Genomic DNA, 57,671 nt, shown 5'->3' with positions numbered 1-57,671 from the left:
CCAATCAGAAGAAAAAAGCTTCAAGAATTTAATCGAAGATATAACCAATATTCCAACAATTGAAAATAAAAACCAAGAAAATAGGGAGTCACCTCCGCAAAAAAAAGAGAGAAAGGTTCACAGGTATTAAAACATTATGAAAAGAATATTTATTATTTTATTAATTGCTTCTTTATTTGCTACATGCAGATCAGGAGAAGAAGAGCTAGCCATTTTTGATGGTGGCATTGTCAAAAGAAAAGAGTTTAGGGAATTTTATCCCAATCACGAATTGGCTATAGACAATAATACTACTGCAATAAAATATCAAACCTCGGTTTTAGAAACTATCGCAGTTCAATCTATTGTAGAAATCGAAACAAATAAAAAAGGTCATCAAAACACAGATATTTATAAATCTATTCTTGCTCTAAAAGAGAAGCAACTCTTAGTTAACCTCTATCGAAAAAACTTTATAGAGAAAGGACTCAAATCCAAAGAAATGGAATTAGTATCAGGTCAAATGCTCTACATAAAAAAAGATGCAAATGGAAATCCAAATTCTGTTAAGGCAGATCGTGTTCTAAGTGATTTACAAAAATTAAAGTCAGATAAAGAAATCAATGCCTATGTTTCCAAAGAAACAGAAGAAGAAGGACGTAGACCTATCAGCGGACTATTAGAGCCTCAGTGTATGAATTGCTCTGAAGAAAATATTCTCCGTGAAATTTTGATCGAATCCTATAAGAGTAATCTGCTACAAACCTTTGCCAAAAAAGAATTCAATGGAGATTTATTTGTCTACCGCATCATTGAAGTAAAGAAAATGAAAGCAGCAGATTTGGAATCCTATCTATCTAAGAAGTTTAAAGAGTTTCAAACACTGGCTAAAGATTTTAAAGCAACAGCAGCAGATGATCAAAAACAACTAGCTGATTATTACATAGGAGATGAAGTTAAACTAGAAAAAGAAGCAAAGATGATTGGAGATAGATACAAAGAACAGTTACAGGCTTTAATCTGGAATGAAGAATATGAAAAAATCTCCAAAGAAAGTGGTATTCAATTCTCAAAAGAAATGTCAACACTCTCGGAAGGCGAACTCGTAGACACTACTCCCATTTATACAAAAGGAGATAAGACCTATACGATCGCAGATATAAAAAGTGAATATGCAAAAGTCAATATGAAGCCTAATAGCTATTCGCCGCCAACGAAAGAACTTCTTTATTTTTTTAATTCAGCCATTTTACCAATTACTCTTCTATCTGATAATGCTGAAGTAAAAAACTTGAAGTCATCTGAAAAGTTTGAAAGTAGCCTATCGCTTTGGAAAAAGAATATTTCATGGTCGTTCTTCGTAAGAGATTTACAGGACTTACAAGCACCAATTTCGGAGCAAGAATTGAAAGATACCTATGAGGCTGGAAAGCTTTATGCTTATTCTAGCCCATCAAAGTCGAATCCAAATAAAAGAGATCCAATGCCTTTCGATCAGGTAAAAGAAAAAATTAGAGAAGAACTTCGCACTGCCAAAATCAAAGGGGAAATGCAGAAACAAATTGAGAAGCTAAAGTCAGATTATCATTTAAAAATTCATACCGACAAGTTAAAAGCCGGCTCAGTCTAACTCCCCTCTTTGCAATTTGCAAACAAGAGAATATTAGAATAAACTAATATTCTCTTGTTTTTCTAGTAAATTTTTTATTTTTCATATCTTTTTATCAAATCTTGCATTTTGCGATTAGTAAATAATTTTTTTTTATCAAAAACTTATTATTTTGTAAATATTTTCTTGAATTAAAAAACAAGTCTAGTATAAATGCCGAAGAGGTTAACATTCATGAAAAATCATATTTACATGCTTAGAAAAAAAAGAGGAATCAAACAGTATGATATGGCGAGAGCACTTGGCGTGTCCCCTAGTTACTTATCAAAAATTGAAACTGATAGCCAGGAACCGACAGAGAGGTTTAAGGTAAATGTTGCAAAATTTCTTAAAACTTCCCTTGAAAAGCTTTTTAATGATCACCCTGTTGAAGAAATTTTTCCTGAATTTAGCACTGGACTTACAAATAAGCTCTGGGCAAAAAGAAGAGAAATGGGAATCAAACAGTATGACATGGCAAAAAAACTAAAAGTTTCTACTCCTTTTCTTTCCAAAGTAGAACTTGGTTTACTTGAACCTACGGAAGAATTCAAGCAATTAGCATCAAAAGTTTTCAAAATGGAACAATCAGAGCTTTTTCTAGCTACTGTTCAATACTAATTTAGTCCCAACCAACTCTCCCGATTATCAAATTAAGTCGGGAGAATTCAATTTGAATCAAAACTTAACTCAATAGCTCCCATTTTATAGTCTGCTATCAATTTTGTGCCTTGCTGGTAATTTCCTTTCAAAATAAATTCGCTTAAAGAGTTACCAAGCTCGCGCTGAATGAGTCTCTTGAGTGGTCGTGCCCCATACTCTGAATCAAATCCTGTTTGACAAAGATGCTTTTTTAGCTCGGAGCTATACTTTACTTCTAAACCACTATTCTTTAATCGCTCAGACAATTCCTTCAATTGAATCTCAACGATTTTTTCTAGCACAGATTCATCGATTCGATTATAAATAACAATCTCATCTAAGCGATTCAAAAACTCTGGCTTAAATTGTTTCTTCAATTCTCTGTCAATAAGTCTTTCCTTTTCTTCTATCGTAATATCTTCCTGTAATATCGAAGTGCCAATATTGGAAGTCATTATAACAACTGTGTTCTTAAAATCTACGAGTCTTCCCTTTCCATCGGTCAACCGACCTTCATCAAACAACTGTAAGAAGATATTGAAAACATCTTTATGTGCTTTTTCAATTTCATCTAACAATATTATGCTGTAAGGTCTTCTGCGAATAACTTCCGTTAGCTGCCCACCTTCATCATAACCAACGTAGCCAGGTGGCGCTCCGATTAATTTGGAAACCGAATGCGATTCCATGTATTCACTCATATCTATTCGAACAATTGCCGCTGGATCATCGAATAAAAAAGCAGCTAAAGCTTTAGCAGTTTCCGTTTTACCAACTCCCGTAGGACCTAATAATAAGAAAGAACCAGTTGGTCGAGTTCCATCACTGAGCCCGGCTCTCGATCTTCGAATCGATTCGCATAACAGTGATATAGCGTGATTTTGTCCTACCACTCTCTCCTTTAATGCATCTTCCATATGAAGTAATTTTTCTTTCTCGCCTTGTAGCATTTTACTTACAGGAATTCCTGTCCATCGAGATACGATATTTGCAATGTCTTCCTCTGAAACTTCTTCCCGAAGAAGTCTATCCTGCCCATACACTGACGATAACTCTTGATTTGCCGTAAAAAGCTCTTTATCAATTTCGATTAATTTACCGTAACGAATCTCTGCAACTAAATTCAAATTACCATTACGTTCCGCTTCCTTTTCCAAATTTTTATATTTCTCAAATTCTTCTTTAAGAGATTTAATCTTTTGAATTTTTTCACGCTCACTTTTCCATTTTGTTTGAATAAGGGAAAATTCTTCTTCATTTTTAGAAAGTTCAGATTCTAATTCTTCTAACCTAGAAACAGATGCTTTATCCTTTTCTTTCTTTAATGCCTCTCTTTCTATTTTCAAGGATTGAATTTTTTTCTGCATTCGATCCATATTTTCAGGCATACTATCCATTTCGATTCTCATCTTACTGGAAGCCTCATCAATTAAATCAACAGCTTTATCCGGTAAAAAACGATCAGTTATATAACGGTTTGATAAATTCGCCGCAGCAATAATGGCAGAATCCTTAATTCGAATTCCGTGATGCAATTCGTAATTACTCTTCAAGCCGCGCAAAATCATGATTGTCTCCTCAATTGTGGGCTCTTTAGCAAAAACTGGTTGAAACCTCCTCTCTAATGCAGCGTCTTTCTCTATATATTTTTGATACTCTTTGAGCGTGGTAGCGCCTATACACCGTAATTCGCCACGAGCGAGTGCAGGCTTAAGCATATTAGATGCATCGAGAGAACCTTCTGTCGCACCTGCACCTACGATAGTGTGGATTTCATCAATAAATAAAATAATATTTCCGTCTGAATTCTTTACTTCATCTAAGAGTGCTTTTAAGCGATCTTCAAATTCTCCTCGATACTTTGCACCCGCAATCATCGCTCCTAAATCAAGGGCAAATATGGATTTGCTCTTGATTCCATCTGGAACATCTCCGGCAATAATTTTTCCGGCAAGTCCTTCTACAATGGCAGTCTTGCCTACACCGGGATCGCCAATGATGAGCGGATTATTCTTGGTTCGACGAGAAAGAACTTGTATAATTCTTCTTATCTCTTCATCTCTCCCAATTACAGGATCTAGTTTTCCTTTTCTTGCTTGCTCATTCAAATCCCGTGCATATTTTTTCAATGTATCAATTTTTGTTTCAGGTGAATCGTCCATAACAGTTTTACCTTTTCTTAAATTCCGAATGCTCGTAGTTAAATTATTATAATTAAGTCCTTCTCTATTGAATTCGCTTTTTAAATTTGTTTTACTATCAGATAGGAATGCGGCTAATACATGCTCGGTGGACAGGTATTCGTCTTTCAACTCAGTTCGAATCGTATCCGCTTGTTTTACCACCGCCATAAGCCCTCTCGAAGGCTCTATATGCATCCCACCCTGCACCTTTGGCAATTTAGTAATAGCCTGTTTTGCTAAATTCTTAAACTTTATTCTATCAAGATTAAGATGAGAAAGTAAAATTTCTCCCATACCAGAATCATCGGTTAATATCGAATATATAATATGCTCTTCTGTCTGCTCGGAATTATTTTGCTCTTCAGCAAATTGAATCGAATGAGTAAATGCTTCCGCCAATTTTCGAGTAATTTTATCTAATTTCATATCTTTATTATTTGACTTTATAAATTCGTTTCAATCATATTTTCACAATCCAAAAAAATTTCTATTTGGTGATTTTTATCACAATTCATTTTACGATTTATTTTACTTCTGCAAGGTTGCGTGATTGTAAGAGTAGCTTCGTATATTCATTCTGTGGATTGTCCAATATTTTTGATGTAAAATTTTTCTCTACAATTTCACCATTTTGAATTACGTATACAAAATCACAAAGCTTCGATATAAAATCTATATCATGCGATATTAAAAATATTGTAATTTTCTTTTGCGAGTTTAATTCCCGTATAAGCCGCAAGGCTTCTTTTTGAATTAAGGGATCAAGTCCACTAACCGGCTCATCCATGAGAAGGACTTCCGGATTACAAAGAATAGCCCTAATTAAGGATATTCGCTGTAATTCTCCGCCTGAAAAACGTTTTATACTTTGAGATAAATATTTTTCCGAAAGAGAAAATTCCTTCATCAAGGGTTTAATTCTTTCGAGTTTTTCTTGCTTTGAAATAGAAGTTAAAATATGCAAAGGCTCTTCTAAACATTGAAGTAAATTCCATCGTGGATTGAAGTAACTCCCCGGATCTTGGAAAACAGGTTGCACATACATACGGTTTTCTGCACTAGCAATTTCTCCTTTGATAAAAATCTCGCCCTCAATTTTTGCATCTTCAGGCATTTGTATATTGAGTATTGTGCGAATAAGAGTAGTTTTTCCGGAACCTGAGCCTCCAATCATTCCAGTAATCTTACTTCTTTCTATTGAAACAGAAATGTCTTTTAATATTCTATTTTCTAGAATTGAAACAGTAAGATTCTTAATTTCTAAAACGTTTTCCATGGATTAACAACCGGTATTTTGTAAAAAGAAGTTTCTTTCACGCAAAGACGCGAAGGCGCAAAGAAAAGAATCAATCTTGATCAATTGGTTCAACTCGAAACGAATATCTTGAAACTACAGGGTCCCAATAACGTAATTGATCGAGATCTACCTCAAACCAATTTCTTTTTTCCCGATCAAGCCATTTCGTAAATTGTAAAAGTTCTATTTCCATATTATATTTATTAACTTCTAAATTTAGATCGGTAATTTCTGTTTTGGGTAAAATATCCGTTAGCCCGCGCTCTACCATTTTTCTCTTAATCGAAATTTCGTCAGCAGGACTTCCCAGAATATACCATTTGTCATTTTTCTTCTTTACATCCATCTGTTCAAAGAGTTCACCAAGAGTGCGTAAGGTCTTTGTCCTAAGCGTGCGAAACAGTATACGCGAAGTAGCCGGAAGCCCTGTAATCACTGCAAGTAAAAGCATTACGGCTTGAAAATTTCTTATGGTTCCTACTGCATCTTTCTCTCCAGTCTTAGGATGAACTTTTTCATAGTAAATTCTCCATTGTAAATCAGAAAGTCCTACTTTAATTAGCAAGTAAACATTTACAAAGCGCTTCAATGCACGTGGAGAGAACCCTAAAATCGGTGCGAGCGTTAAAGAGAAATCACTTTCTTCTCTCTTAATCGTTAATTGCTCCGCATCAGCAGCAGATTCTTCTAACTTAAATGGAAATTCTTCCGATGAATCAGATTCCGTTAAATTAGAACTAGCATCTTTGGATTCAGTTTGTATTTCATTTTGTAAAGCAGGATTTAAACTATCCTTTCTTTCTAATCCCGAAATATTTTTAGAAATGTCAGAGTTTGCATTTATATTCACTGCCTCAGAGTTAGCCATTATCCTTTCAGAGACAACAATTTTATTAGAATTAACATCATTCAAAGGATTGGATTCCTTTGCAGGTTCCGATTCAAGGTTACTTTCCATTAGCTGCGTAAGTAGGTTTCTTCTTCCCTCGATATTCATAAAATATAACCAAAATGGAATTTGAAATATTTTCTCCAAATAATCATGCGGGGTTGCCCGAAAGCTATCCGGAATTCCATCACCGTCTATATCTGCTGAATCATCTTGTCCGAATAAATCTTTATATCCGATACGAAGAGATTGGGATACCCATCTTGCATCTACAGCAACAACGACAACGAAAGCAGGAAAGGATAGAAGCAAATGAACCGCTTGCAACACTTCGACAACTTTATCAGGGGGACATCTATCTAAATCATCGATATACAATACAATTCGATTAATCATATAACCGTCGTTATCTTTCACTTCTCCAGCTAACATACTTTTATTGTATTTTTCAATTAGATTCGATAACTGCTCGAAGTCTGTCCGAATCTTTGCCTGTAGTCCCAAATGCTTAGTGTATTCATCCGTGCCCATTCGACCTTTAATAAATGTAGATAAATAATCTCCATCTGATGTTTTATCTAGATCAGATTCTAACTTTTGAATTTCCGAACGGGCGTTTTCCTTTTTTTCTTCAAATGTTTTTTTCTTTGCTTCTAAATCAGCGAGTTTCTTCTCTTTTTCTTTCTCTTTTTTTTCAAGCTCTGCATTCAAATCAGGAATTGTATCTTTTATTTTTTTAAAAAATTGTGGAGACCAATTTAAATATTTCGTAGCCCATGACTTTAATCCAACATAGATTGGATACACAGGAGCAAGCATAGCAGTTATACTTCCAATCACACTCAATAGCAAATCAGTAGAAAATTTAGTAATTTTATCTATCCAATCCGATCCAAAAAATATATTTAGCAGATAACTAAGAGTAGCCCAGAAAACTCCGAGTAAGAATAGAATTAGAACAACGATTCCAAAATAAAGATAGCCTTTATATCTACTCTTTACTTGTTCTAGTAAAGGAAGAGATTTGAATTTATCACTCTCCGCGTAAATTCGTTGCATTTGAGAAGCAATCGGCTCATCGGGATTATACTCTATGCCAGCTTTTTTACACCATTCTTTTATTTCATCAGGGCTAATCTTTTCTTTGATAGCAGAGTCGAAAGATTTATCGAATAAATTGTAAATTACTGATTTGTAATTTACAGATTCTTTTTCTATTTCAGCAGTAATGTCATTTACTTTAGCTGAAAATTTTTCTTCATCCTTTTCTAAATCCAATAAACCATTCTTCTCACTCTCAATTCTTTTAATAAGAAAATTTCTTCGCTCTTTCACTTCATCAACTGGCTCACCCTTAATTCTTAAATTAGAGAAAATATGATTCACAAGACTCGCCCAGAGATTTGCGTCCACAAAATGCCAGGTATTAAATTCGATTTGAACAATATTTCCATAAAAAGCCAGATTACTCTGCTCAACACCTGCTTTGGCTTCTGATCGCATACTCTTTGTTAGTCTCTCAATTTCTTTAGAGAGCTTGCTCATAAAAAAACTCTTTCCTGCTCCCCAATTTCCAAAAAGACCAATAGATAAAGGTGGGTGGACAGATTTGGCAGAAATTAAACGAGCAAAAGCATCAACTGCATTTGTAATTCCCAATCTATCATCACTCACATTTGCATTGTGATCGGCGCGGTATTGATTGAGTGCCTTCCAGCGGTTTTCCTTATTTGCCGTTTGTGATGGAGTGCTAACGAAAGTTAGAAATTTTTCTAATACATTTGCAAATTCTATCGCGTTATTATAACGACTACTTGGTCCTTTTTTACATGCTTTTTCTAATATAGCTTGAATTTCACCTGCGGCTAAGTATAATTTCTCTTTGCCGCTAATAATTGAATTTAATCCCTTTGCAAGAAGTTTGTAGGTAATTGTAGGTAGAACTTCATTGGTTTGTTTGAATATAAGTGTTTGTGTATCACCGGTAAATGGTAACTCACCCGTCAACAATTGATAGAGCATAATTCCAACAGAATAAATATCACTTCTTCTATCTACTCTCTTAAGCTTACATCTCTCAGGACTCATATATTCTAAAGTTCCAACGAGATTTTCGCTTTTTATTTTGTTACCATCTTCAATTTGTTTGGCTAATCCAAATTCGCCGATAACAGGCTCTCCATTTTTCTGTGTAAAGATTGCGTCCGGCTTAAGATTTCGATGGATCACATTTTGCTCATGAATCTCGTGTAGTCCTTTCAGAATTTTTATAGTGAGTCCTATTGCCTCTTCGATTGGCATTCCTTTCGTGCCATAAGTATTCAAAAGCCAAGACAAAGTGCCATTATCCGCATACTTCGAAATAAAATAGGGTCGTTCACCAAGCATCCCTACTTCTTTTACTTTTAAAATATTGGGATGATCTAGCTGTGCATTTAAATTTATACCAGTGATAAATAGATCTCTCAAATCTTCTGGTTGATCTTTTTTTAAAAGTCTAATTACAAATTTTTCACCTGTTGGAATATATTCACATAAAAAGGGATCTGATTGTGTTCCTCCATCAATTCTTCTTTCTACTTTATAATCCTTTGCCGCAAGGCTTTCCTGGAGTAATTCTAAATCACTCAGTTCTTTGAATTGCTTTAAATTGTATCCGCAATTAGAACAAAAGATTGCAATGCTTGGATTTTCAGTTTTACAGCTTGGGCAGATTAAATTCATTACATTTCAACTCTGAATGTTTTATCGCCGATTTTAATTTCAGTCCCTGAAACCAATTCTAGCGTTTTATTGATATTAGCCTTTACAAATACATTCTCGGACATTACATTTAAGAAAACCTTTTCCCCGTCCATTTTGAATTCGCAAATATTTTCACTAAAGTCAGCACCTTTAACGGAAATATCTCCGCTTTTCCCGACTATCGTTTTATCAGTTAAGAAAAATTCTTGTAAAACAGATTGATTTTCTAAAACTACGATCTTTACTTTTTTGGCATCATTGGCAGCATCTGCAAGAGGGCTCCCACACTGCATACAGAATTTGGACTTAAGTGGATTAGTATACTTACACATTGGATTTGGACATAGGATAACGGATGAAATTATTGTTTCGCTCATAAAATATCTTTATGAATAGCATTCTTAAATTACAAGAATTTTTTTAGAACTTATATCCGAATGTGAGCCAGATATTTCTTTTTTCAAGCGGATGCATAGTTGGATATTTGCTTTCCACATTCCATAGCCCTGAATACTTTTCTCCAGATTTGTGGGTATTGTTCTTCGAATATCTACAAAATTCAATCCAATATGTTCAGACAAAATCCTGAGCGCATAATAAATTGTAACCACTGGTATTTTATTGCTCGCAACATTTTAATTAGCCTTATTCGTTGCTACTTCTACAGCTTGCAGTCTTCATAGCTTAAAATCTGAATTTGCTTTCTTAAATGGCAGCTGGTGCATCAGACATTCATTGGCAAATCCAAGCAAATACAATTATCCTATTTAGGAAAACAGATTTTTTATCTTCTTTGCAATCTCATTTTCTGGTTCAAGCTCAAGAACTCGATAACAATATTTTTTTGCATTCTCGAAATTTTCTAACAATCTATAAACATCACTTAAGTTCAGCAAATTCCTTACTAGATTTGGATTTATTCTTTCGAGTAAAGTAGATATCGCAAGAGCGTCATTGTATTCCGCCATTTTCTTGTAAGAGATTGCAAGATAATAAAGCAACTCTTCTTCTCTTTCAAATTGGGAGGTATAGGAATTTAAAACTTCGATTGCTTTCTTATACTCTTTTGTCTTATAGCATAAAATACCGAGAAGGCGACTTAGCTTTTGATGAGTTCTATCCAAAACAAAAGCCGAATAGAGAGTTGAGATCGCTTCAGGAAAACGGTTCTTATGCGCTAATGACTTACCTTCAAGATATGCATTCTCTGTATCTAACGCAATATTAGTATGAATATCAGTTGTTGTCTTAGTCGATCCGTCCTTATTTACTTGCACCATTATTTCAGAACTAGTCTGAAGACCTACCTCTTTCGGGAAATCTTCTTCTGGCACATAATCTTCCTTATACCCAATTCTTAGTAACGATAAATCGTCAATGATGTGACCGAGTCCTTCGATGGAATGAATTATTTCATTCAAATTTGTATTTGCTTTTTCTACAAACCCAAGAAATAGAGTTTCGTCTTCGTTAATAGTTCGAACAGAATCGTTAGGCGACAAATCAATATCATCCCGTCCATCAGATCCGAGAATAATTACATCGCCTTGCTCTAATTGAAAAGAATTCACTCTGAATTCTACATCAGAATCAAATCCAATCTTTCGAAGCTGCATTCCTTCTTCAATAAAAGAAGCCTTTCCGTCTCGACATAAAACTGAATACGGATGCTCTGCGTTTATATAAAAAGCTTTTCCTGTCTCATCTTCGATCATAAATATCACAGCTGATATTACCATACTACCATTAAAAGATTTAAACACCGAATGAATCTCAGTGTATACATGAAAGAGCCATTCTTCTGGCGTTTGATTTAAAATTTTATTCTGAGAAGCAGATCTTGCCATGATCGAATTCATGACAACACCCATAACAAGAGACCCACCGGCACCCTGCATGGACTTACCCATTGCATCCCCATTCATCGCCATCGTATAACGTTTGAATTTGTCCTTTGTGCCTAATCGTAAGTTGCCGGTAATACAAATATCTCCACCTAGATCAGCGTGTTTTCTCTTAAACTCAAATTGTTTTTTTTGTTTGATGATAAATTCTGTTTTAACCAGTTTGGATTTATTAGCATTATAAAATAAGGGTTTAGCAAGAAGAGATGTTAAAAAATAATCACCGTCCTGCTGAACTTTCAGAGCTTCGATCAATTCCATTTTTTCTCTCACTTCTTTCGTTCTCTCCTCGACTTTGTTTTCCAAATTCTCCGCATAATCTTGCAATTCCTCTCGCGCCTGACGTATGGAACGAACCATAGAATTGAAGGAAACAGATAGGAATCCGATTTCATCGTAGGACTTTACAGGCACTTGCACAGTGAGATCACCATCATTTACATTCTTAACTCCAGTAAGTAATTTATTCAGAGGACGAACCAAACTCGTTTTAAAAAGCATTGGGAAAAATGTTAATACTAAGAATACCACAGCAACCATTGCATAGACTATTTTTCTAGAAGATTGATGAATTGTTTGTCTATATTGTAAAAGACTGAAGCCGACCTCATATCGATTTCCTTCTTCAATGAAATCAAAATGAGTATAATATTGAAATCCCGCGTTTCGATACAGGCGCTTCATTTCCGGCAATTCAGTCTTTGAAATTTCATTTAAGGCTAATACTTCTTTATCCTCTTCTGATAAATTTTTTTCCTTAATCCTTGATTTCTTTTCTTTGAGAAGAATTTTCTTTTCAATGCTTTCACCCTTGGCAATTTCTTCAAGAGTCAAAAGAGGATTACGCGTAAAAACAATTGTGACCTCATCACTAAATAAAGATGCAGTCGCTGGCTTTATTAACACATATTCCACTTCTGATGGAATTTCATCCCAACTTCCGCGTGCAATTGCCAGTTTTGTTTGGCTAGTTTGCAGTAACCGCTTCTCGTTATAATTTACTTCGCTTTCAGATAGAGTGATATCGCCAACATAACCTAAAACCACTAGAATGGCTCCGAGAGAAATTCCAACCAACTTTACCATAAAAGAAGTTGGCTCAGGTGAATTATTAATATAAGCAATGGCAATATAATAAATCACGATCATAGTTGAAAAAGAAAATAATAACGCATACAAATCATACGATATCTTATCTGATTTCACTAATACATTTAAAAGAGCAATTAGAATATGAATGAAGATTGGTATCGCAAAATCACGAGTAGACTCTGCATCCTTTCCCTTTGGATTTACGATTTTAATAATTCCAACAAGAAAACGAGAAATAAAATGCATTGGATAAGAAGTAATGCTATTTGGTTTACCAAGCCATTTAGAAAAAAAGCCTTTGTATTCCGAGTAACGTATTGTTTTTCTAAGCAAATTTAAAACTGGGATAACAAAAAGTAAAACAATGACCAACCCTACTTCTTTTCCAAAATCAAAAGTATAAATCTGCGCTTTGAAGCTATACATTTTTTCCATCGGTAACGTTTTCAGGACAAAGTGAATATATGCAATAGTGGCGAGTAGAAAGGAAATAGATATTACGACTATCGCTTCCTTTGGTCTATCATTTTTCGGATAATAATAAGAAAACCCTACAAGACATGCGTTACCAAACATAACAAGACAGGAAAAGTATCGATGGTATGCACCAAACTCAGCAAAAATGGAATAGGAAGCCGTGTATGCCCCGAATAAAAACATTTCTCCAATGAAGAAACCAATTAACCAATACGTTGATCTGACTTTTTCCTTTTTGAATATAAGGAAAAAAACAATAATCATGCAAATCAAAGTATCAAAGAAAACACCCGGAGAATAATACGAGAATAGTAACCAATTCATTGCGTTAATATGAATCAATGCCAATGTAAATCAACAAAGTTTTTTTCACTTAACTGGAATTCTCCCCAATAAAAACATTGCAAACCATTGAGCAGCGCCGAAGGTGGGTTACACCTAACGGTGGGTTTGCCAAACTCAATGTTGCTACTGCGTTGCGCAACATAAGGCGGGCTATTGATTCTATTACTTTATTAGATTTATCTAATATTCTTAAGTAAATAAAAAGTCCCGTTGTTTTACTCTTTTGCGTATGGTGCGTTACTTATTAAAATTCAAGATTGTTTCATATAAAATTTGAATTCCCATTTTTAAATGACTTACGCGAATGCTTTCATTTTTCCCGTGAATTCCATCTAGCTCATAGTCAGTTAAAAGAGCAGGAATTAGTCCATAACATTTAAATCCATGCATTCTAAAATAAGAAGAGTCAGTCGTTCCCGGAGATAAAAACGGAGTAACCACCGCTTCGGGCACAACTTTCACTGCTGTTCCAGCTAGAGTTTGAAAAAATTTGCTATCCATCGGGGATACCGTTGCAGCTTCCGCATGCTTAACTTTTATTTCAATTTTATATTTGTCTGCGATAGATTTTATTTTAGCAAGATATTCATCTGGCACAACACCGGGTAACAGACGTATGTCCACAGTCGCCTTTGTATGATTTGTTATTACATTGATTCCAATAGGATCTGAATCAATCCCTGTAACGCTAATCGTATTCGAAGTCATCGCTCTTAAATGTTTATTAGATTGAATAACACCTTTTAATACCAATTGAATCAGCGGATTACGAGAACGTTTTAGAACGAATGAATTTGGGAAACTGCTAGCAACACCCATTTGATAAAAAAAGGCAGAGGTAATATCAGTGATGATTGTATCTTTGGAAAATGTTTGGAGTTCCAAAAGAAATTCCAACATATTCTTAGCCGCGTAAGAAACAGGCGGAGTGCTTCCATGACCCGATTCGCCCTTAGCCTCTAATTCTAACCAGAGAATTCCTTTCTCTGCATATTGTAGATTAAAAATTTTACTACCTTTAACGGCTACTCCATCGGTGCCGCTACCACCCTCATTATGGATAAATTCATAACCTTTAAATAAATCTTTGTAGTTATTCACCATATACTGCGCACCATGCATAGAGCGACTCTCTTCATCTGCAAGAGCAATAAACATAAGCTTATGTTTAAGTTTAATTCCTGATTTTTTAATGAGTAGCATTGCATGAAGCTGCATCATACCGAGCCCCTTCATATCGACTGCGCCACGCCCGTAGATTCTATCTTCAATTCTAATTCCTTCAAAGGGCGGATACTTCCATTCTGCCGCTTCCGCCTCTACAACATCCATATGATTCATAAAAATAACACCACCTCCCTCTTCTGTCCCTGGAAGTTCGGCAATTAAATTAACTCTATCAGGCTTTCCTGGATAAGAAATTAATTTTACTGTGACTCCATTTTTTTCCAAAATGCCTTTCAGAAAATTGGCAGATTCAATTTCATTTCCACGAATCGTTTTGATTCTAATGTATTTTTGTAAATCATTCGCCGCTTCTTCGGAGATAGCAGTGAAATCAGGAAGATTTGGATTTTCAGACTGAGAAATATTTTTTAACCCTGATTCAGTGAATGCAATTGTGTAAAATAAGAGAACAAGAACGAGAGCAAAGATAGAAAGGAATAATTTTTTCATAATTGAATTCAAACAAAGAGGAAATATTTATGCAACACTTATTTTTGAAAAAAGAACTTTACTTTTTTCTTAACTTTCGATTTCATTTCTTCCAGTTCCCATTCTCAAGATTAAAATGTTAAAGAAAATCTCCCTCAAAATTAAAATACTCTCAGGCTTTATCGCTCTCAATATTCTAATCAATGCTATGCTCGGCATATCTTTATATAGGATAGCGGAAAGCATTTACTTCGAGTCTTTTATTGCGCATAAGCTTTCTCTTGCCCGCTCTATTTCGTATACCTTTAACAAAGTAGATTTAAAAAATCTATCCGAGCCGAATGCACTCAAATTAGACAAGTTTTGGGAAATTTACAATCAGATACTCAAAATAGAAAAAAAAGAGAAGCATATTGTGTGGATCTTTGCTCTATACTATGATCGTGAGCAGAATACAATGCGATATGCGATAGATGGAACCATTTTTGGTCTCGATACGGTTTGGATAGAAAATAAAAATTTCGGCTTTCAATTTTATAAAAATGAAAAACAAGAATACGTTATTCGCTGGAACGCTAGCGAAGAAAACCTACCATATACACTAAAAAGAAAAAATTCTAGTTTTATACTTGGATTTGAGAAGAATACATTTACAATCAACGGCAAGCCAATTTTTAAAGTTTTAGAAACAGATTCACTTTCCATTCAAATTCAGGATACGGTTTTGAATAAGGATAATAGAGATTATACCCTGCAAACTAATATGAATGGAAATGAGGAAGACTTAGTCTTTAGTTACGCAGAAAAAAATAGTCTATCTTCAGTTCCCGGACTACTTTTTAGAGAAGATAAGGATTTAACAAATCGATTTATCCAGACAATAAATTCATGCGAAGATTATATTCCAAATGACCTGGAGGAAACCTCTTATGGATTATTCTTGTATACCGGTGCTAGTATAAAGGGAAGCGAATGGATCCTGCAGCGGATTATTGTTAGTTGCCAGTGATTTAAAAGACATATACGCGTTTAGATCAATTCTAATGTATTCCGCTTTAGGTGTAGCCACATTTACTTTTCTAATATCCGTCATCATTGCCTACGTTTTATCTAACTATATTAGCCATCCTTTAAATAAGCTTTCCATCGCCGTACAGGAAGTATCCGCTGGAAACCTTACAACTATTTTAGAAATCAGTTCGGGCGATGAATTCGAATTTTTAGCTCGTGAATTCAATGTAATGACAGCCAGCTTGCGCGACGCGAATGCGGAAAAGGTAAGATTGATTTCAATGGAAAAAGAATTAAGCCTTGCAAAGAAAATACAAGACTCTGCCCTTCCAAAATCAATTCCAAAATTTCCAGGTCTAGATATTAGTGTTCTTTATAAACCGATGGATTTAGTCGGTGGGGATTATTACGACTTCTTTGCCATCGACTCACATCGCATTGGTGTTCTCATAGCAGATGTTGCAGGGCATGGAGTTTCCGCTGCAATCATTGCTTCCATGCTGAGTATCGCATTTAAAAATCATGTAGCACATGCAGAATCTCCCGAGGCAATGCTCAGTCGAATTAATCATACGATGCATGGTAAATGCGGCAATATGTTCTTAACCGCTGCCTATATGGTAATTGATACAAAAACCAAAATCATCCAATTCGCAAATGCTGGTCACCCTTTCGGATACATCTATAGAGCAAATTCAAATGAATTTTTCCCCTGTGACTCGAAAGGACGACTACTCGGTGTTTTCCCTGAACTACATGCGGCTAAGATTGATATTCCGTTTCAGACGGGTGATCGTATCATGCTATTTACAGATGGAATCATTGAATCGAGAAAGGAAAATGGCGAACTGTATGAAGAAGAGAGACTAAAACAAGTATTAGCCTCTCATTCCAATTTGAATCCTAAAGCTTTAAATCATAAAATTTTATCCGAATTGGAAGCATGGCAGGGTTCATCCATCTTTTCCGATGATTTAACACTCATTATGATTGATTGCAAAAATTAAAAACAATTCGGTGGTTATTTAGTATTAACTCCTACTTTCTTTGCTTCAACATATTTCCAAACTAATACAGAGAACACAATGAGTAAGCCCAAAGATTCTCTTGCTTCTTCGACTTCTCTATTTTTTACCATGCCTAGACTAAATATGGGACCAGCTCCATATCCATTTAGAGCAACTAAAATAGAAGCGGCGAGAGTCATCGACCAAACAAAGGAAACTACTATGCCCGCCAATAGAAATGCTTTGTAGTATTTGCCTTTAGCCGCAAGAAAGCACATGAGCGAAGCATAGGAATAAATGAACATCCATATGAGTGGATCTGGATCGTTATATTGAACTGCCGCAAAGAGTAAAAATAAAATGGTTAGTATATAGTTTGGAATACGCATTAGATTTAGTTTGCCCCTCTTCCTTTTTGGCTTGCATAATATACAACTTTCCTAGCACGCATAACGTCCCCGAGTGGTCGGTGTGCCAAAAATGCATTCCATGGATCAAAAATAGTTTTCTCCATTTTATCAGCTAATGCCTTCGACTCTTCTGAGTCTAAATTCTGAGAAGGAATTGTTAATTTTGCAACGGTTACGTAAGGAGACTCTGACTCAAGCCAATCTATGGAAGCATCTTCAATAGGAGTAATTTTCTCATCTACAAAGAATTGCAATTGTAAATTAAATTCCACTGATTCTTTCGCCAAAGCTTTTTTAATATCAAGCGACAAATCGGAATTATTCGGTGGTAAATTTGGCTTAGCCGCTACTGGAATTAATCGAACACGAGCAGCATAATCACCACAAGCAATCGGAGCAGCTGAATAGAAAGTCTCTGTCATAAATCCAGAAAATGGCTTACCGAAAGTTTTTACTGTTTTCATAATCTTCTGAACTCCACCAATGATTCCGTAAGTTCCCAGCATATGTGTCAACAAAGCAAATGGACTTTCTGAAGCGGCTAACACAAGAGCTATGAAGGGAGCAGATTTAGGAAAAGAAAAAGCAGATTGATTGATAAGCGTAAAATCTTGATTTTGCGTATTTCCATTTCCAAGAGCACTAGGAGCATTCTGTCCAAGAACTTTAATTGCAAAGCCGCGAATATCAGGAAGAGAATCTGACTTCACATCCACACCACCATTTGAAATACGAATCCAGGCATCATGAACACCTGACTTTGCAAACAATCCTTGGCTTGCATATTCAGGTAAATTTTCAAGAACCTGCAATTTTGCCTGCAAACCACAAATCATTTTTCTATGTAAGGCTCTTCCGTTTCCAAAGATAGCAGATTTTTTCTTTTGAATTTCAACTATTTTCTCTGCATATTCATTGAATCTTTTTTCCTCATCTACGGCAACGTCCTCTTTCCAATCTTTACTTGGTGCTTTCATGAAATTATTCCATCCTGTTTTTTATTTAGTTATTCAATTCAACTTAAACAGTATTTAAAACAAGTCTTTTATTTTGAAAATATATTTAGAAAGGGCAGGCATTCGTGACACCCGATTTACTGCTACAGCTAATCGTTTTTACTCGCTTCAAAGTTCTCAAGTCAGTTACTAAGTCTTTCTCTGCCTCAGGAAATCCCCCCGATAAACAAGAGCGCGCATCTGATTTGATCTGAGATGCACTCGTTCCTGCCGGCAATGTCAGTGCTAAAGCCAAATCAGGAGTATTCGCCACTTTATCGGCGGCTATTGCAATCCTTCCTCTCGACGAATTTAAAAATATCAATTCAGACTCTGTGATCAGTGTTTCAGGAGAACCAATTCCTGTAGATTCACAAGAAGTAATTACTGAATAAGTGTTATTAGCCTTAAATGTATCTTGATCAGCAATGGTAGAGATTGCATCAGATGAAATTCCTGAGTTTAAAAAAGAAAAGCTACAAGAAGGAACCGCTTTCACTAAATCATTAGCTTCTGTCAAATTATAAGCTTTTTCGGAAGAACTTAAAAGCAATTCATTTAGATTACAAAGTCCACTCGATCGTCTATCACAATAGACTGTGTTTGTAGAAGAATCTTTGCGCAGGCAATTTCCCTTTGCTCTAATTTGAACTAATGTTAAAATATAAAAATCTACTGTCTTCTTTGTTTCCTGTCTCTTTTTGACTCCATCCATATCAGAGCAAGAAAATAAAAATATCAAAAAGAAAAGCAATATTATCCGCAGCATATTAAAACCTCACTTCCAAACCAATATTTAAAAGTGGTAAATAGACAAGTCTTCCGCCGGGTAATGGCGATTGGATGTAAGGCGAATTCAGAGTATCATATACGGGGGTGGGATTGGATCCATTGAGATAGGGCTTTGACACATCAAAATTTTCCCCGGAAACATTTCTCCTCCCTAAAAGATTGATTACTTCAATATACCCATTGACCATTCCCCATTCATAGTTTTCAAATCGATCCAATCGAATATCAACTTGTTGAAATTGAGAAAGTCTTGCTGAGTTGTAGTCATTCGAATACTGCGCATTATTCAGATTAACCCCAATACTTGCTGCCTGTGAAATTCGACTAGAACCAACGATAGGCGTAATAGGAGTATTGGTAAAATAACGATACCTTCCACCTAGTTGCCATTGACTCGTAATCTTCCAACCAAACACAATATTCAAAAGATGAGTTCGGTCTAAGTCATATAATTCACTGCGATCATTGTCAAAAAGTAGTTCCGCTTGATTATCATCGTAATAATTCACATAGTTATTTCCAACTTCTGTTTGATAGAGAAGCTTTCTACTTCCATTTTTTAAATTCCTACTCGTAGCTTCTGAACTTGCAAGTCTTGTCTGGTGATTGTTTCTTTTTGTGATGGAATTGGAATAAGAAATCCAACCAAAAAAACCATTTTCGCCAGGCTTATTTGATTTTTTTAAATAGACTTCCACACCTTCCGAAAATCCATCTCCTCTGTTAGAATAATTTAGTGCTTTGTCTGTTAAAATATTTCTAGAAACAAAATCAGATTTCTGCAAAATATCTCGTGGCTCATTATTTAAAGCGTATGGATTTCGCGCATAATTATCAGGAACTACTAAATCAGAAAAGATATTTCGAAAACCCTCCACTTTAAATAGCCATTGCTGATTGATCTCCTGGTTAATTCCAATTGCTAGGTGCTCAGCCTTCTCCATGAGCAAATTAGAGTTACCCACTTTAGCGGATACTTGCTCTATACCTACCGGAGCATTTCGATGAATCCCTGCTCCTGCAATAAATGTCGTTCCAGTCTTTGCTATTGTATACGAAGCATTTAACCTTGGACTCAAAGCCTTTTGGTTCGCTAAATTATAATAATCCCATCGCACACCCGGCACTAGTTTAAATCCCGCATACTCTATAGTAGCCTCTGCGAACATTCCATATTCTTTTGATTTTGCGCCGTCACCGTCAATGAGAGCGCGAAATGTTGGTGAACTATCCAGAAGATCGTTGAATATTTTAGAAAACAGGCTATTTTGTTGCGTTATATTTTCTCCTTTTAGAGTAATATTTTTTTCTCGATAGTTTTGCCCTGTATCAATCCGTAAAATATTCTTCACAATTTCAAGAGATTGAATGTTTTCTGCAAAATAAAGAGTTTGTGTAGTCACGTTTTGAACACCGAAAATATTTTCAGCCGTTGCCGGATTTGTAATTTTTAACTCAAAGAATTCCTTGAATGTATTTCTAGATACACTTAATGTATTGCTAAATTTTGTTGCTGGCTGGTAAATATATCTTATCCCCTCCGTATGAAATTTTTTATCGAGTCCAATTGGCGGTCTACTATCTGACCCGCCCGATCCTCCTCCGCTACTTTCCAATTCCGCTTGTGCTTTCGTGTAAGCTTGTCTATCTCTTGCACCAAACAAAGACACTGAGATTTTATGCTTATCAGAAATATCAAACCCATACTTGAATTGATAATCCTGATAATCCGCATACTTTGCATTAGGCGGTATTCCATCAGGGTAAAGTTTTAGTAAAACTAGATTCGGATAATTCTTTCTTGCCGCTGCTATCATATACGATTTTTCACCTAGCTTTGTTTCAATCATAGCATCCGTCAAAAATAAATTCATATTTAAAATGGAAGTTGTTTTTTTTACTTCTGATTTTCCTTCAATGTTAATAATGCCGCCTGTCGCATATCCATACCGGGAGGAATACGCACCTGTATAGACATCAAACGATTTAATGATATTATTGTTTAATACAGAAGATTGATTTCCTAGATGAAAAGGGTAACTAATCGGAAATCCATCAAAGTAAAATTGGTTTGCTCTTGAGCCTGCACCTCGCAAAACAATATCTCCTCGATCGCTATTTCGATAAGGACCTGTATTATTCGTATTAAACAGGGCAGCAGTCGTTGCAAGACCGATTGGAATTGCAGGAGAAACTCCCGGCAAAGTTAAAATTGCCTTAAGCGAATCTCCTTGTGATCCGGGCAAACGCTTAATTTCTTCTTGTTGTAAGGTATAGCGTGAAAGCTTTGTTTTTTCTTTTTCGCCGGAGACTTCAATGGCCCCTTTTTCTTTTTCACCAACAAATACAACAATCTCTTGCCCGTCATAGTAAATTTCTTTACGCTTTACTTCCACATCTGCACCAGAAATAATTCTTAAGGTGTAATAGCCATTAGCCGGAACTTGAAAAAGAATTTCTCCTTTTGCATTTGTAGTAAAGTAACCACCAGATTCTTTTATCACGACGGTAGCATTTGGCTTAGGAGAATTAGTGGCTTTGTCTATTACTTTGATTTTTGCTGAAATAGGTTTTTCTTGTGCAGTAAGCGATGAAAGAAAAAATAACAATGTAAAAAATATAAACTTCAAAATATCCTCACACAACTCCAAGGATACGTTTTAAAAGGGCACCTTGCGTTTAATACATCTAATTCGCACCGAGTAACTTCGCCTGGGGGGCGGTCTTGTGTAAAAAATAATGGATCACTTGGACGATTTCCACACTGACTTGCTTTTGCTTCTATTAATATTAAAATTCGTTTTTGAATTTCCCATGAGTCAATTCGATTATTGTCATAGCAATTAAATAAAAAGACGAATAGTAAAATGGATTTATAATGTTTAAAGGTTTCCAGCATTGATTCTATAAATTGTAAATTGGTCTTTCATTCCAGGAATTTCATATTTTAATTCTTCGAGTATAATGTTGTTAGACTCCAGAAAAAAATCTACGTCAGGATTTTCTTTATATTCTTTCGTAAAAACTATTTGAGAAGCTCCGGCTAATTTTTGAATCTTGGCTGCGATGTTTACAGTTTTACCGAAATAATCAATTCCACTATTTAAATTTACGGCAATGCATTGACCATAATGAATTGACACTCTCAAGCGAATTCTATTCATATTCTTGCCATTAAAAGTTTTTAGCAAAGCCATTGCTGTTTCAATAGCTCCTTTCGGAGAAGGAAAAGCTGCCATTACCGCGTCGCCTATCGTCTTTATAATCGCACCTTCATTTTCCTTTACAAAAATATTTATTTCTTCGAAATGCTTTTTCACTTGCACAAAAGTCTTTGAATCTCCTTGCTCCTCATAGAGACTAGAAGAGCCTACAATGTCAGTGAATAATACTGTTTGAAGACCTAGTTCTAGTTTTAAATCACTCGAAATAGATTCTGCCGAAAACAAATCGTGAAATTCCTGTAAGCTAAAAATATAAGCAGGTCTAAGAACAAAAGGATCCCAGGATGTCTCTTCAATTGTAAATAGCCGTGGCTTATCGTCTGTATTCGTTATCCGCACAAATGGATTTTTACCGGAGAGATAATTTTGATTACCCTCATTTGACCAATTTACTCTATTTGCAGATTCTGCATCAGTAATACTTAAACTTCCTGTTTGGGTATTTCCTTTGATTCTAAGTCTGTAAATTCCGATACCAAGATTTATATTAGCCTCTATTATTTCTTTTGGTGCGAGATATTTTTGTAGTTTTATATGAGGCTTCTTCGCTGGCTCTGCACTACAAAAGAATACCTTTGCCACATTTCGAATGGAAGGATGCACATGGAATGTTATTTCTATTGAATTCTCTGAATCGTTTTCGTATTCTATTTCGCAAGCCTCACAATTCGATTTGCTGGGAACATCATAAAGAGTTCCAATTTCCAAACGTGTTCCTCGGCAGTGAGGACAAATCACATCCCAGCTAATCGTGAGTAACCCCGCACGAGTAGCATACATGCAGGCAACGAGTAAGTCTCTTTCTTTTACGCCCCATCGAGAGGCCAATTCCAAAACTCGAATTCTATATAGGTCTAATTCATTTCCATATTCAATAAAATCAATAAGCTTGTGAATCAAATCTTTCGAAATTTTTTTTTGCAATAATTCCTCTGTAATTTTAAAAACAACAGAAGGATTACTTATCTTATTCTCTTCTTCTCGAACAGGTAATTGATACTGAATAGTTCTAGCTTTAGAAATTCTTTCAATCTCTCCTAAAATAGAAGCGTATTTCTTTCTGATGGAATTTTCGGAGATAACAAGGAGTAGCCGAGATAATAAACTTCTTGGCACCCAACCCAAATAGACATACAAACGAGTCGCTTCCTCTGAAATTCTTTCAAAATGATAAATGGCTTTTACCGTATGCGCAAAGCCTTTGCTATACTCACGAATACTGATGAGGTGATTTGAAGCAACCCATGTCCAGGGAATTTCAACCCATTCAAGTCGAATGCCTGCATTAGTTGTATTTCCGTAAAGGACTCCGTTTTTTTCAACAAAATTCATTTCGCTTAAACCCATCGCTTTATTAAGCCTGGAAGTATCACTTACAAATGACCAAAGGGCATCTGCTGAAATTGCTAAATCAAATGACCAGATCCAGTCTAGACGTTTTGGTTTATTTAAGAGATACTTCTCATCCCATGGATAGATCGATAGAAATTCAGCTAATGTTAAACTCATATTAGATTAGATATAAGTCGCAGGGCAAAAGGAAAAACAAGTCGTAAAATTTATTCAAAAAATAAAAAGAATGGTTGTTAAATTATAATCCTAGTTAAATTATGTGACGTGGAAGTTAGCCATTAGTATGAAATTAGAAAAAACCATTCATGAAAATCTAGCCATTGTAGGACTCGAAGGTTACTTAGACATGGGCACATTTCGAGAATTTGAATTATATATACAGGATTTGGTTACAGCACCAATTCAAAATGTTGGTATTGATCTTTCTAAGTGTAGAGCTATTGACTCTTCTGGAATGGGATGTATTCTTCGCATCATGAACAATCTAAAAGGTAAAAACAAAAAGCTAACTCTATTAGATGTGCCTTCCAATATAAAGGGAATTCTGAAAATTAGCCAGATAGACAAATACTTAAAGATAATCTCAACTAGCGAATTTAAAAGTGAAAATTCCTAAAGTCGAAGCTCATCTTGCGTAAGATTAGTTACCTGCGAAATAAATAATAAGCAACGACAATAATTCCAAGAAGAATGCGATAGTATCCAAAGCTAGAAAAACTATTCTTCTGGATAAATGCGATAAACCACTTGATAATTCCCATACAAAAGATAAATGTCAAAATAAAGCCAATCGACAGTAAAATCAAACTATCCCCATGAAGTAAGTCTCTATATTTATACAGCTTATATAAACTAGCCGCTATGAGCACAGGAACCGCTAAGAAGAAAGAATACTCGGCAGATGTTTTTTTGGGCAAACCCAAAAGCCTCGCAGTTATAATAGTCATTGCAGATCTAGAAACGCCTGGAATGAGAGCCAGACATTGACAAATTCCAATCGTAATAGCCTGCTTAAAGCTGAGAGAAGAAGAAGCTACTGTAGAATCTGAATGCATTGACTGTAATTTTTTTTCTACGAATACGATTGCAATTCCTCCGGCTAACCAAGAGAAACCCAAAATGAAAAGTAAATACTCACTCGCTTTAATCGTGTCTAGAATACTTTTAAATGCAAAGCCAAACAATAAAACAGGAAAAGATCCAATTGCAATATTTAAAAAAAATTGAAAGCCCGAATCATCCTTCGACTGTCCTAGCGCATACTGAAGAGTAGCCTTTGTCTTTTCAAAAAAGAAATTACGATACAAAACAAGGACAGAAAGAATGGCTCCACTCTGAATGAATATATCAAACAAATCATCAAAGCTAGCTCCATCTTCTAATCCCTCAAAAGGAAAAAAGGAAGTGAATAAGAATAAATGCCCCGTAGAGGATACAGGCAAAAACTCAGTTATAGATTCAATAATACTTCTAAGGATTAAATTTATGTAATTGTTCATATGGCTAGTAGAGAGAGACGCACGGCCGTGCGTCTCTACGGTATACTATTTACCAGCAGGTGCTGGTGTGACTGGTTTTTCTTCAGTTTTTGTTTCAGGTTTAGATTCAGACTTATCGCCTTCTTTCTCTTTTGCATCTTTTTTAAGAATGCTAGGTCCTGTCTTTAAGTATTGTTCTAGGTCAAATTTTTCATTGTGCTTAATGGATATTCCTTCTTTGACTCTTTCTAAAACTTTTGGAAGAATTTTTTGAGACTCTTCTTGTTTTAAAACTCCTCTTCCGATTTGCAGGCATCTGTCTAGAGTAACAGATTTCATACGTGGATCTTTTTCTCTTAGGTCTTTACATTTATTGCTTGCATCTTCGTCAGTGATTTTAATTTTTTTCTCTACTTGCTCAGTGATATAAAGCTGAGAAATAGTTTGCATTTCTAAGTATTTCACAATATTTTTTATATCTGCTCTCGTGGTAAAACCAGACTTATCCGCAGCAGTCTTAATCATATACATGTTGCGGTAATTATCATAAAAGTTCTTTGGTTGAAATTGGTAGTTAATTGATTTTAGCTGCTCATCTAACTCTTCTATATCCGATGATACAATTTTGATTAAATTTTCTTTTTCAACATTTTGCATACGACTCATCGATTCAATCGCTGTTTCATATGTTGTTTCGAATTTCTTTACTGTTAGCTTCTCGCCGTCTAACGTTTCAATCACGCTACTATTATCATCTTCGCATCCCACAAAATTGAAGACACTGAGTATGATAAGATTAATTAGAATTAATTTGAATTTCATTTAAAGTTCCTTGTTAAAATCAAATTATTTTCCGAAATCGGCACGTCTAGCCTTTTTTTAGGACGAAATCTTGGTCAAAAGAGCAATGATTTCTTTTAGCCTGGCCTTTTCATTTTTATTCTTCGGTTTGAATCTTAAAATGCTAGGCTCTTTGGGTTGAATGGAAAGTCCTTCTTTGGCAACAATTAATTTCATGATCTTTGCGGGATCACCTTTGAAATGCTGGCCGGATTTCAACTTGATATCGCCCCCATCCTCCGTTATAAATTCAAATCCAAGACTAGAACCTAGGACACGAATTTTTTCCAATTGTAAAAATGTATCCACCACTTCTGGAAATTTTCCAAACCTGTCTTCCATTTCAATTGCAATCTCATCCATCTCATCTAAATGCAAAGCACCTTCAAATCTTTTGTAGAACTCAATCTTCTGCTTTGTATCCGGAATATAATCTTCTGGAATGTAAAAGCTAGAGGCGAGATTCACAACCGTTCTCACTTCAATTGCAATTTCTTCTTGTTTGAGTTTACTCACTGCTTCATTTAACATCTGCACATATAGATCAAATCCAATTTCCATAATAGAGCCACTCTGCTCTGTTCCGAGTAAATTTCCTGCTCCCCTAATTTCCAAATCTCTCATCGCAACTTTGAATCCAGCGCCTAATTCCTGGTATTCGGAAATTGTATTGAGCCTTTTCTCTGCTTGCTCGGTCATTGATTTATTTGCGGGATAAAATAAATAAGCGTGAGCTTTTCTTCCACTTCTACCAACTCTTCCGCGAATCTGATAGAGTTGCGACAAACCAAACATATCCGCTCGACGAACGATCATTGTATTTACATTAGGCATATCGATTCCTGATTCTATAATTGTAGTAGTCACCATTAAATCATACTTTCGATTATTAAAATCCATAATGGTTTCTTCCACTTCTTCTTCCCCGAGTTGTCCGTGTAAAATTCCAATTGAAATTTCTGGTAGAAGATTTGAAATTTCTTTTGCCTCGTTTTCAATTGTCTCAACACGATTGTGCAAATAAAAAACCTGTCCACCACGTTCTAATTCTTTTTCAATGGCGAGCTTCATAATTTCTTCGTTGTCTTCTAGAACAAAAGTTTCAACGCTCTGTCTATTCTTGGGAGGTGTCTCGATAATGGATAAGTCGCGTATGCCGGTGAGAGACATATGAAGTGTTCTAGGAATGGGAGTTGCACTAAGTGTTAATACATCGACTAGATTTTTTATTTTTTTAATCGCTTCTTTGTGGTTAACACCGAATCGCTGCTCTTCGTCAATAATGAGTAGTCCTAGATTTTTAGGTTTAATCGTTCCTGAAAGAAGAGCATGAGTCCCGATGAGTAAATCCAATTCTCCGCTCGTAAATTGAGCAATAGACTCCTTTACTTCCTTTGGAGAACGAAAGCGTGAAACCATTCCTATTTTTACAGGATAATTTTCAAATCTCTGATTAAAAGTATTGTAGTGCTGTAAGGCAAGAATTGTAGTCGGAGCAATGAATAACACCTGTTTACCCGCCATCACTGATTTAAAAGCGGCGCGAATGGCTACTTCCGTTTTGCCGTAACCAACATCTCCGCAGACAAGTCTATCCATTGGTCGCGGTGACTCCATATCAGCCTTCACTGCTTCTATAGCACTGAGTTGGTCTGGAGTTTCTTCGTATTCAAACTCTGCTTCAAACTCTTCTTGCCAAATCGTATCTTTAGGAAAACTATAGCCCTGTAATTTCATTCGATTCGAATACATTACAAGTAATTCTTCCGCTAAAACATCAATGACTCCCTGTGCTCTTTCCTTTTTCTTTTTCCAGGTTCCTCTTCCGAGGCTATCTAGAACTGGATTATCAGAGCCACCTACATATCTTTGCACAAGAGAAATTTGATCGAGCGGCACAAAGAGAGTATCCCCTCCGGAATATTCTAATTTTAAGAAATCTCGAATCTTAGAATCAGCAGTTACTTTCTCGATTTTTACAAAGCGACCAATTCCATGATTGATATGAACTACATGATCTCCTTCTTTTAAATCAATAAAACTCTGTATCGCGCGAGAAGAAGTTTTTTTAAATCTGGATTTACGTTTATAACTTCGTCCGAATATATCATTCTCAGTCCAGATATGAATCTTTTCATCCGGCAAAATAAATCCATTCTTAAGCTCGGATAATACTAGGTATGCGCCCGGACTTGTAGGAAATTGAACTACTTCTGGCTCATCTGAAGCTTCGTTTAAGATTTTAATATTTTCTTTTTCAAAAAGCCCTTTTAGTCTTTCTGTCTGAGCATGAAAAGAAGATGTGATAAGTAAAATCGAGTCTTCTTTCATTGCTTCCATTTTTTCTCTTACGTCACGAATTTTCCCTTTGAATGAATCGGTTTCTGTGATTGGCAAAATTACTTCATTGTCTTTTAATTCACTCGGACGAATTAAATGAAAGCTAATTTCTTTTTTAGAGGTTAATACAGTGTATTCGTTTTGAAAAGAAATTAATTTTTCAGGCTCTAAGCAGATAATATCTGTTTTGCGCTTTTCATACAGAGACTTGTATTCTCTTTCAATTTGAAATACTTTATCGACTACTTCATTTTGCCTTTGAAATAATATCAGAGGCGGAGTTTTAAAATAATCTAGTATACCATGTGGCTCGTGAACGACTGGAATCAATTCTTCTAGAGCAGTGTGATGCGAAATCTCCATGTCTGGCTTTTTTAATCCTTTGCCGCGCAGTTCAATTTCTTTTTGATAATGTTCCCATTCTTTCTTTGAAAGCAGAAATTCATCTACGGGCAGCAAGGAAACTTTTTCCAACTCAGAAATAGAACGTTGTGTGCTAGAGTCAAAGGATTTAATGGACTCAAGTGTGTCTCCAAAAAAGTCGAGACGAACTGGATCTGTGAATAACGGTGAGTAAACGTCAACGACTCCACCTTTTACAGAAAACTTTCCGTATTCCTCACAGATTTCTTCACGAACATAACCCAAAGCTACTAGAGATTGAAGTAAATCTGTCTGGTCAATTTCGTCTCCCGTTTTTAAGTTAAGAGATTTTCCCATTAGAATCGAAGCCGGAGGAAGAGTTTTTAAAAACCCAATCGCAGAGGTAAATAGCAAAATCCGCTCTCCACTTAGAATACGAGCGAGAGTATTGATTCTATCAATCTTTAATTCGCGAGAATACCTTGCATAATCATAGGGAATTACTTCAGGTCCGGGAAAATAAGCGATATTTTCTTTAGGTAAAAAACTCAAAGCTTCTCTAAACAAAGCCTCTGAGTCGGTATTAGTAGCGGAAATGACAATCGCAGATTTTTTATTTTGGTATAAATAAATGGCAGAAGCAAGAAAAGATACTGCCGAGTCAGGAATGCCGTAAAATTTGAACTGCCCCTTTTTTTTATAAGCTAATTCAAAATCAGTTTCGGATAACTTCTTTACATACTTAGATAAAAGATCTTTCATAGCAATTACAATACCATGTTTTAAAGTGTGAGAATTCTTAAAATGAAGAATTAAAAATTCATTTGGTATCTTTTAGACTAGAACGATAATAGTATTGAATGCGAACTAACAATTAGGAGGAAAACAATGTTTATATGGGTAACGCAGGGTTTAGTAGAGCCTTATATTCCAAAGGTCAAACAAGATTCTATAAAAAGAATAAATGCACTCCAAGCTGGAGTCGCTGACAAATCAATTGAGGTCGGTGATCCAGAGGATACAATTGTTATTACACATGCCAAAACTGGTTTCGCATCCGATGCCTACATTGATGTAGCAGATATTTATGCACAGGAAAAATCTTCTCCCAAAGAAGAGCGCAAACAAATTTTCTACGCACGTGATATCATGACAAAAAAAGTCCAGACTATTTCGCCTGACGATTCTTTTGCTAAAGTAGAAACGCTATTTCACAAAGAGCCATATAGACATATGCCTGTGATTGATTCACGTTCTTTCTTACAGGGAATTCTTTCCGAGAGAGATTTGTTAAAGTTTACAATCAATTCTCTTCGAAATTCTCTGACTGAAACCAACCAAGAGCGTGTAAGAGATATTATGCAAACTAAAGTTCTTTCTGCATTTCCAGAAACTCCCATCAGAGAAATCGCTCGAATCATGTTCGAAGAAAAAGTGGGCTCGGTTCCAATTCTTGACAAAGAAAAAAAACATCTAGTAGGAATCGTAACAAGAAGCGATATACTCAGGCGGGTAATGAACAATCCACCACTAGACCTTTATACCTAATTTTATTCTTTGCGTTTACTCACGAGTATCCCGAATGTAAAACTGATTCCGTTTAAGTTTGTAGTTTCATATCTATAGCGTATGTCTTTTATTGGGTCTATCATTTCAGAAATTTTCATCTGCCCGTTTTTTTTATTTAATCAAAAGAAGTCGCAGAAAACATAGTTGAGATAAAAAAAAAAACCCTCTCCAAAAAAAAAAAAATAAAAACCATAAAAAAAAAAATAGGGGAAAAAAAAAAATTTTGAACTTTGAACCATGCTTGCTGTGAATCGCCTTTTTTTCTTGTTTCGTTAAATCTTCCTCAGCGGCTTTCTTTGATTTACCGCTTGAATTTTCCACTGACGCAGTTGGTTCCACTTTGGATTTAATATCAACACTGGTGCACTGAGCCATTGCGATTAACGTAAAAAGTAAAACTATCTTATAAAAAAAAAATGAAATTCATGGACTTCATCCGAAATAAATTAGACTTCTTTTGCATACAGGTAACCCTGAAAACCTAATTTAGTGTTTTTCTAGAGTATATATAATTACAAGGAAAATTTATTTGTTTTTAAAAAATCAGTCAATTAAGGAATCGCCGGCTTTCGTCGGAAGTATGTCATGTGAATCATTAAATTCAGGAAAAAAATCGAAGAAAAGCTTTCGTGGAACAACTCGATACCTCTCTGGATTCTTTCCAATAAAAACGTTCGTGTAGCTAACAAGCGGTAAACTGTGGAAATTAATCCTATCCTCAAATCCATAAAAATCCTGCTTGCTAATTCGATGACTTTGGGTGCGGATAACGTAGTCTTTTACGAAACTCCAATCCAATTTAAAATGCATCCGGGTTCCTTGAAACGCAGGAGAGCGTTCAATTAAATTCACAAGTCGATTTAAAGGACAAAGTTGCTTGTGGTATTGAGTCACGAACACCATGACAAATCTCTGCGAAAGACCCATTGGTTTCCAAACTAAATCAGAAAGATTTTCGATATTTTGTTCATACTTAATATCATCTAATAGCTTATGAAGTTCTTGTTGCCCTTTTTCTTTTTTTAAATAACTGATATGCTCTTCATAGCCGAACTCTCCATAGTAGAGCCATTTATATAAATCTTGCAATTCAAAGTAAGGGTGATCCTCGATGAATAGCTTCAGCGCAAAAACTCGTTGTTCATTATTTACGATGGATAAAGTATCAATTGCCATTTGATTTATTTTTAAAACTTAGTTCTGTTCCGTCAATAATTCTTTTTATATTTTGTCGATGTGTGTATAAGACAAGAAAGAAATTTACAACAACAAACAATAAAACCTTTGGAGAAAAAGAATTTCCCATATAAATTACATAGATGATCGGCAAAAGGAAAAATCCAAGGATAGAGCCGAGAGACGCAATTCGTTTCCAGTAAATAATTCCTAATCCAATCAGTCCACTCAAGATGCAAGGAATGGGAAGCAGATAAAGATAAACTCCAACCGACGTTGCAATGCCCTTCCCTCCATCGAATTTTAAAAACGGATTAAAAATATGACCTAGAATGGAAGCAAAACCACCTAGAAGGGGAATCCATTCCGGACTCAAAAATGCTTCCCCAACAGAAAAATAGGGATAAATAAAAAAGGGAGCAATTCCCTTCGCAATGTCGAGGATCATGACAATTAGCCCCGACTTCCAACCTACTGATCTAAGAACGTTAGTTGCTCCCGCGTTTCCACTTCCCGTTTTCTTAATATCCACTCCCTGGATAGAAGAAACGATATGCGCACTTGGAAATGAACCTAAGAAAAAACAAATTGTCAAATATACAAAAAGCATTTACTCACGGTATTCCTTTTCTTTTTTTCTGTCTGATCTAATTTCTAATTCTACTTGCACACCGTTTAATTGAAATTCTTCAATGATTCTACTCTTAATAAAACTCAAGAGTGGTTTTTTAAATAAATCAACATGGTTTACAAATAATAATAATTTGAATGGAGTTGTCGAAACTTGCGTTGCGTATAAAATCTTGGGCGGCTTCTTTGCCTGTAGCCCCATTTTACCTTCAGACATCCATTCAGTGAGCTTCTGGTTTATCTTGGATGTAGGTATTTTAGTGTTAACCTTCTCGTAAACTTTTACACATTCTTCTAGAACTTTTCGAACCCGTTGTTTTTGTAAGGCGCTTATACTAATTACAGGAATCGCAGAAGTAGGATAAAACCTTGATATTAAGTCTTTCTTGTATTCTCTGAAAGTATTGTCATCTTTGTCTTTAATCAAATCCCATTTATTTACAGCTAATACCACCGGCTTTCCACTCTCGCGGATAATAGCGAATATCTTCTTATCATACTCGCCCATTCCCTTTGTTGCATCAATGATATGAACAATTACGTCAGATTCCTCGATGGATTGAAGTGTTCTTTTATAAGAATAAAATTCTAACTCTTCTGAAGACTTACTGTTTTTTCGAATCCCCGCAGTATCTACAATGAGTAAATTCTTATCTTCAAATTTTAAAGTGCTATGAACTGTGTCGCGTGTCGTTCCGGGAATCTCACTTACAACCGCTCGATTAAATCCAAGAATGGAATTTAAAAAACTAGACTTACCCGAATTTGGTTTTCCAACAATGCTAATACTAAAATCCGTATTTTGCTTTTCGCCAATTCTTGCTTTGGCTAAGTAAAAATTCATTTTTTCAAAAAGAAGCTTTAAATTTCTACGACCGAGTGCGGAAATGGGGATAACTTCTTGTAGCCCCATTCGATAAAAATATTCCAAATCAAAATCATTATCAGGATTGTCTGACTTGTTGATTACACAGATAATATTTTTAGAAACAAATCTTTTGTCTGTCAAAAATAGTTTTATTAGTTTACTGTCATATTCTACAATTTCATTTCTATCAATCACGAAGATGATCAAGTCTGAGTTGAGTAGATGACTAAAACTTACTTCGATGATTGAAGATGTTAGATCGTTAATATTTTCTAAATCCAGACCGGGCGTGTCTGAGAGAGTAAATGGTTTTATGAAATTCTCGCTATCAATTTCATAACTCAACACGTCGCGGGTAACGCCCGGATAATCATAAGTAATCGCTAATTTTTGTTTAACGAAGCAATTGAATAATGTAGATTTACCCACATTTTGTCTTCCGACGATAGATACTACGGGTAATTTTTTCAAGAACGGTTCCTTTGTTTCATGGCTCTGTCAATTTCAATTTTGGCTTCTTTCTTTTGGAGAGAATCTCTTTTGTCGTAAAGTTTTTTAGGTTTGCCAGTCGCTATTTGCACTTTTACAAATTGCTTTTCGTTAAAGTAAATCTTAACTCCAACGATCGCGAGACCTTTTTCTTTAATTTGTTTTTCTAGTTTTATAATCTCTTTTTTGTGCGCTAGAAGTTTACGAGGACGCACTTCGGGATGATTTGCATAGCCACCATTTTTATAAGGTGTGATATGAAAATTTTGCAAAATCAATTCTCCGTTTTTTACCTGCGCAAATGCGTCTGTGAGGTTCGCTTTTTTCTCGCGAAGACTTTTTACTTCTGAGCCGGACAATACAATACCAACCTCTAAAAATTCTAGAAGTTCGTAATCAAATCGCGCCTTTTTATTCGTTACGATTTCTTTGTATCCTTTTGTTGCTTCTTTTTCTTTTGTTTTCATGACGCCCCCCCCTGCCCGGGGGGTTGCGCCCCCAACCCCCTGTTTGGCCGGCCTTGGGCGCCAAAATAAGGGGGGGCGCTTAGGCCCCCGGGTTTTTTTTTTTATTGGGTTTTCCCGTTTTTATATTTCTTTTTAATCTTCTTTATTCCTCCCCTTATCTTACTGCGTGGTGAACATGGATTAGCTTTGTTAATTCGGTTCCAATTAAGTTTGGCATATTTGAGAAGTTATCCGGTGTTATTTGCACTGCATGTTCAAAAATATTCTCGGCAATATAACGATTTCCAAGTCCAACGGCGAGGAAAACATAATTCTTTTTGGTATTTTTTAAAACTTCTTCTTTTAATTTTTTATTTTCCCAGGAATCAATTTCTCTGTCAATCTCAGTCTTGCCACGTTGACCTCTAAAGTCAGAGATAATCACTATTATCCGGGTATCTGCTTCAGATGAAAAATATTTTTCACAGTCTTCGATCAAAGAAAATTCGTACACTGAGTCTCCCTGCCAATCTCTTGTAAGAGAATTAAACATTTCTTCTTCTTTTCGCATATCGTATTCATCTTCTTTGTCTTTTAAACAAATTAAATCAATATGATCCTTTTTGTTAAGTCTATCGGAATAAGTATAAATGGAAAACTTGACACTGTGTTCGTTTAAAATATAAGCACTCGTTAGCATTGCAGAAAGGGTCGCTACTGAATATTCAAAATTAAAAATACGCCTTGCTTTACTTACTAAGAAAACAATTTCCACACCTTTTAACTTTTCTTCATTCTTATCAATGATTGTTTTATCAAAAACCTTTGAATCGCCTCTTCCGCTTTTAAAGGAAATGTATTTGCGGGTATCTACTCGTTTGCCTTGAGTCTGGTAAATGCGTGTTATATCCACCTCGGGATCAAATAGAGACTCTAAATTCATCTCTACTTCTTCTAGACTTTTTTCAAAGACTTCTTTGAATTCTTTAAGGCTAACAGCCATAGAATAATTCCAGAGAATTTTTCTTTTTGCTAAGAATTGTTTGTATAATTCTTCTGTTCGATAACCCCATGCACCGCCGCCACCAGCAGGCTCACCCTGCCCCATATTGCCCTGAGTATCCTTGCCATACCAGGCATCAGCGCCTTCTTTGGTGTTGCCGCCTGTTTCAGGAGTATTAATCTCAATTCCTTTCTTTAAAGGGCTTCCTGAATTTTTTAAGGGCGCTTTACCGGTATTAGCCTCTCTTTTGTGAAGTTCAGGATCCCACCAGGGATTGCGATCAAGATTTACCGGATCGGTAAAAGTTTTTTTTTTATCCTCTATCTTTTGATAAAGGTCATCGGGAAAAGACTTGGACTTTACAGCCGTATCTATTAGCCGCTCCATATCAAATCTTTCTTTTGGATCAGAAATTTGATTGATATAAGAAATCTTTGCGCCTCGCACAACTGTTTCTACAAGAGTCTCAGGCGCATTGTATTTCACAATATGATCTTTCCATTTCAGAAGATTAGATAAACCAAATAAATACGGGTTCAAATTGCCCGAACCAATCACACGTTTTTGGGAAAGTGTTTTAATCTTTGTGTGGAAAGTCGTCATTAACCCCGAAAGAGTATCATCGGGTAAATAGAATTGCAAAATTTCTTTCAGAGATTTTTCATCTTCGAGACTTGGAAATAAAACGGAAGTAAAACGATTTCTAAATGCACGCGAAATAGTAGGAATTGATTTTGTTTTTCTAAACATTTTAAAAGCGTAGACTCGTGAATCTTCTTTTAAATGAATCGGATTTGTCTCTCCACTTTCTGGAGGAAGCGTTATCGCTTTTGCATCGTCGGTGAGCATATTTAGTTTTTCTACTAACTCAGCGCCGGCAGCCTCGAGTGCAGTAATTACAATCGTTCCACCTTCTCTAATTCCTTTTGTCAAAGGACCATCTACCCATTCCACTTTAGATTGGGAAACCGGTTTTAGCGCACCCAAAATATCAGAAGTGTGAATTCCTTTACAGAGGTTAACATGCGATAGCCGTAGACCGGAGATATTTGTAATAAGAGACATTAAGAAATTCGGATCATCTTCTTCGCCAAACTCAATTAAAATATTTTCGCCAAGTTGAATACCAGTAACGACTTTTTCCATGAAGGTAAGGATTTTCTCTGTGACAGGAATTTCAGAGAGAATTCTTTTAGAAATACTTTCTTCTGTATGAATCGATTTGTCATTGCAATAAAGCTTATTTCCCTCTACGAACATTTTAACAGAATGAGAAATTTCTTTGTCTGAATATTGTAACTCTGTGCGAATGAGTTCTAGTTGAGAATTTTTATCTTCTTCTTTTCTAAATGGTTCAATGTATAAATTAGAAAGCTCTCTATAAACTACATATTTGTCATTGCAGTTAAATGCATTTAGCCGCTCGCAAACTTTTTTTAAAGTGCGGATATTAAAATGATATTTTTCTAAATCGCCTTTTCCCAATTCATTGTTTAAAACTTTTCTTTCTGTGGCAAGCGTCACCCGAATGCAAATTTGCAAAAGAGATTCTGTTAGCTCAGGATAAAGTTTTTTTAATATAAATAGAATTTCATCAGGCGGATAGGGATCTACAAACACAGTAGAGAAATTTTTAGTAATATCAAACGGTAGCGGCTTACGACCTTCAAACCCTTCCGAAGGATTTTGCGTTCCAATAAAACTAAATCCTTCTTTGGCTTGAATGCGACTTCCATCTCCTTCCATGATATCAATGTAGTTAGATTCATAAACAGTTGCAAAACGTTTAATCACATTCGGAGAGCATAAATTCATTTCATCGGCTACGAAGGTGTAACCGGAAGCAATAGCATTCACAATCGGACCGTTAATCCATTCAAATCCATTTCCACTCATCAGAAGACGATAAGAGCCAATCAAATCTTCTGGAAGTGTGTCTTCATTAAAACTATACCGGAGGGTAGGATGATTTCTCTTAGCATTGATATAATAAATAAGCGCGTTTTTTCCTACGCCCGCATCCCCCACAAGAAGCACGGGTTGGTTTTCAATCACGGGATACAGAATATTTCGCAAATTTTTCAGAGTCGTATCTGTCTCCACCAAATTCGATGGGTATATGAGAGATGAATTAGCGTTCTTATAAACGGGAACTTGTATACCGGCTATTTTTGTGAATTCCATAAGGTTAGTATTTGTAAGCGCAAGATGGAAGCAAGTAGAAAATCATTGTGAAAATTGCCAAGATTACAAGAAACACGATAAAGAGAGATTTAAAAAATTTTGTTTGTAATTTTAGCGATGTAATTGGAATGTAAAAGGTAAGGAATTGAATAGTCTTGAAATGATAACAAGCTTTATTTTACTCTGCTTACTATTTTTGACTATTCTCTGCGTCCTTGTGCCTCTGTGGCAATCTTTTATTTTAACTAGGTCATTTCAAATAGAATATTTGTTTGTAATTATGTGCTGAATAAATGGAATGTAAACATGGAAGCATTCAATATTTTTAATACCCAAACCAATTTAAGAAAGATTTTTTTTCTAACAGCATTTTTCCTTCTCAGTCTTACCTTCTGTGATTTGGAAAATCCTAATTGCATGATGCTTAAGGGTGAATTTTGAATTCCGATGAAAAACTTCCTGAGTCAATTTTAGAAAAGGATTTAGAAATAAAAATCTGATTTTAAGGGCCTAAAAGTTCTCATCAAAATAAAATTTTCTTAGAATGATTAGATCGAGGAATTTGGGCATGAATTTAGAATTCTAAAATGCAAATTGATGTTATTCCCGAAAGAGATTTGTGCATTGTTATTAAGTTAAAAATTTTCTGAGTCTACTTTCGAAAAGAAGAAACCTAGTTTGTGCAGAAAGGTGCCAAAAATCTCACTCTGGACCATTCTATTGATTAATCTTACGGCTTGGAATAGAAAAGACCTCTCACGAAGAAGCTGTTCGAGGTGACTGGGGTAAATAATTTGGAGAGTTTATAAAAAAATGAATATTTCACGTAGAAATTTTTTAATCCAGTCTGGAGTTGTTTTGACAGTTCCCCTATTTCTAAAATACTGTGCAACGGCTGAGTATCCCCGTCTTGTAGGTAAATCGGGAGTAGACCCAATTGATAACGCAAATGCGGAAGAAATTATTGATCCAATCTTGCGAGCAATCAACGTAGGAATTACAGCGCCTAATCCTCATAATACGCAAGCCTGGAAATTTAAAATCACAAGTCCAACAGAGATGATGCTTTTCGTAGATGAAAAGAGAATTCTTCCCGTAACAGATACGCCTGCGAGGCAAATCCATATTGGGCAGGGGACATTTTTAGAACTTTTAAGGATTGGAGCAAAGCAAATCGGATACGATACTGAAATTAAAATTCTTCCCGAAGGCGAATACAAATTGGAAGACATCGGGAAAAAACCAGTGGCTAAAGTCAAACTTGTATTATCCAAATCAAATGGTCACCCCTTATATGAATTCGTAAAACAAAGAGCCACCGATCGTGCAAGCTATGAAGGAGATTTTATAACAAACGATGAATTTGCAAAGCTAAAGGAACTCGGTAAGTCAGATAACAGTGAATTGATTGGAATTCTCGGCAAAGGATCAATCGAGCCTTACAAAGAAATTTTCTTTGAAGCTATGAAAATGGAATCCTTAACCTATCGAACAAATGAAGAAAGTAGAATTTGGTTTCGCTTTAACGACAAAGAAATTCAAACCAAGCGAGATGGAATTGGACTTCCCGATCAGGGGCTATCTGGCTTTACCCGCTGGATGGCGGAAACTTTTTTTATGGGACCGGAGCCTGAAAAGTTCCACGATAAAAAAGGTCTGGATATTTTTCTGTCTAGATATAAAGAAAAAATAGATTCCACGAAAGGAATTGTTTACTGGAAAACCAAAACAAATACACAAAAAGATTGGATTCTAACAGGAATGGATTACGCCCGCTTTCATTTAGCAGTCACATCCCTTGGTCTAAAGATGCACCCTTTCAGCCAGGCTCTACAAGAATTTCCCGAAATGGAAAAAGAGCGCGGCAAATTGGAATTACTCACAGGAGTAACCGGAAAAGAAAAAGTGCAGATGATAGTCAGGCTTGGTCGTAGCGGCTACAGATACTTTACCCCAAGAAGAAATTATAAAGATATGATAATTTGAATATTAATAGAAATAAAATAATAGTAACCCATCGCCCACCTTTTATATTGAATATTTTTTAAAATAATCTTTGCGGCAAGAAGATTGGAATGAAATTAAATTAAGACAAAAAAATGAAGAAACTAATTAGAATCATTTTTATATTCATCTTTTTTTGGGAGCGTTTATTGCTGCTGTCGGCTTCTTAATGAACCGTATGAATATTGTGAAATATAGAGATAAAGGAATTTCTATACCAGCTTACGTAACGGATAAGGAAACGTATTCACAGAAGATAAGCCGAAAAGGAAAAACTCGCGACGTGAACATGATCCAATTGCGCTTTACACTGAATGGAAATCCGGGGAGCGCGCATGTGAGTGAATACATCGGAGAAACAGAAATGGAAACTTATAGTAATGGTCAAAAAGTTGACTTAGTGTATTTACCCGATAGCGTATATGTGGCTAATGGCAAAGTAACCTTTATCAGACCAGTAATGCTTAAGACCACTATTGAAAATGGGCTTGAGAGATTATCGTATTATCCCTATGTAGGTGGGACTCTATTTTTACTCGGATTATTTCTGTTAGTCGTTCCTAGATTTTTAACTAAAAAAAGTTCTGAATAAGATACTAATGCCAATTTGATGTAAGAACTATTAACCACATTATATTGCGCCCCTTGAGGATCATTGAGTTTAGGCACGAAGAAAAGAGAGGATTCCATCATAAACCCCTTCGTGCTCTTCGTGGCGAAAATTCTATTTAAGTAAAAATTCCATTACATCGTCCATGACTTCGTTACGGACGAGATCACGCTCTAAAAATACTTCATGTTTAGAATCTTTCACAAATTTAATTTTACATAAATTGGGGCTAGAAGAATTAATAGCATCGCAAACTGTCTTTTGCCCCGAGGGGTGAACATAGGCATCATACTGTGATTGAAAAATAAGTGTAGGTATATTAATATTACCTGCATCACTTCTTATATCTTTTACGCCTTCATAAAGGGCGTCTGCAAATCCCCAGGAAAGACCCCCTAGGCTAGTTTCCGGAAATTCCTGTCCAATGAATTTCTTCATAAAGAATCTACTCTGGCTAGAAGTATAATCGTTCAAGGTATGCTCTTCATTCTCGTAAGTGGTAACAAAGTGGTTAAAGGACTTTGACCCGAGACTATAGCCCTTGTGAGAAAATATATCACCCAGGGAAATAATCGCTTTAGAAGCATAATCGTTATTATCTGCTCCAAGTAATCCAACAACACTATGAAGTGGTGCGGATAATACCATTTTGTCTAATTCTTTCGGATTTAATTCTACATATCGTGTCACCACTCCGCCGCCTAGCGAGTGACCTAAAGCGGATACTTTCGCGTACGCGTGTTTTTGTTTTACAAGTTTTACAAATTGCGCGAAGTCTTTTACATAATCTTCGAATTCATTTACATAGATTTTCCTGTATTCTAAAATGTCTTCCTGCATTACATTGAATACATCCCACTTAGGATTCCACTCTTTATTATTTCCAACCAATCTCTCTGAATATCCATGTCCTCTATGATTTAAAATATAAATGGAATAAGGCAATTTATTTTTCACTAAATCGTAGACAACTTCCGCATAACGTATAGAAGACTCGCCTGTGCCATGGGCAATGACTAATGCTTGTTTGGCTCCCGCAACTTCAATGAAATCATAGGCAAGTTTAACTCCGTCAGCACTTGTAAAATATTCTCGTTGACTTTTAGATTTATAAAAATCAAAGACTTTTTTCAATTGTCCGCTTGTGTCTTTGAATTTGTCTCCTTCTTTTATAACATTAAAAGAATTTTCACTGCTCCACTTATAGGGAGAAGGTTTGCTCTTTGCTGAAGTTAATTTTTCTATTTGTAATTTTGCATTGAGAGCCTGCGGGGAATCAGGAAAATTTTTTAAAAACGCCTGGTAGCTTTCCACTGTATTCGTGGTCTTAGCTCTTTGGTATTCACTTTTAGTGTTAGCAGAACAATGAATGAGAGTAAATAAAAGTAAGAGGGCAATAGAAAATTCTTTCATTTTAAATCCTTGTCATCTGAAATAAATTCCTACCAACATGAATGCAAAACAAAAAAGAGTAAAGCATTAAAAATGAAGTATAGGTTTTAAATAAATTAGCGAATACTCGTAATATACTTCAAAAGATCTGTCGGCCAGTCCGGAGTGCCTGACTTTAAAATCGTAATGCGTCCTTCTTTTTGTCCGATTTTTTCAAGAAGCATATTCGTTACAGTCTTTGCCATAACGTTTGTTCTTTCCATAAAAACAGAATGTTGATCTATAAATACCCAATCCCCAATGAAGAGTAAATTTTCAATAGGCGATTGGATAGAAGGTCTGTTAGCCTCATCCCCCGGACGAAAGCCTGTATAAGTATCCCAGTGGTTAATGTAGAACTCAGAATAATCTTTTAGCTCGGGAAGAATAGTTTTCAATTCTTTATGGACAATATCTGCAATTTCTTTGTGAGAATATTTTAGAAGCTCTTTCCATTTAGAAACCTGCACTTCTATTAAGTCAATATTCATCGCTGCGAGTTCAGGTATCTGCTTGCTTGACCAGTTACTTGTAAAACCAAGATACTCAAATCCCGTTGGCATAAAGTCCATTGCAGAATATTTTCCTTCTGGAAATCTTTTCTTCCATGCTTGACTATTCTCATACAAGAGGTTAACGCAAAGTATGTGCGCGTTGGTAAGCTCTGTAGCTTTTTTAAAATACTCGTCCTCTTTATCTAGCCCTGCCCCAAAATAAATTTCTTTGCGCCTGGCACATCCATCGCTGTAACAAAATAATCTGCCGTAAAAACAGCGGGCTTAACATCTTGAAAAATTTCTAATTCAGAATGATGAGCACCGCAGAATGGACAATGTTCGTAATCCCCTTCCCCTAAAATATTTCCACATACCCTACAACGCTTTGCTCGCTTTGGAAGATTTTCATTTGTTTTAATAGAAACAATTTTCCCATTCTCGCGGATAACACTTGTTACTTCCTGACTGTAAAAAATTTCACCGCCCTTTGATTTTATATGAGAAATCATCGGATTAATAAAAGTTTCATCGGGTGGCCATTTGTAAAAATCAACCTTTGAATCATTCGGTAAATTTCCGAGGCGCATAAAATTTACAATTGCTAATGCAGAGCACTCTTTAGTAGTCATAAAGAAACCCATCTCGGCTAACGCATCAAAAAAATGCTTTATATATTCTACGCTAACTCCGTTTCCCACAGCCCAATCATAGAACGTTATGCGATCGAGATAAAGTCTATCTTCTTTATTAGTAAAATCAAAACCCCACATCTTCATGGAAGTTTTAAGTGTCTCAAATAAATTCGAAGCGGGAATATTTATATCTTCTCTTGAAGGAATATAGACTCCATTATCATGCATTTCGATCCGGTCAAATGGAATAGGCCAGGTTGTATTGTGAATCTTGCTTTGCACTCCTCGCTTAGAAACAAAATAATAAAAGGAGTCTTCTTTTCCTAAGCGGTTAATTTCGATTTTGTGTCTTCCTAAAAATTCTCTTAGGTTCTTATAAAAACCCCAGATAGCGTGAAGTCCATGCTCGCGAGAATAGCCCTTATCTACAAAATGCTTTTTAGCAAAATTTTTATCTTTCCATGTTTTGAGTTTACCGCCTGCGTTTGCAGTCTTCTCAATTAAAATTACTTTAAACCCTCTATCGGATAATTCGCAAGCTGCTTGTAATCCAGCGAGTCCTGCTCCTAAAATGCAGACTGTTTTACCGTTAGGCGCAATGTTAACATGATTTTCAGGTATATGAGGGAATACTTTCTTGTATTCTGCATTTGCAAAAAATGAATAAGCCGATCCGCCAATTAGCCCAGTGGTTGCTACACCAGCCGTAGCCAGACTTGCTTTTAAAGAAAATTTTAGAAACTCTTTACGATTCATCTAGGCAGCAGCTAACTTTTTATTAGCCTTAAAGACATTGAATGCATACAAAGCATAGAAAAATATCGCAAAGAATAAAGCAGTGTCTATATTTTGTTTATAAATAGTAAATCTAAAAACTAAAGCGAGGACTAACATGAGTAACCGCAAAGCAATAATTCCCATATGAATCTTAAAGTCAGGTTTTTTCTTAGCGATTAAATAGAAATCAATTGGAGTAAAGACTAATACCATAATGGTCTCATTCATAAATGGGAAAGAAGTAAAGAGCCAAACTAATAGTGCAAACAACCCTCCAAATCCAGAAACGATTCCAAATAGAATTTCTCCTTTTCTGTCAATCATGGGTTTGAAGTAAACTGGAATTTGACTGATTACGATAAAAACTAAAATTAAGAACATGAAATTTCCAAGAAAATCAAAACTTTCTTGCGGCATTTTCCAAAAATTCCTATGCAATACTTCTTTGTCTTTCACAAGCTTAGCATCTTCTAAACTGAAAAGCAAATCATAAGGAAGATAAATTAACTCGGTAGGATTACGCTCCTTATCCGTATCGTGATCAAGCAGAAGTTTCTCTTCTATGCGGAGCCAAAAAATTTTATTCGAGTAAGGAATAACACGAGACCGCCATGTTCTCTTATTACTTTCTGTTTCCAGTTTTAGCGGCGAACCGTAAGTAGCCCCGATGAGATCGCGTATATAAGTAACACAATTTCCACTGAAGTTATTGTATTCGTATCCATTTTTATACTTTTCAATGAATTCTAAAATGTTTTTTAAAAAGGTTTTCTTTTGATTTTCATCTAATACGAATTCCGAAGAATACATTCCTCTACCTGTAGTATCCCACATCGTGTAAGATGCAGCCATTGTTTTGACGGTTATATAGAACTTAGCCTCGCCTTTTAAAAATCTCCATATGAATCCGGCTGATTCATCGTATTCGCCGAAGTCGATATAAAAATCTTTGTCTTCAAATTGTTTTCCTAAATAGACTCGAAGTGCCGAGTGACCAAATGCAGTTGTAACGCTTGGCAGAGAATCGACTGTTATCAATTGAATTTTTAATTCTGCTAGCTGAGCTGGCGTAAGAGAACTCACAAAAGAAATAAATCTTTCTTTATTCTGTTTATTTATTTCTAAGTCAGCTTGGGCGAAAATGGAAGTGGAGATTAAAAAAAATATTAGATATAAAATACGAATCATAGACTACTTTCCTTGCTTTTCTACAATGTATGCAATAAATGCTTTGATTCTTTCTTCTGGCATCGGAACACGAAAATAATGATCATTACGCCAAGATGGAAATAAAGGTACACCATCTATGTGGCTATCCGAGAGTAAATTCAAACCTTCGTTCGGTCCAAATTGAGCTAAGTAATTGTAAAATGGTTTTCCTCTTTCTGTTACTAATCGAGCTGTTGGAACGCCAACAATATTTACAACAGTCATGTGTTTTGGTATAATTAATTCATTGCTGAGAGGAGCATTATCTCCGCCTCTCATAGAAGTTAAGCCTTCCCAATTGTAGCCTGCCATCCAAAAATAAAATTTTCCTTCCGTTCGATAAAGCCAATGATCCATCATTCCATTAACAACGAGGCTACCCTTGTTTATCCCCCCGAAATTAAACCATCCAACTACTTTAGCGAAGTATGGCTCTTTGCCGCAAAACTCAATCGCTTTTTTGAAATCACCGCTTCCCTTACTAGCAGAGCCAATTATAATACCTTTTACCTCTGTCTGACTTTTTATGAAGTCACAAATGATTTTTCCATTGTTATCAACAGTTCCAGTCTGGTCGGTCGGGATTACTGCTTCTGCCAGACCGAGCTGTTTTACAATCGCACGAATTAGTTTTCCGTCAGCGTCTACTTCTTTGTTATCCTTATAAAACATCCCGGGAGCAATCGCAAAGATTAATTTCTTTGAGGAATAATCTGGAATTTTCCGCATAAATTCATTTTGCTTTGTATAGATATATTCAATAAATTTTCTATTCGTCGGCTCTGTAATCGCTCGATGATAAAATACTGCTGCAGCTTTATCAATATCACCTGTTTCTTTCATGATATTGTATAACACGTCACGCGTTAAGTCAGTCAGCTTTCTATACTTTGGATAAGACGCAGCCCAGTCCAAGTATTCTTTTTCATCTTCGCAGATGTAATCCACATAATAGTCATTACCCTCACAACGATAGCCTTTCAGCTTGTCAGTGGGATTGTCTAGTTTTCTATCAGCGGTGCAGGAAAATAAAATAATAAATGATAAAAGTAAAAATATAAATCGTAGGTTCATTGTTTAGCAGTTGAAAATTTGAAAAGGTATGAAGTTAAAGAGAAGGAAGGAAAGATTTGAAATGCTACAGACAATCTGTAGCATTCCAAATTAAAAAATATTAGGTACCGTTTACTAGGATGCAGCTTTCAACGAGAACAGAACCAAGTAAGCTATTGATGCTTGCATCAACAGACTGAACTTTGGTAATTCCACCTTGTTTTGCAGCAGCAGCAAGACTCATGTCTCCGCTTCTGATTAATCCGAGGATAGCATTTGTGCAAGCTTTTCCAGTTTTTGTTCCAACTGGTTTACCACCGTCTTTTCCCCAAACGCAACCTGCTTCACCAGCGTTTGTGATGTCGCCAGACCAAGTACAGTTTTGGTTAGATTTAACGTTGTCCATGATAGAACCAGAAGAAGCTGGTTGAATAGATGGGCCTGCGCCAGATCCACTACCGCTACAAGCGATAGCTGCTGCGATTGCAAGTGCTGTTAAAACACCTAATGAATTTTTGAAATTTTTATTCATATTTGTCTCCATAAAAATTATATGAAAAGGAAATATTTTTCCTTCTCAATGAATCTTAAAGAACGCTTATACGAAATTTTGTCAATGAAAATCGCGCAAAAAGCAACATTTTCTTTAATTTTTTGCACCTGCTTTTTTCAGTAAATTAATTATTTCGCCTTGATTATTTTCGGCTGCATGAGCTAATACCGTTTTTCCACTCTTGTCTTTTAAATTAAAATCATTCTTCTTAGTTAAAAGTAGTGTAGTCATTTCGGTATTCCCTTGTAAAACTGACTTCATAAGTGCGGTCTGTCCTATCTCATCTTGCAAATTTGGGTTAGCTCCGCCTGCCAAAAGTTGCTTAATTAAATCCATTTCGCCCATATTCACAGCCCATGTCAGCGCTGTGAAACCAGAAGTATCCGTCAAATTTATATCAGCTTTTGCTTTTAATAAAGCAGAAACCATTTCCTTTTGCCCCTTTTTAGACGCAATCATGAGCGCAGTCTTTCCATCTTTCGATTTTGCATTCACATCTGCTTTGTATTTGATCAAGAATTGTATTGATTCTAAATCATTTTTATAGATCGCTTTAATTAATGCAGTTTCCCCGAATAAATCTACAGCATTTAGGTCAGCTTTTGCTTCCATGAGAAAAGGAAGCGCTTCTGTAAATTGAAATAAAACTGCGAGCATAAGAGGTGTATGTCCCTCCCTATTTTTAACATTCACATTTGGCTTATATTTAAAAAGTTCCTTTGTGATTTCAATTCTGTAGCGGGCTATTGCAAACATCAGAGCTGTTCTATCTAAAGTATCCGCAACATTTACATCTGCTCCTTTTTCTAAAAGCATCTTTACGATCTCGTCATGCCCAAAATTGCAAGCATTCATGAGCGCAGTTCCATTTACTTTATTCTTTGTGTTCACATCAATTCCTGCGGCTAATAGCATTTTGACAATACTTACATATCCATGTCCAGCGGCATATATGAGTAAACTACTCCCGGAATCATCTTTAATATTTACATCGTTTTTTTCGCTTATATATTGAGTTACCTTTGCCTCTTCTCCTTTGATTACTGCTTGAAATATTTTCTTATTTCCAGCACATCCAGATAATTGAATGACAAATAGTAGAAAAGAAATCGCTTTTAGAAATTGAACCATATAGTTTCCTTTAAAATTTTTTTATGAGACGTTTGCTTTTTTATTTGGGAAATACACTTGAATGAATAGACCTAACAGTGCAAAAAAAACGATAGAGAGAGATATAAATTGGGCGTAAGTGAGATTTCCGAGAATCAAATTTCTATCTCCACGAAAAAACTCAATAATAAATCGATTGCTTCCATAAAAAATCCAGAAGATAAAGAAAAGTCGTCTTTTCGCCCATTCTTTTTTATCAATTCGATACATGATAAAAAGCACGATACACATAATTCCCATCTCGTAAAGCTGAGTCGGATGAACACGCGGATAGATTACAGGAAAAGGATAAAGCCCAAGGCGGACTAACTCTTCCTTATAATTTCCGGTGGCTGTCGGTGGATAATAACGAGTTAGCTCGGCTAAATTAGTAAGACCAAGTTCCTTTAGATGAGAAAGAGAATTTGGTAATGGCATATCGCCTAGATTGACATACTTACTAAAGATCTGAGATATTACGGCTAACGGATCTTCCTGTGTTGCATAGAACTGGTGTAAGTAACGCCACTCTGACATCCACGCATCGCTGTCTTCAGAGAATGCAACTCCAAAAATCGAGGATGTAGGCAAACCATAAGCATCCCCATTTAAGAAGCAAGCCATGCGGCTAATGGCTAAACCAAGAGTAAGTGGAACCATTAAAGAGTCACACCAAGCTAAAAAGTCAACGGATGTTTTTTTACAATAAAGCCAGGCTCCAAGTGCAGTCCCAATCGTTGCACCCAATACTGCGAAACCACCAGAAGGATTAAACAGAATGAGTGGATTTTGTAAAAAGTTTTTCGTATCCCAAAATACAAAATGAAATAGTCTTGCAAATACGATCGCAGAAAGAATGGCTACTGCCCAAGCAGTATTAAACCATTCTAATTGATAGCCAGCTTTGAGAGACCTACTGCGCTGATGAAAGTATCCAAGAATTAAAACTCCAACAGCCCAGTGTCCTTCATATCCGCGGAATTGAAAAAAAAACCAATCAATATTTACAGGAAACACAACTACCCTTTCTACTTCGCAAATTGCTTTGTATATTCCAGAAAAAAATCTACTTCATTCTTACTTCCTATGATAAGAGTGCTTCTCTGGTGAAGACTGGTAGGAACTATATCTAGAATTCTTTCGCCACTGACTGTAATCGCCTTTCCACCTGCTTGCTCTGCTAGAAATGCCATAGGAGATGCTTCGTAGAGTAATCGCAATTTGCCCAAAGGATAAATCTTAGACTTCGTATCTTCTGGATAAAGAAAAATTCCACCTTTGAGGAGATTACGGTGAAAATCCGCTACAAGAGACCCGATATACCTAAGTGTTTTTGGTTTATGGTTGTTTTCAATATTCTTGATCTTTCGAATATAGGCTTTCACAGAATCTGACCAGAAATCATAATTTCCTTCATTAATAGAATAAATATCTCCTGATTCAGGAATTTTAATATTCTCATGCGATAATAAGAATTCGCCGCAAGACGGATCGAGGGTAAAGCCAACAACCCCGTGCCCCATGGACAATACCATCATAGTCGAAGAACCATATAAAATATAGCCCGCACATCTCTGCAAGCTGCCTGCTTGTAACAAATCAGACTCTTGGCCAGGTCCACCCATATAACTTTTACGCAGATGAATTGAAAAAATAGTTCCAATGGAAACATTCGAGTCAATATTCGAAGAGCCATCTAAAGGGTCAAAGGCAAATGTGTATTTGCCTATCTTATATCCCGACGGAATTTCGATGATTGATTCCTGTTCTTCACTAGCAAGAACGCAGAGGTGCCCACAAATACTAAGAGCCTTTGTAAACAAAACATCTGCAAATCTATCAAGTTTCATTTGGGTTTCACCCTGCACATTTGTATCAGAAGTGGAACCGAGAATATTATCCGTTAGCCCTGCTTTTCTTACTTCACGCGAAACAATTTTTGCAGCGTAAACAAGATGCTGCATAAGGGCTGTAAAATCTCCCGTCGCATAAGGGAGCTTTAATTGCTCTTCAATTAAATATTGAGAGAGACTTATCATTTCTGTTGCTGATTTCATAATAATCTCAGAGTTCTAAAAAAGTAGGAAATCAGCAAGGAAAATTAATAATATCTAATCATTTTTGTTAATAAGAAGGAATTGCAACAGAGACACAAGTAACTTTGGTTAGCATTGATAAGGGCAATGTCCTGATGTTAAGGAATTTTTCAACACGAAGAGCACGAAGTAGTTTATCAATAGCCTCTTTCGCGCCCTTCATGCACTTTGCGGTTAAATTCTTTTTTTTCTTTCAACTAAGCTAAGTCTTAGATAGTTTAACATGTATGACAAAATTAAGGATACGATTATTCATGTTGATAACAAGTATTATGGTTGGCTCTAGTCTTCAAAGTGATGAGGGCATGTGGACTCTTGACAATTTGCCCAAGAAAAATCTAGAAGAGAAATACAATTTCAAATTCTCGGATAAATGGCTAAAAAATGCACAACTCGCTTCGGTTCGATTCAATGATGGAGGCTCAGGTGCGTTTGTTTCTCCCAAAGGTCTAGTGCTTACCAACCATCATGTGGCAATGGGACAATTACAAAAAATGTCAACCAAGAAAGCTGACTACGTAAAAGAAGGCTTCTTCACAAAAGATTTTAAAGAAGAGAAAAAATGTCCTGACTTAGAATTAAACGTTCTAGTATCAATGGAAGAGGTCACCAAACAAGTTGTAAACGCTTCCACAAATGCAAATACAGACAAAGTAAAAAATGAAAAACGAAAAGAAGAAATCGCAAAAATAGAAAAGGCTTCAAGCGATAAAACCGGACTTCGTTCAGATGTGGTAGAACTCTACGATGGCGGAGAATACTGGTTATACCGCTATAAAAAATACACAGACGTCCGCCTCGTCATGGCACCCGAATTACAGGCGGCATCTTTTGGCGGAGATCCGGATAATTTTAATTACCCACGTTTTGCCTTAGACTTCGCTTTTTTTAGAGTCTATGAAAATGATAAACCAATCGACTCTAAAAATTATTTTAAATGGAGCAAAAACGGAGCCAAGGAAAACGAACTTGTTTTTGTATTCGGGCATCCCGGCTCAACAGAAAGACAAAAGACGATGAGTCAAATTTCTTTCCAAAAAGATTACTCCTTTCCTGAATATGTAAAACTCTTAAAATATAAGCTAAACTTATTTCGCCAATACGGAGAAAAAGGAAAAGAAGAAAAACGTCGTGCGAAAGACTACATCCTCGGAATGGAAAATTCTCTCAAAGCAATTGAGGGCGAATTAAACGGCTTAAAAGACAAAAAGGTATTAGCTGCTATGCAAGAAAGAGAAGACAAACTCCAAAAACTAGTAACTGAAAATCCAGAACTCAAAAAAGATTACGGCGATGTATGGAATCGAATTGACTCGATTCAAAAGAAAATGATTTCACGCCATAAAGAATTTTACTATCGAAGTGCAAGCAATGCAAAGCTAGTAGGCATTGCAATCAAGCTAGTGCGTTATGCGAGCGAGATACAAAAACCAAATGAAAAAAGATACGAAGAATATAGAGTTTCCAATTTAGAATCACTTAAATTTCGCCTTCTCTCACCAGCACCCATTTATACAGACATTGAAGAGATGATGATCGAAAATTCTCTACACCTAGCGGTAGAAAATTTAGGAAGAGAAGACGAGTTCGTTAAATTAGCATTAGCCGATAAATCTCCGAAAGACCTGGCAAAATCTCTCCTTTCAAAAACAAAGCTAATGGATGTTAGCCTACGAAAAGAACTTCTTGCAGGTGGATTAGAAACAATTCATAAATCAAAAGACCCTTTGATTGTTTGGGCGTTGCAAATAGATCCAATTCTTCGTCAGGACAGAGATTGGTATGATGACGAAATCGAAAGCGTGCAAGCAATCGAAGGAAATAAACTTTCCCAATTAAAATTCAAAGCCTACGGAAAGTCTACTTATCCAGACGCGACTTTCACTCTCCGAATGAGCTATGGAACAGTAAAAGGTTTCACTGACGATTCCACCATTCAAATTCCATTTAAGACAACCTATTATGGCTTATTTGACCGCGCTGAAAGCTTTGACAACAAAGAACCATTTACCGTCGCCACAAAAATTGCCGAGCGTAAATCAGCGATTAATCTAAGTAAGCCGCTTAATTTCATAACCACAAACGATATCACGGGTGGAAATTCAGGAAGCCCCGTAATTAATCGCAAAGGCGAATACGTAGGTCTAATCTTCGATGGCAATAGTTACAGCCACATTCTATCCTATGCCTATACCGACGATAAAGCCCGCGCAGTCTCCGTTCACAGCGAGGGGATAATAGAGGCTCTCCGCTCTGTTTATAAAATGGAGAAACTGGTTCGAGAGATTATTGGGGAATAGGAATATTACCCCTTATAATTCGTAAAATGAAAGTCGAAATCTAGTTCGCCTTTTTTGAGAAGGTTTTGAACGTCTTGGAGATCGTCTTTCTTTTTACCGGTTACTCGGACGTAGTCGCCCATGATAGCAGCCTGCACTTTTAGCTTTGCGTCTTTTATGATGCGGACAATTTCTTTAGTATGTTCTTTTTCAAGACCTTGCTGGATTTTTACTTTCATTCGCGCAGAATTGCCAGTAGCCGCTTCTATTTTGGATTCGAAGTTAAAAGCTTTGAGACCAATTCCGCGCTTTGCAAGTTTGTTGATTAATACATCTATTACTTGTTTGATTTTAATTTCGTTATCAGAGGTGATAACTAGATTTTCTTCATCTACTTTGATGTCAGACTTAGAGCCTTTAAAATCAAATCGTGTAGTAATTTCTGTCATTGCTTGCGCGACTGCGTTTGCAAGCTCTGCTTTTTCTACTTTGGATACTATATCAAATGAGGGATCTTGTGCCATTTAATTAACTCTCTTTATAATTTCTTTTTTTACTGTTTCGATAATTTCTTGTGTAGAAGTTTCTTTGGAAGTAGAGCCTTGCGCCATATCTACCTTACCCCCACCTTTCCCGTTCAGGATAGACATGGATGATTTTAGAATTTGATTGCAATCAAGTCCTGATTCTACAGCAATTTTATTTGCCATAAGAAGCACAGCCTTGTTAGCCTCCGATTCCAATACAAAGGAGATGAAAACTTTTTCGGAACGATTTTTAATTCTATCACCTAGCTCTTTTAATACATCAATCTTTAAATCTTGAAAGCTATGATTAATAAAATAAGTAGAGCCAATCTTTTCGGCGCTTGCAAAAATAGAATCTGCTTGCGACAAAATAGAATTATTCCCTTCTGATTCGAGTTTCTTTTTCTCTTTTGTCAGAACGGTATTTTTTTCAATCAGTTCTTTTTCAATACTGCGCTTTAAGTCTCTGTATTGTTTGACTGTAACCGCTCCCTGTTTTAGAAATGCACCTTGCACCTCGTCGGGACTTGGAATTTTTGAATCTATAAAATTCTTACTGTCTTTAAATACATCTTTTGCTTTTAAATTAAACTCCTGTGTCTTTTGCGAAAGGGCTTGAAATTCTTTTTGGAAGAATTCGATTACAGGAGAGCCACAGACTGCTTCGATTCTTCTATTTCCCGCACCCGGGCTTGATTCTTTTTGAATGTAGAAGTATTTAATATTTCCTGTATTCTTTACATGAGTCCCACCGCAAAACTCTACGGAGTATTTTCCCATTTGGATGACTCTAACTATATCACCATATTTTTCTTCGAAGAAAGCTACCGCACCGGTTTTCTTCGCTTCTTCGATCGACAACACTTGCGTAGCCACATCGACTGAGGATTGAATGGCTTCGTTGACTTTAGATTCGATTTGAATGATCTCATCCTCTGACAAAGCAGCGTTATGCGAAAAGTCAAAGCGCAAGTATTCATCGGATACTAAAGAAGCTTTTTGAGCAACATGAGTTCCAAGTAATTCGCGCAGTGCCCCGTTTAAAAGATGCGTTCCGGAGTGATGATAGGTTAGAAGCTCACGGCGATTGGATTCTACTTCGGTAGAAATTAAATCCCCTACTTTTAATTCTCCCTTCAGAAGAGAGCCAATGTGTAGGATGACATCATTTTCCTTCTGCGTATCTTTTACCTGAAATAGATTATCGCCTAATTTAATGTAACCGCTATCTCCAATCTGACCGCCGGATTCTCCATAAAAGCAAGATTGATTTAATACAATGATTCCATCTTCTCCTGTCTTTAACGCAGATACAGGTTTAGAGTCTTGCAGGATAAATAGAATTTTCCCCTCATCCGATACTTTCTCGTAACCGGTAAATTTTGTAGCAGGAATTTTTTCTCCGAGAGAGCTAAGGACTTGTGCTTTCTTTCCTTTCCAACTATCGCGAGAAAGTTTTCTGTCTTTTTCTAGCTCTTCTGCAAATCCTTTTTCATCAAATTCAAATCCTCTATCTCGTAAAATTTCCTTTGTCATCTCAGCCGGAAATCCGTAAGTGCCGTATAGCTTAAATGTATCAGCACCACTAAAACGTCTTTCTTTTTTGGCTTCGTATTGCTTGGTCATTGAGTCAATCACTGCAAGACCGAGTTCGAGTGTGTTTAAAAATAAATCCTCTTCTGATTTTACAATACGGATAATCTCTGTTTGACGCTTTGCTAAGTCAGGATATTCTTCTTTGTAAATGTCTACGATTTCAGGAATTACTTTGTAGATAAATGCCTCTTTGATTCCAATTCTTCTAGCAAATAAAGAAGCACGACGAATTAAACGGCGGATAACATAACCACGCCCCGTTTTATCTGGCATGACTCCGTCTGAAATAGAAAAAGTTATCGCGCGGGAATGATCTGTCAATACGCGAAATGCCATCTTTGTTTCTGTGTCGTAAGCTTTGCCACTTAATTTTTCTATAAATCCAATGATTCTTCTTAGTTCGTCTGTATCATAAACAGAATCTACATTTTGTAATAGTAAGGCTACTCGCTCTAAGCCGGAACCTGTATCAATGCCAGTTTGTTTTAAAGGATTTAATTTTCCGTTTATGTCTTGATCGAATTGATTAAAGACAAGATTCCAAAATTCTAAGAACCTGTCACAGTCACATCCCGGCTTACAGGTATTAGACGTTCCACAGTTAGGTCCCCCTTTTTCGGGTCCTCTATCTAAATAAAGTTCCGAGCAAGGTCCACAGGCTCCAGTATCACCAGCAGGTCCCCAGAAATTATCTTTTTTTCCTAGTCTTACAATTCTTTCTTTTGGAATTCCTTCTGCTAACCAAAAGTTCTCCGCTTCATCATCATCTAAGTAAACTGTAATCCAAATTTTTTCTTTATCAAATCCTAAATGCTTTGTAGAAAAATCCAGTGCGTAGGCAATTGCTTCTTTCTTGAAGTAATCTCCAAAGCTAAAATTTCCAAGCATCTCAAAGAATGTGCAATGTCTTTCTGTGCGACCAACATTTTCTAAATCAGTAGTGCGAAGAGATTTCTGGGAAGTAGCCGCTCTTGTGAACGTTAGTTCTACAGCTCCAGTGAAATAAGGCTTAAATTGAACCATGCCTGCTGTAGTAAAAAGAAGCGTTGGATCTCCAACTGGAATTAAACTGGAGGAGGCAACGATTGTATGCCCGTTGTTTCTAAAATAATCTATAAATAATTTTCTAATCTCTGCGACTGTTTTATACATTGAATTTCCTATTCTAAATCGTATTCTATCTCTTCTGAAATACTTTGATTCGTAAAAGCTTTTTTGATTGTATCTTGCGGGTAACCCATTTGGAAAAGTTTTTTCTTAAGTTTAAATACTTCTATTTGGTTTTTTTTATGGATAGAGTTTCTAGTGATTATGCTCTCGCAATTTTCTATCCACACTGAATCCTCTATCTTAGAAATCTCAGCAAGAATGATCTCTTCCGAAATTCCAAATTCGATAAGCTCTAACTTTATTTTTTCTTTTCCCCAATGCTGGTTCTGAGTTCTAGAACGAATTTTATTTTCTGCGAAACGTGTATCACTGATTAATTTTGAAGAGCGAAGTCTATCAATAGCAAAAGCGGAGTCAGACTCGCTTACCCCCGCTTTTTTTTAGAAACTCTAAAATCTCTTTCTCAGACCGATCTCTCGTTCTGAGAAGTTTTAGAATTTTAGAATAGATAATCTCGTCCAAACAAAGAGATTAACGTTTAGAGAATTGTGTTCCTCTTCTAGCTTTGTGTAGACCGTATTTCTTACGCTCAACCATTCTAGAATCTCTTGTTAAGAATCCTTCTTTTTTAAGAATGCCTCTAGACTCTGCACTTTTCAAAGAAAGAGCACGCGCTATCGCATGACGGATTGCTTCTACTTGACCTGTTACTCCACCACCGTGAACATTTAATAAAAGGTCATATTTGTCTTTCACATTTAAGATTGTGAGAGGAGCAATCGCAGCGGCTACTTTCGCTTCACCTGTTGTGATATAATCTTTGATGTCTTTTCTGTTTACTGTGATCTTTCCGGTTCCATCTGTAAGCTTTAATCTAGCTACGGATGTTTTACGTCTACCTACTGTCCAAGTGCCTTTATCTTTTGCCATTGAATAATCCTTAATTTATTATAACTCTAATGCAACTGGTTTTTGAGCTTTTAGGTTGTGCTCGCTTCCAGCAAATACTCTTAAATTGGAAAGCATTACATCACCTAGTTTTGTTCTAGGAAGCATTCCTTTCACGCCTTCGATTAAAATTCTCTCAGGATTTTCCTTGATCAAATCTTTAAACGGAATTGCAGACATACCACCTGGATATAAAGAGTGATGATAGTAAATCTTTTGTTCTCTCTTGCGACCAGTAACTTGCACTTTCGCTGCATTGATGATGATGATATTGTCTCCACAATCTTGGTTGGGAGTAAAGGTAGCTTTATGCTTGCCTCTGAGTCTAGTTGCCACTGCAGAACAAAGTCTACCTAAAGTTTTTCCTTGGGCATCCACTACAAACCATGACTTCTTAGTTTCCTCTTTTTTCAAGGAAGGGGTTCTATGTGCTGGTGATATGATTGGCATAATGTAAAAATAATCCTCTTTTTGTCATAATTTTTGTTATAGAAAAGAATGCAAGATTTTTTAGTTATTTGCGGGAAAAATACTTTGCTAATCCAATGAGTGGTAGGAATGACAAGCTTATGAAAGAATCAAGTATAATCAAAGAATTGTATAGAGGAAGAAAAAACGATACCAGACTAGACGATTGTTTCTTTTTTGATGGAAAGTATTTGATAACGACTGACACAATTGCTGAGGGAACTCACTTCAAGCATGAATGGAGTTCACCAGCGGATATTGCCTGTAAGCTTATTGAAGTAAATGTATCCGATATTGCAGCGTCCGGCGGATTACCTAGAGTAGCCTTTCTAAATCTAGGACTTTCCAGGTTTTCCGAAAAAAACAATTGGCTAAAACCTTTTCTAAAACAACTTCATAATAAATTATTACAGTATAAGATTCAACTAGAAGGTGGCGATACCTATTTTTCTGATAAGACAAATCTAACGCTTACCTTAATCGGAGAAACCAAGAAACCCATCTTGCGTCATACTGGAAGTAAAAACGATTTGGTGTATATGTCCGGCTCGATTGGACTTTCTCTATTAGGATACAAACTGCTAGCAGATAATATACAATTACCCCTTTCGTTAAAAAAAGAAGCTTTGCATAAGCACTTACAGCCATCTTCTAAATTGGAAATGGCAAAGCATTTAACCAGAAAATATAAAATCTCTGCGATGATGGACATTACAGATGGACTGATTCAGGACAGCGGTAAATTGGCATTAGCTTCCAATCTAAGAATGGATATAGAAATGGAGAAGATACCAAGGCTTTCTGAACTGCAAGCGTATATGAGCTTAGATGACATACTGAGTTCAGGCGAAGAGTTAGAGCTTCTATTCTTATCAAAGGAGAAAATCGAATCAACTAAAAAATTTCCCGTTAGCTGTATCGGTAAGGCTACAGTTGGTTTACCGAAAGTATATTTTACATTAGATGGGAAACGTTATAAACCTGAGAAGAGAGGTTTTTTACACTTTCAATAGAATATCAAAAGTTTGCGTAGAAATTCAGAAAGTCATCTTCCTTTTTTTGCTTTCGGCTACTCGGTGAATACTGATGACTAGCCACAATCGCTGCCCCTTTTTCCCATTTGCTTAGAATTGTATTGATTTCTTGCAACTCTATCGAAGTATTTTTTTCGTAGTCTTTGAATTCTTTCGTGGCTTCTTTTTTTAATGCAATTAGCTTTGCAGGCTTTAAGGAAAGAAAAAGCCAGGAAGGTTCGTTCTTTGCACGGCGAATGATTTGACCGAATTTTTTAAGTGACTTTTCTAATTTTGTATTCGCTGTTTTCAGATCAAAGATCGAGCTATCAATTCCGATGGAGCCAAACCGAATATTAAAAAGCGCAATGATAAAATCTATTTTTTCTAAGTCTTTGATTTTATAGGCTTCTTGTGCTTCATGCCAGAGTTCCTTTTCCATTTCGGATGCTTCTCGATTTTTATCGGGGTGTAATTTTTGAACGATAAGACGATAGCGCTCTTTTAGACGAGCATCTAAATCTCCGCGTTTGCCCTTAGCCCCTTTGAAACCTTTCTTTAATAGATTCAAATTCTTCGTCATTCATATCGTATTTTTCATTGAAGCGCTTGTAAAAATCATTTAGGTCTTCTCTAAAAATATCTTCTTCATCTTCTATTTTATTTTCCCAAAAATCTTCTTCC

At 36.0% G+C, this 57,671-nt stretch carries 46 protein-coding genes (2 of these 46 only partly in view); 11 read left to right on the top strand and 35 right to left on the bottom strand.

Translation table 11 applies throughout. The features are described 5' to 3' along the window. From IPH52_08105 to IPH52_08095, 3 genes are all read left to right on the top strand, one after another. Positions 1 to 130, top strand: partial view of a hypothetical protein gene (locus IPH52_08105; GenBank protein MBK7055001.1) — the final stretch only. It extends 227 nt beyond the left edge of the window; 130 of the gene's 357 nt are visible here — the last part of the coding sequence; its start codon lies beyond the left edge, outside the window; it ends in the stop codon at positions 128 to 130. A 6-nt stretch (positions 131 to 136) separates the two neighbouring features. Continuing rightward, positions 137 to 1,609, top strand: coding sequence for a hypothetical protein (locus IPH52_08100; GenBank protein ID MBK7055000.1), 1,473 nt, complete (start codon positions 137 to 139; stop codon positions 1,607 to 1,609). 231 nt (positions 1,610 to 1,840) lie between these two features. Next, positions 1,841 to 2,248, top strand: a complete 408-nt coding sequence (locus IPH52_08095) for a transcriptional regulator (protein ID MBK7054999.1) — start codon at positions 1,841 to 1,843, stop codon at positions 2,246 to 2,248. 47 nt (positions 2,249 to 2,295) lie between these two features. On the opposite strand, the gene IPH52_08090 is transcribed toward IPH52_08095, so the two are convergent. The 6 genes from IPH52_08090 to IPH52_08065 form a co-directional block, all read right to left on the bottom strand. Then, positions 2,296 to 4,878: an AAA family ATPase gene (locus tag IPH52_08090; protein ID MBK7054998.1), complete on the bottom strand. Its 2,583-nt coding sequence runs from the start codon at positions 4,876 to 4,878 to the stop codon at positions 2,296 to 2,298. Between the two features lie 97 nt (positions 4,879 to 4,975). After that, positions 4,976 to 5,728 carry an ABC transporter ATP-binding protein gene (locus IPH52_08085; protein MBK7054997.1) on the bottom strand — a complete coding sequence of 251 codons (753 nt, stop codon included), beginning with the start codon at positions 5,726 to 5,728 and terminating at the stop codon, positions 4,976 to 4,978. Between the two features lie 70 nt (positions 5,729 to 5,798). After that, entirely contained in the window at positions 5,799 to 9,362 is a 3,564-nt protein-coding gene (locus IPH52_08080; GenBank protein ID MBK7054996.1) for a protein kinase, read from the bottom strand. Continuing rightward, positions 9,362 to 9,760, bottom strand: coding sequence for a hypothetical protein (locus IPH52_08075; protein ID MBK7054995.1), 399 nt, complete (start codon positions 9,758 to 9,760; stop codon positions 9,362 to 9,364). Before IPH52_08075 ends, IPH52_08080 begins: the two co-directional genes overlap by 1 nt. Before the next feature lie 390 nt (positions 9,761 to 10,150). Further along, entirely contained in the window at positions 10,151 to 13,180 is a 3,030-nt protein-coding gene (locus IPH52_08070; GenBank protein ID MBK7054994.1) for a SpoIIE family protein phosphatase, read from the bottom strand. Between the two features lie 258 nt (positions 13,181 to 13,438). Continuing rightward, entirely contained in the window at positions 13,439 to 14,878 is a 1,440-nt protein-coding gene (locus IPH52_08065) for a M20/M25/M40 family metallo-hydrolase (GenBank protein MBK7054993.1), read from the bottom strand. Positions 14,879 to 14,993: 115 nt separating this feature from the next. Here IPH52_08065 and IPH52_08060 point away from each other — a divergent pair, with 115 nt between their 5' ends. After that, on the top strand, positions 14,994 to 15,866 hold the full coding sequence (locus IPH52_08060; GenBank protein ID MBK7054992.1) for a hypothetical protein: 873 nt from the start codon (positions 14,994 to 14,996) through the stop codon (positions 15,864 to 15,866). A gap of 34 nt (positions 15,867 to 15,900) precedes the next feature. Further along, positions 15,901 to 16,875: a SpoIIE family protein phosphatase gene (locus IPH52_08055; protein MBK7054991.1), complete on the top strand. Its 975-nt coding sequence runs from the start codon at positions 15,901 to 15,903 to the stop codon at positions 16,873 to 16,875. 14 nt (positions 16,876 to 16,889) lie between these two features. On the opposite strand, the gene IPH52_08050 is transcribed toward IPH52_08055, so the two are convergent. From IPH52_08050 to IPH52_08030, 5 genes are all read right to left on the bottom strand, one after another. Next, positions 16,890 to 17,264 carry a transmembrane 220 family protein gene (locus tag IPH52_08050; protein ID MBK7054990.1) on the bottom strand — a complete coding sequence of 125 codons (375 nt, stop codon included), beginning with the start codon at positions 17,262 to 17,264 and terminating at the stop codon, positions 16,890 to 16,892. A 5-nt stretch (positions 17,265 to 17,269) separates the two neighbouring features. Continuing rightward, positions 17,270 to 18,262, bottom strand: a complete 993-nt coding sequence (locus IPH52_08045) for a catalase (protein ID MBK7054989.1) — start codon at positions 18,260 to 18,262, stop codon at positions 17,270 to 17,272. A gap of 85 nt (positions 18,263 to 18,347) precedes the next feature. Then, positions 18,348 to 19,049 carry a hypothetical protein gene (locus IPH52_08040; GenBank protein MBK7054988.1) on the bottom strand — a complete coding sequence of 234 codons (702 nt, stop codon included), beginning with the start codon at positions 19,047 to 19,049 and terminating at the stop codon, positions 18,348 to 18,350. Position 19,050: 1 nt separating this feature from the next. Beyond that, positions 19,051 to 21,723 carry a TonB-dependent receptor plug domain-containing protein gene (locus IPH52_08035; protein MBK7054987.1) on the bottom strand — a complete coding sequence of 891 codons (2,673 nt, stop codon included), beginning with the start codon at positions 21,721 to 21,723 and terminating at the stop codon, positions 19,051 to 19,053. A gap of 231 nt (positions 21,724 to 21,954) precedes the next feature. Then, positions 21,955 to 23,805, bottom strand: coding sequence for an adenylate/guanylate cyclase domain-containing protein (locus IPH52_08030; protein MBK7054986.1), 1,851 nt, complete (start codon positions 23,803 to 23,805; stop codon positions 21,955 to 21,957). 127 nt (positions 23,806 to 23,932) lie between these two features. Here IPH52_08030 and IPH52_08025 point away from each other — a divergent pair, with 127 nt between their 5' ends. Continuing rightward, positions 23,933 to 24,265: an STAS domain-containing protein gene (locus IPH52_08025; protein MBK7054985.1), complete on the top strand. Its 333-nt coding sequence runs from the start codon at positions 23,933 to 23,935 to the stop codon at positions 24,263 to 24,265. A 28-nt stretch (positions 24,266 to 24,293) separates the two neighbouring features. On the opposite strand, the gene IPH52_08020 is transcribed toward IPH52_08025, so the two are convergent. The 3 genes from IPH52_08020 to mfd are packed head-to-tail and all read right to left on the bottom strand — an operon-like array spanning position 24,294 to position 29,432. Further along, entirely contained in the window at positions 24,294 to 25,148 is an 855-nt protein-coding gene (locus IPH52_08020) for an undecaprenyl-diphosphate phosphatase (GenBank protein MBK7054984.1), read from the bottom strand. A 45-nt stretch (positions 25,149 to 25,193) separates the two neighbouring features. Next, positions 25,194 to 25,949: a lipoprotein LipL31 gene (locus IPH52_08015; protein MBK7054983.1), complete on the bottom strand. Its 756-nt coding sequence runs from the start codon at positions 25,947 to 25,949 to the stop codon at positions 25,194 to 25,196. Positions 25,950 to 26,006: 57 nt separating this feature from the next. Then, positions 26,007 to 29,432 (bottom strand): transcription-repair coupling factor, encoded by a 3,426-nt coding sequence (gene mfd, locus IPH52_08010; protein ID MBK7054982.1) that lies wholly within the window; start codon positions 29,430 to 29,432, stop codon positions 26,007 to 26,009. Between the two features lie 126 nt (positions 29,433 to 29,558). Here mfd and IPH52_08005 point away from each other — a divergent pair, with 126 nt between their 5' ends. Further along, positions 29,559 to 30,218: a CBS domain-containing protein gene (locus IPH52_08005; protein MBK7054981.1), complete on the top strand. Its 660-nt coding sequence runs from the start codon at positions 29,559 to 29,561 to the stop codon at positions 30,216 to 30,218. A gap of 564 nt (positions 30,219 to 30,782) precedes the next feature. On the opposite strand, the gene IPH52_08000 is transcribed toward IPH52_08005, so the two are convergent. The 5 genes from IPH52_08000 to IPH52_07980 all read right to left on the bottom strand — a co-directional run bounded on the left by IPH52_08000 (position 30,783) and on the right by IPH52_07980 (position 37,035). After that, positions 30,783 to 31,415: a hypothetical protein gene (locus IPH52_08000; protein MBK7054980.1), complete on the bottom strand. Its 633-nt coding sequence runs from the start codon at positions 31,413 to 31,415 to the stop codon at positions 30,783 to 30,785. After that, positions 31,405 to 32,025 carry a glycerol-3-phosphate 1-O-acyltransferase PlsY gene (plsY, locus tag IPH52_07995; protein ID MBK7054979.1) on the bottom strand — a complete coding sequence of 207 codons (621 nt, stop codon included), beginning with the start codon at positions 32,023 to 32,025 and terminating at the stop codon, positions 31,405 to 31,407. The genes IPH52_08000 and plsY overlap by 11 nt, the downstream gene beginning before the upstream one ends. Further along, positions 32,026 to 33,384, bottom strand: coding sequence for a ribosome biogenesis GTPase Der (der, locus tag IPH52_07990; GenBank protein MBK7054978.1), 1,359 nt, complete (start codon positions 33,382 to 33,384; stop codon positions 32,026 to 32,028). It lies immediately after the preceding gene. Further along, the gene (gene smpB / locus IPH52_07985) at positions 33,381 to 33,869 is read right to left on the bottom strand and encodes an SsrA-binding protein SmpB (protein MBK7054977.1); all 489 of its coding nucleotides are present in this window, start codon (positions 33,867 to 33,869) and stop codon (positions 33,381 to 33,383) included. The genes der and smpB overlap by 4 nt, the downstream gene beginning before the upstream one ends. A gap of 154 nt (positions 33,870 to 34,023) precedes the next feature. Continuing rightward, on the bottom strand, positions 34,024 to 37,035 hold the full coding sequence (locus IPH52_07980) for an AAA family ATPase (protein ID MBK7054976.1): 3,012 nt from the start codon (positions 37,033 to 37,035) through the stop codon (positions 34,024 to 34,026). Between the two features lie 813 nt (positions 37,036 to 37,848). Here IPH52_07980 and IPH52_07975 point away from each other — a divergent pair. Together IPH52_07975 and IPH52_07970 are read left to right on the top strand one after the other, a co-directional pair. Then, positions 37,849 to 39,021, top strand: a complete 1,173-nt coding sequence (locus IPH52_07975) for a hypothetical protein (GenBank protein ID MBK7054975.1) — start codon at positions 37,849 to 37,851, stop codon at positions 39,019 to 39,021. A gap of 196 nt (positions 39,022 to 39,217) precedes the next feature. Then, positions 39,218 to 39,631, top strand: a complete 414-nt coding sequence (locus IPH52_07970; GenBank protein MBK7054974.1) for a hypothetical protein — start codon at positions 39,218 to 39,220, stop codon at positions 39,629 to 39,631. A gap of 132 nt (positions 39,632 to 39,763) precedes the next feature. Here IPH52_07970 and IPH52_07965 read toward each other — a convergent pair whose 3' ends face one another. From IPH52_07965 to fbp, 9 genes are all read right to left on the bottom strand, one after another. After that, entirely contained in the window at positions 39,764 to 41,062 is a 1,299-nt protein-coding gene (locus tag IPH52_07965) for an alpha/beta hydrolase (GenBank protein ID MBK7054973.1), read from the bottom strand. A 95-nt stretch (positions 41,063 to 41,157) separates the two neighbouring features. Continuing rightward, on the bottom strand, positions 41,158 to 41,709 hold the full coding sequence (locus tag IPH52_07960; GenBank protein ID MBK7054972.1) for a hypothetical protein: 552 nt from the start codon (positions 41,707 to 41,709) through the stop codon (positions 41,158 to 41,160). Between the two features lie 68 nt (positions 41,710 to 41,777). After that, positions 41,778 to 42,965, bottom strand: a complete 1,188-nt coding sequence (locus IPH52_07955; protein MBK7054971.1) for an NAD(P)-binding protein — start codon at positions 42,963 to 42,965, stop codon at positions 41,778 to 41,780. Then, positions 42,966 to 44,174, bottom strand: a complete 1,209-nt coding sequence (locus IPH52_07950) for a DUF4105 domain-containing protein (protein MBK7054970.1) — start codon at positions 44,172 to 44,174, stop codon at positions 42,966 to 42,968. 3 nt (positions 44,175 to 44,177) lie between these two features. Beyond that, positions 44,178 to 45,269: a hypothetical protein gene (locus tag IPH52_07945; protein ID MBK7054969.1), complete on the bottom strand. Its 1,092-nt coding sequence runs from the start codon at positions 45,267 to 45,269 to the stop codon at positions 44,178 to 44,180. Between the two features lie 100 nt (positions 45,270 to 45,369). After that, positions 45,370 to 45,780, bottom strand: coding sequence for a hypothetical protein (locus IPH52_07940; protein MBK7054968.1), 411 nt, complete (start codon positions 45,778 to 45,780; stop codon positions 45,370 to 45,372). 114 nt (positions 45,781 to 45,894) lie between these two features. Next, positions 45,895 to 46,932 (bottom strand): ankyrin repeat domain-containing protein, encoded by a 1,038-nt coding sequence (locus IPH52_07935; GenBank protein ID MBK7054967.1) that lies wholly within the window; start codon positions 46,930 to 46,932, stop codon positions 45,895 to 45,897. Positions 46,933 to 46,953: 21 nt separating this feature from the next. Continuing rightward, on the bottom strand, positions 46,954 to 47,967 hold the full coding sequence (locus tag IPH52_07930; GenBank protein MBK7054966.1) for a prolipoprotein diacylglyceryl transferase: 1,014 nt from the start codon (positions 47,965 to 47,967) through the stop codon (positions 46,954 to 46,956). A gap of 11 nt (positions 47,968 to 47,978) precedes the next feature. Further along, positions 47,979 to 49,007: a class 1 fructose-bisphosphatase gene (gene fbp / locus IPH52_07925; protein MBK7054965.1), complete on the bottom strand. Its 1,029-nt coding sequence runs from the start codon at positions 49,005 to 49,007 to the stop codon at positions 47,979 to 47,981. Between the two features lie 266 nt (positions 49,008 to 49,273). Between fbp and IPH52_07920 the strand changes: the two genes are divergently transcribed. After that, entirely contained in the window at positions 49,274 to 51,346 is a 2,073-nt protein-coding gene (locus tag IPH52_07920; protein MBK7054964.1) for a S46 family peptidase, read from the top strand. Between the two features lie 5 nt (positions 51,347 to 51,351). On the opposite strand, the gene IPH52_07915 is transcribed toward IPH52_07920, so the two are convergent. From IPH52_07915 to rplM, 5 genes are all read right to left on the bottom strand, one after another. Then, positions 51,352 to 51,849: a YajQ family cyclic di-GMP-binding protein gene (locus IPH52_07915; protein ID MBK7054963.1), complete on the bottom strand. Its 498-nt coding sequence runs from the start codon at positions 51,847 to 51,849 to the stop codon at positions 51,352 to 51,354. Continuing rightward, positions 51,850 to 54,600 carry an alanine--tRNA ligase gene (alaS, locus tag IPH52_07910; GenBank protein ID MBK7054962.1) on the bottom strand — a complete coding sequence of 917 codons (2,751 nt, stop codon included), beginning with the start codon at positions 54,598 to 54,600 and terminating at the stop codon, positions 51,850 to 51,852. An 8-nt stretch (positions 54,601 to 54,608) separates the two neighbouring features. Continuing rightward, positions 54,609 to 54,959 (bottom strand): RecX family transcriptional regulator, encoded by a 351-nt coding sequence (locus tag IPH52_07905; GenBank protein ID MBK7054961.1) that lies wholly within the window; start codon positions 54,957 to 54,959, stop codon positions 54,609 to 54,611. Between the two features lie 130 nt (positions 54,960 to 55,089). Continuing rightward, positions 55,090 to 55,488, bottom strand: a complete 399-nt coding sequence (gene rpsI, locus IPH52_07900) for a 30S ribosomal protein S9 (GenBank protein MBK7054960.1) — start codon at positions 55,486 to 55,488, stop codon at positions 55,090 to 55,092. 18 nt (positions 55,489 to 55,506) lie between these two features. Continuing rightward, positions 55,507 to 55,956, bottom strand: a complete 450-nt coding sequence (gene rplM / locus IPH52_07895) for a 50S ribosomal protein L13 (protein MBK7054959.1) — start codon at positions 55,954 to 55,956, stop codon at positions 55,507 to 55,509. Positions 55,957 to 56,075: 119 nt separating this feature from the next. On the opposite strand from rplM, the gene thiL reads away from it, so the two are divergent. Next, positions 56,076 to 56,987, top strand: a complete 912-nt coding sequence (gene thiL, locus IPH52_07890) for a thiamine-phosphate kinase (GenBank protein ID MBK7054958.1) — start codon at positions 56,076 to 56,078, stop codon at positions 56,985 to 56,987. Positions 56,988 to 56,991: 4 nt separating this feature from the next. On the opposite strand, the gene IPH52_07885 is transcribed toward thiL, so the two are convergent. Then, on the bottom strand, positions 56,992 to 57,558 hold the full coding sequence (locus tag IPH52_07885) for a hypothetical protein (protein ID MBK7054957.1): 567 nt from the start codon (positions 57,556 to 57,558) through the stop codon (positions 56,992 to 56,994). Next, positions 57,524 to 57,671, bottom strand: partial view of a hypothetical protein gene (locus tag IPH52_07880; GenBank protein MBK7054956.1) — the 3' end only. The gene runs 440 nt beyond the window's last position; the window shows 148 of its 588 coding nt (coding positions 441-588); its start codon lies off the right edge, out of view; its stop codon occupies positions 57,524 to 57,526. The genes IPH52_07885 and IPH52_07880 overlap by 35 nt, the downstream gene beginning before the upstream one ends.

Source organism: Leptospiraceae bacterium (assembly GCA_016708435.1).
Lineage (GTDB): Bacteria > Spirochaetota > Leptospiria > Leptospirales > Leptospiraceae > UBA2033.
The sequence above is the reverse complement of the archived record's forward strand: the minus strand, read 5'-3'. Positions and strand labels throughout refer to the sequence as shown.

Bases quoted from the DNA above. Each gene is read 5' to 3' on its own strand.
- IPH52_07970 (MBK7054974.1), top strand. From the start codon at position 39,218: ATGAATATTGTGAAATATAGAGATAAAGGAATTTCTATACCAGCTTAC.
- IPH52_07980 (MBK7054976.1), bottom strand. From the start codon at position 37,035: ATGGAATTCACAAAAATAGCCGGTATACAAGTTCCCGTTTATAAGAAC.
- plsY (MBK7054979.1), bottom strand. From the start codon at position 32,025: ATGCTTTTTGTATATTTGACAATTTGTTTTTTCTTAGGTTCATTTCCA.
- IPH52_08040 (MBK7054988.1), bottom strand. From the start codon at position 19,049: ATGCTGCGGATAATATTGCTTTTCTTTTTGATATTTTTATTTTCTTGC.
- IPH52_08025 (MBK7054985.1), top strand. From the start codon at position 23,933: ATGAAATTAGAAAAAACCATTCATGAAAATCTAGCCATTGTAGGACTC.
- IPH52_08065 (MBK7054993.1), bottom strand. From the start codon at position 14,878: ATGAAAAAATTATTCCTTTCTATCTTTGCTCTCGTTCTTGTTCTCTTA.
- rplM (MBK7054959.1), bottom strand. From the start codon at position 55,956: ATGCCAATCATATCACCAGCACATAGAACCCCTTCCTTGAAAAAAGAG.
- IPH52_08090 (MBK7054998.1), bottom strand. From the start codon at position 4,878: ATGAAATTAGATAAAATTACTCGAAAATTGGCGGAAGCATTTACTCAT.
- IPH52_08005 (MBK7054981.1), top strand. From the start codon at position 29,559: ATGTTTATATGGGTAACGCAGGGTTTAGTAGAGCCTTATATTCCAAAG.
- IPH52_08080 (MBK7054996.1), bottom strand. From the start codon at position 9,362: ATGAATTTAATCTGCCCAAGCTGTAAAACTGAAAATCCAAGCATTGCA.
- IPH52_08030 (MBK7054986.1), bottom strand. From the start codon at position 23,805: ATGAGTTTAACATTAGCTGAATTTCTATCGATCTATCCATGGGATGAG.
- IPH52_07965 (MBK7054973.1), bottom strand. From the start codon at position 41,062: ATGAAAGAATTTTCTATTGCCCTCTTACTTTTATTTACTCTCATTCAT.
- mfd (MBK7054982.1), bottom strand. From the start codon at position 29,432: ATGAAAGATCTTTTATCTAAGTATGTAAAGAAGTTATCCGAAACTGAT.
- IPH52_08055 (MBK7054991.1), top strand. From the start codon at position 15,901: ATGTATTCCGCTTTAGGTGTAGCCACATTTACTTTTCTAATATCCGTC.
- smpB (MBK7054977.1), bottom strand. From the start codon at position 33,869: ATGAAAACAAAAGAAAAAGAAGCAACAAAAGGATACAAAGAAATCGTA.
- IPH52_08075 (MBK7054995.1), bottom strand. From the start codon at position 9,760: ATGAGCGAAACAATAATTTCATCCGTTATCCTATGTCCAAATCCAATG.
- IPH52_08000 (MBK7054980.1), bottom strand. From the start codon at position 31,415: ATGGCAATTGATACTTTATCCATCGTAAATAATGAACAACGAGTTTTT.
- IPH52_07940 (MBK7054968.1), bottom strand. From the start codon at position 45,780: ATGAATAAAAATTTCAAAAATTCATTAGGTGTTTTAACAGCACTTGCA.
- rpsI (MBK7054960.1), bottom strand. From the start codon at position 55,488: ATGGCAAAAGATAAAGGCACTTGGACAGTAGGTAGACGTAAAACATCC.
- IPH52_08050 (MBK7054990.1), bottom strand. From the start codon at position 17,264: ATGCGTATTCCAAACTATATACTAACCATTTTATTTTTACTCTTTGCG.
- IPH52_07975 (MBK7054975.1), top strand. From the start codon at position 37,849: ATGAATATTTCACGTAGAAATTTTTTAATCCAGTCTGGAGTTGTTTTG.
- IPH52_08060 (MBK7054992.1), top strand. From the start codon at position 14,994: ATGTTAAAGAAAATCTCCCTCAAAATTAAAATACTCTCAGGCTTTATC.
- IPH52_07955 (MBK7054971.1), bottom strand. From the start codon at position 42,965: ATGAATCGTAAAGAGTTTCTAAAATTTTCTTTAAAAGCAAGTCTGGCT.
- IPH52_08070 (MBK7054994.1), bottom strand. From the start codon at position 13,180: ATGAATTGGTTACTATTCTCGTATTATTCTCCGGGTGTTTTCTTTGAT.
- IPH52_08095 (MBK7054999.1), top strand. From the start codon at position 1,841: ATGCTTAGAAAAAAAAGAGGAATCAAACAGTATGATATGGCGAGAGCA.
- IPH52_07935 (MBK7054967.1), bottom strand. From the start codon at position 46,932: ATGGTTCAATTTCTAAAAGCGATTTCTTTTCTACTATTTGTCATTCAA.
- IPH52_08085 (MBK7054997.1), bottom strand. From the start codon at position 5,728: ATGGAAAACGTTTTAGAAATTAAGAATCTTACTGTTTCAATTCTAGAA.
- IPH52_08020 (MBK7054984.1), bottom strand. From the start codon at position 25,148: ATGAACAATTACATAAATTTAATCCTTAGAAGTATTATTGAATCTATA.
- fbp (MBK7054965.1), bottom strand. From the start codon at position 49,007: ATGAAATCAGCAACAGAAATGATAAGTCTCTCTCAATATTTAATTGAA.
- IPH52_08100 (MBK7055000.1), top strand. From the start codon at position 137: ATGAAAAGAATATTTATTATTTTATTAATTGCTTCTTTATTTGCTACA.
- IPH52_07915 (MBK7054963.1), bottom strand. From the start codon at position 51,849: ATGGCACAAGATCCCTCATTTGATATAGTATCCAAAGTAGAAAAAGCA.
- IPH52_07950 (MBK7054970.1), bottom strand. From the start codon at position 44,174: ATGATTCGTATTTTATATCTAATATTTTTTTTAATCTCCACTTCCATT.
- IPH52_07920 (MBK7054964.1), top strand. From the start codon at position 49,274: ATGACAAAATTAAGGATACGATTATTCATGTTGATAACAAGTATTATG.
- IPH52_08045 (MBK7054989.1), bottom strand. From the start codon at position 18,262: ATGAAAGCACCAAGTAAAGATTGGAAAGAGGACGTTGCCGTAGATGAG.
- thiL (MBK7054958.1), top strand. From the start codon at position 56,076: ATGAAAGAATCAAGTATAATCAAAGAATTGTATAGAGGAAGAAAAAAC.
- alaS (MBK7054962.1), bottom strand. From the start codon at position 54,600: ATGTATAAAACAGTCGCAGAGATTAGAAAATTATTTATAGATTATTTT.
- IPH52_08015 (MBK7054983.1), bottom strand. From the start codon at position 25,949: ATGAAATTCAAATTAATTCTAATTAATCTTATCATACTCAGTGTCTTC.
- IPH52_07945 (MBK7054969.1), bottom strand. From the start codon at position 45,269: ATGAACCTACGATTTATATTTTTACTTTTATCATTTATTATTTTATTT.